Source organism: Gordonia sp. Swx-4, assembly GCF_030316175.1.
GTDB lineage: Bacteria > Actinomycetota > Actinomycetes > Mycobacteriales > Mycobacteriaceae > Gordonia > Gordonia alkanivorans.
Genome location: NZ_CP128197.1, coordinates 1,147,167 through 1,204,837, shown reverse-complemented (window position 1 = coordinate 1,204,837; position 57,671 = coordinate 1,147,167). Strand labels below are relative to the sequence as shown.

At 64.3% G+C, this 57,671-nt stretch carries 51 protein-coding genes, 4 tRNA genes and 2 pseudogenes (2 of these 57 cut by a window edge); 18 read left to right on the top strand and 39 right to left on the bottom strand.

Going from position 1 to position 57,671, the window contains the following annotated elements:
• Window positions 1-473: the 5' portion of an alpha-ketoglutarate-dependent dioxygenase AlkB gene (locus PWF70_RS05530; protein ID WP_006360613.1), read on the bottom strand. It extends 157 nt beyond the left edge of the window; 473 of the gene's 630 nt are visible here — the first part of the coding sequence; the start codon lies at window positions 471-473; the stop codon falls past the left edge of the window.
• Between the two features lie 330 nt (window positions 474-803).
• Here PWF70_RS05530 and PWF70_RS05525 point away from each other — a divergent pair, with 330 nt between their 5' ends.
• On the top strand, window positions 804-1,316 hold the full coding sequence (locus PWF70_RS05525; RefSeq protein ID WP_280089365.1) for a hypothetical protein: 513 nt from the start codon (window positions 804-806) through the stop codon (window positions 1,314-1,316).
• Between the two features lie 77 nt (window positions 1,317-1,393).
• On the opposite strand, the gene PWF70_RS05520 is transcribed toward PWF70_RS05525, so the two are convergent.
• Together PWF70_RS05520 and PWF70_RS05515 are read right to left on the bottom strand one after the other, a co-directional pair.
• On the bottom strand, window positions 1,394-2,281 hold the full coding sequence (locus PWF70_RS05520) for an oxidoreductase (protein ID WP_035753171.1): 888 nt from the start codon (window positions 2,279-2,281) through the stop codon (window positions 1,394-1,396).
• Between the two features lie 123 nt (window positions 2,282-2,404).
• Window positions 2,405-4,120, bottom strand: a complete 1,716-nt coding sequence (locus tag PWF70_RS05515) for an adenylate/guanylate cyclase domain-containing protein (RefSeq protein ID WP_035753173.1) — start codon at window positions 4,118-4,120, stop codon at window positions 2,405-2,407.
• A gap of 233 nt (window positions 4,121-4,353) precedes the next feature.
• On the opposite strand from PWF70_RS05515, the gene PWF70_RS05510 reads away from it, so the two are divergent.
• Window positions 4,354-6,195 carry a hypothetical protein gene (locus PWF70_RS05510; RefSeq protein ID WP_035753175.1) on the top strand — a complete coding sequence of 614 codons (1,842 nt, stop codon included), beginning with the start codon at window positions 4,354-4,356 and terminating at the stop codon, window positions 6,193-6,195.
• A gap of 103 nt (window positions 6,196-6,298) precedes the next feature.
• Here PWF70_RS05510 and PWF70_RS05505 read toward each other — a convergent pair whose 3' ends face one another.
• The 4 genes from PWF70_RS05505 to PWF70_RS05490 all read right to left on the bottom strand — a co-directional run bounded on the left by PWF70_RS05505 (window position 6,299) and on the right by PWF70_RS05490 (window position 9,095).
• The gene (locus PWF70_RS05505; protein WP_006360608.1) at window positions 6,299-6,850 is read right to left on the bottom strand and encodes a YceI family protein; all 552 of its coding nucleotides are present in this window, start codon (window positions 6,848-6,850) and stop codon (window positions 6,299-6,301) included.
• A gap of 203 nt (window positions 6,851-7,053) precedes the next feature.
• Window positions 7,054-7,302 (bottom strand): hypothetical protein, encoded by a 249-nt coding sequence (locus PWF70_RS05500; RefSeq protein WP_231380878.1) that lies wholly within the window; start codon window positions 7,300-7,302, stop codon window positions 7,054-7,056.
• Between the two features lie 147 nt (window positions 7,303-7,449).
• Window positions 7,450-8,052: an NUDIX hydrolase gene (locus tag PWF70_RS05495; protein ID WP_035753180.1), complete on the bottom strand. Its 603-nt coding sequence runs from the start codon at window positions 8,050-8,052 to the stop codon at window positions 7,450-7,452.
• Window positions 8,049-9,095, bottom strand: a complete 1,047-nt coding sequence (locus PWF70_RS05490; protein ID WP_286352973.1) for a hypothetical protein — start codon at window positions 9,093-9,095, stop codon at window positions 8,049-8,051. Before PWF70_RS05490 ends, PWF70_RS05495 begins: the two co-directional genes overlap by 4 nt.
• A 546-nt stretch (window positions 9,096-9,641) precedes the next feature.
• Here PWF70_RS05490 and PWF70_RS05485 point away from each other — a divergent pair.
• Together PWF70_RS05485 and PWF70_RS05480 are read left to right on the top strand one after the other, a co-directional pair.
• A complete protein-coding gene (locus tag PWF70_RS05485) occupies window positions 9,642-10,715 on the top strand; it encodes a tyrosine-type recombinase/integrase (RefSeq protein ID WP_075862773.1) in 1,074 nt (357 codons plus the stop codon).
• Window positions 10,716-10,841: 126 nt separating this feature from the next.
• Window positions 10,842-11,834 (top strand): IS481 family transposase, encoded by a 993-nt coding sequence (locus PWF70_RS05480; RefSeq protein ID WP_286352890.1) that lies wholly within the window; start codon window positions 10,842-10,844, stop codon window positions 11,832-11,834.
• A gap of 89 nt (window positions 11,835-11,923) precedes the next feature.
• On the opposite strand, the gene PWF70_RS05475 is transcribed toward PWF70_RS05480, so the two are convergent.
• The 5 genes from PWF70_RS05475 to PWF70_RS05455 form a co-directional block, all read right to left on the bottom strand.
• Entirely contained in the window at window positions 11,924-12,187 is a 264-nt protein-coding gene (locus tag PWF70_RS05475; RefSeq protein ID WP_006357355.1) for a hypothetical protein, read from the bottom strand.
• A gap of 121 nt (window positions 12,188-12,308) precedes the next feature.
• Entirely contained in the window at window positions 12,309-12,938 is a 630-nt protein-coding gene (locus PWF70_RS05470; protein WP_006357356.1) for a nucleotidyltransferase domain-containing protein, read from the bottom strand.
• Between the two features lie 299 nt (window positions 12,939-13,237).
• Window positions 13,238-13,314, bottom strand: a tRNA-Phe gene (locus PWF70_RS05465).
• Between the two features lie 47 nt (window positions 13,315-13,361).
• Window positions 13,362-13,438 (bottom strand) — tRNA-Asp (locus tag PWF70_RS05460).
• Window positions 13,439-13,486: 48 nt separating this feature from the next.
• Window positions 13,487-13,559, bottom strand: a tRNA-Glu gene (locus tag PWF70_RS05455).
• A gap of 272 nt (window positions 13,560-13,831) precedes the next feature.
• Between PWF70_RS05455 and PWF70_RS05450 the strand changes: the two genes are divergently transcribed.
• The 3 genes and pseudogenes from PWF70_RS05450 to PWF70_RS05440 all read left to right on the top strand — a co-directional run.
• A tRNA-Lys gene (locus PWF70_RS05450) sits at window positions 13,832-13,907 on the top strand.
• A 133-nt stretch (window positions 13,908-14,040) separates the two neighbouring features.
• Window positions 14,041-14,337, top strand: coding sequence for a hypothetical protein (locus PWF70_RS05445; protein ID WP_269551739.1), 297 nt, complete (start codon window positions 14,041-14,043; stop codon window positions 14,335-14,337).
• 280 nt (window positions 14,338-14,617) lie between these two features.
• Window positions 14,618-14,988 (top strand): annotated as a pseudogene (locus PWF70_RS05440) (transposase); the annotation flags it as partial.
• Window positions 14,989-15,387: 399 nt separating this feature from the next.
• Here PWF70_RS05440 and PWF70_RS05435 read toward each other — a convergent pair.
• The 9 genes from PWF70_RS05435 to PWF70_RS05395 all read right to left on the bottom strand — a co-directional run bounded on the left by PWF70_RS05435 (window position 15,388) and on the right by PWF70_RS05395 (window position 27,681).
• Window positions 15,388-16,782, bottom strand: a complete 1,395-nt coding sequence (locus PWF70_RS05435) for a tyrosine-protein kinase domain-containing protein (RefSeq protein ID WP_286352889.1) — start codon at window positions 16,780-16,782, stop codon at window positions 15,388-15,390.
• Window positions 16,783-16,812: 30 nt separating this feature from the next.
• Window positions 16,813-17,814: an NAD-dependent epimerase/dehydratase family protein gene (locus PWF70_RS05430; RefSeq protein ID WP_286352888.1), complete on the bottom strand. Its 1,002-nt coding sequence runs from the start codon at window positions 17,812-17,814 to the stop codon at window positions 16,813-16,815.
• Between the two features lie 543 nt (window positions 17,815-18,357).
• On the bottom strand, window positions 18,358-19,755 hold the full coding sequence (locus tag PWF70_RS05425) for a lipopolysaccharide biosynthesis protein (protein WP_286352887.1): 1,398 nt from the start codon (window positions 19,753-19,755) through the stop codon (window positions 18,358-18,360).
• Between the two features lie 46 nt (window positions 19,756-19,801).
• Window positions 19,802-20,974, bottom strand: coding sequence for a glycosyltransferase (locus PWF70_RS05420; protein ID WP_353507330.1), 1,173 nt, complete (start codon window positions 20,972-20,974; stop codon window positions 19,802-19,804).
• 4 nt (window positions 20,975-20,978) lie between these two features.
• Entirely contained in the window at window positions 20,979-21,719 is a 741-nt protein-coding gene (locus PWF70_RS05415) for a DUF6418 domain-containing protein (RefSeq protein WP_269551735.1), read from the bottom strand.
• A 653-nt stretch (window positions 21,720-22,372) separates the two neighbouring features.
• The gene (locus tag PWF70_RS05410; RefSeq protein WP_286352886.1) at window positions 22,373-23,584 is read right to left on the bottom strand and encodes a glycosyltransferase family 4 protein; all 1,212 of its coding nucleotides are present in this window, start codon (window positions 23,582-23,584) and stop codon (window positions 22,373-22,375) included.
• The gene (locus PWF70_RS05405; protein WP_269551733.1) at window positions 23,581-24,546 is read right to left on the bottom strand and encodes a glycosyltransferase; all 966 of its coding nucleotides are present in this window, start codon (window positions 24,544-24,546) and stop codon (window positions 23,581-23,583) included. The genes PWF70_RS05410 and PWF70_RS05405 overlap by 4 nt, the downstream gene beginning before the upstream one ends.
• A 316-nt stretch (window positions 24,547-24,862) precedes the next feature.
• Window positions 24,863-26,164, bottom strand: coding sequence for a UDP-glucose dehydrogenase family protein (locus PWF70_RS05400; RefSeq protein ID WP_286352885.1), 1,302 nt, complete (start codon window positions 26,162-26,164; stop codon window positions 24,863-24,865).
• Window positions 26,164-27,681 (bottom strand): sugar transferase, encoded by a 1,518-nt coding sequence (locus PWF70_RS05395; protein WP_269551731.1) that lies wholly within the window; start codon window positions 27,679-27,681, stop codon window positions 26,164-26,166. Before PWF70_RS05395 ends, PWF70_RS05400 begins: the two co-directional genes overlap by 1 nt.
• Window positions 27,682-28,173: 492 nt before the next feature.
• On the opposite strand from PWF70_RS05395, the gene PWF70_RS05390 reads away from it, so the two are divergent.
• Together PWF70_RS05390 and PWF70_RS05385 are read left to right on the top strand one after the other, a co-directional pair.
• The gene (locus PWF70_RS05390) at window positions 28,174-29,340 is read left to right on the top strand and encodes a glycoside hydrolase family 26 protein (protein WP_332108884.1); all 1,167 of its coding nucleotides are present in this window, start codon (window positions 28,174-28,176) and stop codon (window positions 29,338-29,340) included.
• Window positions 29,341-29,404: 64 nt separating this feature from the next.
• On the top strand, window positions 29,405-29,695 hold the full coding sequence (locus tag PWF70_RS05385; protein WP_042375371.1) for a hypothetical protein: 291 nt from the start codon (window positions 29,405-29,407) through the stop codon (window positions 29,693-29,695).
• A 125-nt stretch (window positions 29,696-29,820) separates the two neighbouring features.
• Here the strand turns inward: PWF70_RS05385 and PWF70_RS05380 are convergent, their stop codons facing one another.
• The 3 genes from PWF70_RS05380 to PWF70_RS05370 are packed head-to-tail and all read right to left on the bottom strand — an operon-like array spanning window position 29,821 to window position 33,900.
• On the bottom strand, window positions 29,821-31,935 hold the full coding sequence (locus tag PWF70_RS05380) for an acyltransferase family protein (protein WP_286352884.1): 2,115 nt from the start codon (window positions 31,933-31,935) through the stop codon (window positions 29,821-29,823).
• A 16-nt stretch (window positions 31,936-31,951) separates the two neighbouring features.
• Window positions 31,952-32,134 (bottom strand): cellulose synthase (UDP-forming), glycosyl transferase family 2, encoded by a 183-nt coding sequence (locus PWF70_RS05375; RefSeq protein WP_279941174.1) that lies wholly within the window; start codon window positions 32,132-32,134, stop codon window positions 31,952-31,954.
• Window positions 32,131-33,900, bottom strand: coding sequence for a glycosyltransferase family 2 protein (locus PWF70_RS05370; RefSeq protein ID WP_279941175.1), 1,770 nt, complete (start codon window positions 33,898-33,900; stop codon window positions 32,131-32,133). Before PWF70_RS05370 ends, PWF70_RS05375 begins: the two co-directional genes overlap by 4 nt.
• A gap of 66 nt (window positions 33,901-33,966) precedes the next feature.
• On the opposite strand from PWF70_RS05370, the gene PWF70_RS05365 reads away from it, so the two are divergent.
• Both PWF70_RS05365 and PWF70_RS05360 read left to right on the top strand, forming a co-directional pair.
• Window positions 33,967-35,193, top strand: a complete 1,227-nt coding sequence (locus PWF70_RS05365; protein WP_279941176.1) for an alpha/beta hydrolase family protein — start codon at window positions 33,967-33,969, stop codon at window positions 35,191-35,193.
• A gap of 94 nt (window positions 35,194-35,287) precedes the next feature.
• Entirely contained in the window at window positions 35,288-36,115 is an 828-nt protein-coding gene (locus PWF70_RS05360; protein ID WP_279941177.1) for an SGNH/GDSL hydrolase family protein, read from the top strand.
• Between the two features lie 50 nt (window positions 36,116-36,165).
• Here the strand turns inward: PWF70_RS05360 and PWF70_RS05355 are convergent, their stop codons facing one another.
• On the bottom strand, window positions 36,166-36,867 hold the full coding sequence (locus tag PWF70_RS05355) for a hypothetical protein (RefSeq protein WP_286352883.1): 702 nt from the start codon (window positions 36,865-36,867) through the stop codon (window positions 36,166-36,168).
• Window positions 36,868-37,226: 359 nt separating this feature from the next.
• Between PWF70_RS05355 and PWF70_RS05350 the strand changes: the two genes are divergently transcribed.
• On the top strand, window positions 37,227-38,483 hold the full coding sequence (locus PWF70_RS05350) for an HNH endonuclease (protein ID WP_279941179.1): 1,257 nt from the start codon (window positions 37,227-37,229) through the stop codon (window positions 38,481-38,483).
• Between the two features lie 184 nt (window positions 38,484-38,667).
• Here PWF70_RS05350 and PWF70_RS05345 read toward each other — a convergent pair whose 3' ends face one another.
• Entirely contained in the window at window positions 38,668-39,567 is a 900-nt protein-coding gene (locus tag PWF70_RS05345) for an alpha/beta fold hydrolase (protein WP_286352882.1), read from the bottom strand.
• Between the two features lie 30 nt (window positions 39,568-39,597).
• Here PWF70_RS05345 and PWF70_RS05340 point away from each other — a divergent pair, with 30 nt between their 5' ends.
• Window positions 39,598-40,515 (top strand): alpha/beta fold hydrolase, encoded by a 918-nt coding sequence (locus PWF70_RS05340; protein ID WP_075862932.1) that lies wholly within the window; start codon window positions 39,598-39,600, stop codon window positions 40,513-40,515.
• Window positions 40,516-40,581: 66 nt separating this feature from the next.
• On the opposite strand, the gene PWF70_RS05335 is transcribed toward PWF70_RS05340, so the two are convergent.
• The 4 genes from PWF70_RS05335 to PWF70_RS05320 all read right to left on the bottom strand — a co-directional run bounded on the left by PWF70_RS05335 (window position 40,582) and on the right by PWF70_RS05320 (window position 43,345).
• On the bottom strand, window positions 40,582-41,469 hold the full coding sequence (locus PWF70_RS05335) for a CopD family protein (RefSeq protein WP_075862933.1): 888 nt from the start codon (window positions 41,467-41,469) through the stop codon (window positions 40,582-40,584).
• 3 nt (window positions 41,470-41,472) lie between these two features.
• Window positions 41,473-42,024, bottom strand: a complete 552-nt coding sequence (locus tag PWF70_RS05330; RefSeq protein ID WP_286352881.1) for a copper resistance CopC family protein — start codon at window positions 42,022-42,024, stop codon at window positions 41,473-41,475.
• A complete protein-coding gene (locus PWF70_RS05325) occupies window positions 42,017-42,733 on the bottom strand; it encodes a YcnI family copper-binding membrane protein (RefSeq protein WP_075862935.1) in 717 nt (238 codons plus the stop codon). Before PWF70_RS05325 ends, PWF70_RS05330 begins: the two co-directional genes overlap by 8 nt.
• 90 nt (window positions 42,734-42,823) lie before the next feature.
• A complete protein-coding gene (locus PWF70_RS05320) occupies window positions 42,824-43,345 on the bottom strand; it encodes a YtxH domain-containing protein (RefSeq protein WP_286352880.1) in 522 nt (173 codons plus the stop codon).
• Between the two features lie 87 nt (window positions 43,346-43,432).
• On the opposite strand from PWF70_RS05320, the gene PWF70_RS05315 reads away from it, so the two are divergent.
• Together PWF70_RS05315 and PWF70_RS05310 are read left to right on the top strand one after the other, a co-directional pair.
• Entirely contained in the window at window positions 43,433-44,293 is an 861-nt protein-coding gene (locus PWF70_RS05315; RefSeq protein ID WP_286352879.1) for a GNAT family N-acetyltransferase, read from the top strand.
• The gene (locus PWF70_RS05310; protein WP_286352878.1) at window positions 44,290-45,480 is read left to right on the top strand and encodes an alkaline phosphatase family protein; all 1,191 of its coding nucleotides are present in this window, start codon (window positions 44,290-44,292) and stop codon (window positions 45,478-45,480) included. The genes PWF70_RS05315 and PWF70_RS05310 overlap by 4 nt, the downstream gene beginning before the upstream one ends.
• 4 nt (window positions 45,481-45,484) lie before the next feature.
• On the opposite strand, the gene PWF70_RS05305 is transcribed toward PWF70_RS05310, so the two are convergent.
• Window positions 45,485-46,609 carry a DNA polymerase IV gene (locus PWF70_RS05305; RefSeq protein WP_035753230.1) on the bottom strand — a complete coding sequence of 375 codons (1,125 nt, stop codon included), beginning with the start codon at window positions 46,607-46,609 and terminating at the stop codon, window positions 45,485-45,487.
• A 40-nt stretch (window positions 46,610-46,649) separates the two neighbouring features.
• Window positions 46,650-47,387 carry a hypothetical protein gene (locus PWF70_RS05300; RefSeq protein WP_035753231.1) on the bottom strand — a complete coding sequence of 246 codons (738 nt, stop codon included), beginning with the start codon at window positions 47,385-47,387 and terminating at the stop codon, window positions 46,650-46,652.
• 338 nt (window positions 47,388-47,725) lie between these two features.
• On the opposite strand from PWF70_RS05300, the pseudogene PWF70_RS05295 reads away from it, so the two are divergent.
• Window positions 47,726-48,412 (top strand): annotated as a pseudogene (locus tag PWF70_RS05295) (DUF4389 domain-containing protein); the annotation flags it as partial.
• Window positions 48,390-48,950 carry an Rv1733c family protein gene (locus PWF70_RS05290; protein WP_035753237.1) on the top strand — a complete coding sequence of 187 codons (561 nt, stop codon included), beginning with the start codon at window positions 48,390-48,392 and terminating at the stop codon, window positions 48,948-48,950. The pseudogene PWF70_RS05295 and the gene PWF70_RS05290, both read left to right, overlap by 23 nt.
• Before the next feature lie 20 nt (window positions 48,951-48,970).
• Here PWF70_RS05290 and PWF70_RS05285 read toward each other — a convergent pair whose 3' ends face one another.
• Together PWF70_RS05285 and ppsA are read right to left on the bottom strand one after the other, a co-directional pair.
• Entirely contained in the window at window positions 48,971-49,354 is a 384-nt protein-coding gene (locus tag PWF70_RS05285) for a hypothetical protein (protein WP_006358265.1), read from the bottom strand.
• 62 nt (window positions 49,355-49,416) lie between these two features.
• Window positions 49,417-51,744 (bottom strand): phosphoenolpyruvate synthase, encoded by a 2,328-nt coding sequence (gene ppsA, locus PWF70_RS05280; protein WP_035753239.1) that lies wholly within the window; start codon window positions 51,742-51,744, stop codon window positions 49,417-49,419.
• A 150-nt stretch (window positions 51,745-51,894) separates the two neighbouring features.
• Between ppsA and PWF70_RS05275 the strand changes: the two genes are divergently transcribed.
• Complete coding sequence (locus tag PWF70_RS05275; RefSeq protein ID WP_230461902.1) at window positions 51,895-52,440, top strand: hypothetical protein; 546 nt, start codon at window positions 51,895-51,897, stop codon at window positions 52,438-52,440.
• An 11-nt stretch (window positions 52,441-52,451) separates the two neighbouring features.
• Here PWF70_RS05275 and PWF70_RS05270 read toward each other — a convergent pair whose 3' ends face one another.
• From PWF70_RS05270 to PWF70_RS05250, 5 genes are all read right to left on the bottom strand, one after another.
• Window positions 52,452-52,991, bottom strand: coding sequence for a flavodoxin domain-containing protein (locus tag PWF70_RS05270; RefSeq protein ID WP_035753400.1), 540 nt, complete (start codon window positions 52,989-52,991; stop codon window positions 52,452-52,454).
• Window positions 52,988-53,881 carry a universal stress protein gene (locus PWF70_RS05265; protein WP_035753241.1) on the bottom strand — a complete coding sequence of 298 codons (894 nt, stop codon included), beginning with the start codon at window positions 53,879-53,881 and terminating at the stop codon, window positions 52,988-52,990. The genes PWF70_RS05270 and PWF70_RS05265 overlap by 4 nt, the downstream gene beginning before the upstream one ends.
• Window positions 53,878-54,321 carry a hypothetical protein gene (locus PWF70_RS05260; protein ID WP_286352877.1) on the bottom strand — a complete coding sequence of 148 codons (444 nt, stop codon included), beginning with the start codon at window positions 54,319-54,321 and terminating at the stop codon, window positions 53,878-53,880. The genes PWF70_RS05265 and PWF70_RS05260 overlap by 4 nt, the downstream gene beginning before the upstream one ends.
• 125 nt (window positions 54,322-54,446) lie before the next feature.
• Entirely contained in the window at window positions 54,447-56,237 is a 1,791-nt protein-coding gene (locus tag PWF70_RS05255) for an Hsp70 family protein (RefSeq protein ID WP_286352876.1), read from the bottom strand.
• A 55-nt stretch (window positions 56,238-56,292) separates the two neighbouring features.
• Window positions 56,293-57,671: the 3' portion of a dynamin family protein gene (locus PWF70_RS05250; protein ID WP_286352875.1), read on the bottom strand. Its footprint extends 457 nt past the window's final position; only the last 1,379 of its 1,836 coding nucleotides appear in the window; its start codon lies beyond the right edge, outside the window; its stop codon occupies window positions 56,293-56,295.

The following is a 57,671-nucleotide window of genomic DNA, read 5'->3' as shown; positions in this document are numbered from 1 at the left end:
GGCCGCAGCATCAGCGGTCGCGGGGCGCCGAGGGAGATGATCGCGACCATCGTGTCGTGCGTCGACGCCCGCCCGATGCGGTCCCCGTGCCATGCCACTGAATCGTTGCCGTCGCGGTAGAGGCTGATCCCGGCGGTCGCGAATCCTTCGGGCAACTCCTCGCGGTAATGCCGCGACAGCGATGACCGCATCTTGGTGATCAGCGCATCCGGAAACGGGTCGTCCTTCTGGTAGATCGACACGAGCCGCGGGACGTCGACGACGCGGTCGTACATCTGACGCCGCTCGGCCCGCCACGGGACGTCGCGTCGAAGCCGATCGAAGAGTTCGTCCGGCCCGCTGATCCAGCCTGGGCACAGGTCCACCCACGCGCCGTCGGTGAGCGGACGCCGCGTCGTCGAGGTCGACAGGTCCGACAGCGCCGGCTCCGCGGCCATCTCGGCGAACAACGATCCCTGGATGCCGATGGACATACACCCCACCGTACACCCGGATCGAACGCCTGTTCGACGGACGGCATGTCCGTGCCGTTCGCGCCCACCCTTCGAACGTGAGCGGAAACGGATCGAGAGAGCGGGTAAGGACCTACGGGACCCCCGTCCGCGCACGAGGCGTCCCTCACATTTTCGAGTAATGCCCGCTCCATCGTCGACGCAGCTCAAGAAGCCCCTGGCCCGGCGCGGAAGGGACGAAGCGCACATTCGGCTCACCACGAAAGGGCCGCAATGTGAGGTGGCCCACAGCACGGTCGCCGGGTCGATGCTTTAATCAATTCGTTATAAATCGTTACAAGGGGGAACTCGATGAAGCGCACCGGTATCGCCGGTCTGTTTGCTGCCGCCGCCATGCTGATCCCGATCGCTCCGGCGACCGCCGATCCGGTCGGCGATCTGTTCGGTAGCGCCAGCGGCAGCCTCGACTCCGGAAGTTCCGCGTTCGGGTCGTCGGGCGACAAGGTCACCCACTACGGCAAGCTCGGCCGCGCGGACGCGCGCAACGGCGTGAAGTCCATCAACGTCTGGGTCTACAACCCGAAGGGCGCCACGCAGACGACGCCGGGCACCTTCGTCAAGAACTCCCGCCTCGGCGTGCGCTGGAACTCGATCATCGACGCCGGCCCCATCGTCGACGGCAACGAGTGCCGCATGGAGGTCCGCCTCGCCGGACCGAAGGTGCCCAAGGAAGCCGCGCTGTACAAGACGCAGGACTGCACCGCGGTGAAGTCCTACTTCTTCAAGGGCGGCGGCAACTTCACCATCCGCGTCACCGACCTGGTCTCCGGCGCGTCGAACAGCATCGCGTTCTCGGTCCAGTAGTCACGCGAACCGCAGACACGAAGTGCGGGATGGATGCCGGTTTCCGGCACTCATCCCGCACTTTCGTCGTCAGGCGGTCAGCTCCCTGACACGTCGAACTTCTCCCCGGTCAGCTTCTCCGACTCCGCCCAGAGCGCCGCACGGAAGTCGGCGTCGTCGGCCGCCTTCTTGTACTTGTTCCGTCCGGGCGCGCCGTGCAGCCCGAAGAATTTCGTCGGTCCGTAGTAGGTGCCGGACGGCAGACCCGACATCGTCGCGGCGTACAGCTGCGGCAGCGCCCCGTCGGCAGCCGACTGCGCGATGGGCAGCTTGTTCGACAGCTTCGCCAGGACATCCATGAAGTTCTCGCTCCGACCCTGCAATTCCGTTGCGGCATAACCGGGATGGGCGATGAACGACTCCTTCGACGACCCGGCCTCCGCCAACCGCTTGGCGAGTTCGAGGCCGAACATGAGGTTGGCCATCTTGGAGTCCCCGTAGGCCTGCCAGCGGCGATAGCGGCGCTTCTCCCAGTTGAGGTCGTCGAGCTGGATGTTCCCGATCTGGTGCACGCCCGACGACACGGTGACGACGCGGTCGGTGATCTTCGGCAGCAGCAACGCGGTGAGCGCGAAGTGGCCGAGATGGTTGGTGCCGATCTGCATCTCGAAGCCGTCGGCGGTGCGTCGCAGCGGTACGGCCATCAGTCCGGCGTTGTTGATGAGGACGTCGGCGCCGGTGAAACTCGACGCGAACGAGCGAACCGACGCGAGATCCGCGAGGTCGAGTTGGGCAACGGTCGCGTTGGGTCCCAGTTTCGACGCCACGGCGTCGGCCTTGGCGGTGTTGCGGCACGCCAGGATGACGTTGGCGCCGACACCGACGAGCGCTTTCGCCGTCTCGGCACCGAGGCCGCTGTTCGCGCCGGTCACCACGAAGGTGCGACCCGTCTGATCCGGAATGTTCGCTGACGTCCAACCGTTCATCGCAGCCCCCAGGGATGGTGTGTCGGTCCGGCGTCCTCGCCGCGACCCTGCGGCCCACGCTATTGACGACCCCGGACGGCGTCAACGATTCGTCTCGGGCAGCCGACTTCGGTGGCGCGGTCCTCAGCCGCCGAAGAACGTCGTGAGCCGCAGCGGACTGGCGCCGACGATGCGTCGAGCCGGGCGTAGCAGTTCGGCGATCAGGTTGCGCGACGACCCGAGCCGTTCGACGAGGTCGGACGGGGCGTAGAACTCGGTGGGCGCCGACCGGCCGCGCATGATGCGGCTGCCGAGGAGTTCCCATTCGTCGGCCTCGGCGCCGGCGGAGTCGATCGCGGCGCCGCTGGCGAGGGCGGGGACGCGACCGGTCTTGGCCATGTCGGACAGTCGGGCGCATTCGTTGACCGGGTCGCCGATGACGGTGTACTCGTAGCGCCGTTCGGCGCCGATGTTGCCGGCGAAGACCTCACCGAAGGAGACGCCGATCCCCCACCGGATGTCGAGGCTCTTGGCGAGCCGGTCGGCGAGGTCGCGGGCGGCGGCGAGCGCGTGTCCGGCCGGGTCGTCGAGTTCGACGGGCGCCCCGAAGACGGCCAGCGCGGCGTCGCCCTCGAACTTGTTGACGAAGCCGGAATGCTGGTCGACGACGTCGAAGACGATGCTGAAGAACGCGTTGAGGAGTTCGGCGACGTCGTCGGGACTCCGGTCCTGGGACAGTCGCGTGGAGCCGACGATGTCGACGAACAGCACACCCACCTCGGTGTTGGTGCCGTGCATGCCGACGCCGTCGGAGAGGGCGAGGTCGGCGACGGTGTCGCCGACGTGCCGGGCGAAGATCTCACGCATGCGGTCACGTTCGGCGAGTCCTTGCACCATCACGTTGAAACCGTGTTGCAGCACACCGAGTTCCGACGAGTCATAGACGGGGACGCGGGCGTTGAAGTCGCCGTGGTCGACGCGGTGGACGGCACGACGCATCTCGGTCAGCGGATCGGTGATGGCCTGCCCGACCAGGACGATCACGCGTGCGCCGGCGGCGAGTCCGACGACGGTGAGAATGACGGTGGTCCAATCGACCGCGCCGTAGACGTCGGGCAGCATCCCGGTGAAACGACCGGCGTTCACGGTCAGCAGGCCGATCATCGGCACCGCCGAACTCACCGCCCACACCGCGAGCAGGCGGATGCGGACGCCGTTCATCACGTGGTTGGCCGGGAAGTCCTCGAGGACCACGATCGCCAGCGGGCGGGCGGCGCGTTCGACGAACAGATAGGTCAGACACGCGCTCGACAGACCGGCCAGCGTGAACGCCACCGCGACACCGGCGACGGTCGCGACGCTCAAGTCGTCGGCGACGAAGACGTAGAACAACGCCGCGCTGCACCAGGCGCCCACGGTGACGAGGAGCTCGAAGGCGGGCAGGCGTTGCACGGCCCGTCGGCGGGCATGGTCGGCGGGTCGGCAGCTGACGAACCAGTCCAGCTGGGGACGGAAGACGAGCAGGCCGAGCAGCAGATTCACCAGGATGCCGGTGACGATCGCGCCGACGACGGCCGGGAAGTTGGGGGCGCCGAGGGTCTCGGCGAAGGTGAGCTGGCCACCGTTGAACGCGAGCTGCACGAGCAGGAAGGTCTCGACACCGACCAGCGCGTCGCTGGCGACGACAGCGGTCATCGCCGTGACGGTCGCGTGGCGGGCGATCCGGTTCCGCATGTCCGGGCCGACCCGAGCCCACGCCCTCGGGCTCGGCACCGTGGGCAGGCCCCACAGCATCCCGGCGGTGCGGCGTCTCAATCGCATCCACGGCACGACACGGCGGGTGCGACGCCTGCGTCCCATGGGCCTCTCCTGCCTGAAGGCGATACCCGAAGACTACCGAACCGGTTGTTACCGAGGACACGTCGAAAGTCCCTGTACCGGCGGCACCGCTCTCTGCATCAGGAGCGGCGTCGGAAGAACACGACCGGCGCGTGGTCCGATCGAGCGAATTCCGCCCCACAACTCCGTTTCCACACCGCCTCTGAGCTGGGCCGATGTTTCAATAGCTCGTCCGGATCGGAAGGAGCGCCCACATGCGTCGGTTCGCCGTCGTCCTCATCGCTGTCGCCTTGTCGGTGTCGGCGTGTTCGCTGTTCTCATCGCCCGACGACGACACCTCACCACGACTCGAGTCCGGGCCGGTGACGGAACAGACCGTCGATGTCGCGCCCGACACCACGACCGAGGTCGCGGTCTCCGACAACTGGGCCATCTCGATCCCCCCGGGCGCAGCAACGCCGGGTTCGTCGTTCACCGTCCGGCCGGCCGAACAGTCGACTGCTGCCGGCAAGTCGGTGACCCCCGTCGCGGGCGCCGATCTGACGCTGTCGTCGGGGCAGCCGGTGGCCCCGCTGACCTTCCGGTACGAGTTGGACGAACCGCTGCCGGAGGGCACCGACCTGTATCTCGTCGGGAAGGAGGCCGATGCGCCGGGTTCGGCAGCTCCCGCCACCCCGATCGCTGCTGCGATCGATGGCGACCGCCGGGTCGCCACCGCCCAGGTGCCGCATCTGAGCACCTGGGAGTGGTTGGCGGTGGAGGCCAATCATTTCGTGACGTCGACGCTGGGATTGCGGGGCGGCGCACCACGATGCCCGACGCAGCCACGACCCGGATGGTTGGACGAAGCGGTGTTCCTCGACAGCAAGGAAGCGCCGATGCGCGTCTGCACAGGCGCTGATCCTGCGGACAAGAACATCGCGGTGGTGAAGATCCGTAACAACCGCGGGATCGCCATGATCGTCACCGCTCCGGTGACTCCGCGGTGGGCGCACCTCGATGTGTTCTCCGGTCAGCCGACGAATGTGGCTGCGGAGATCGAGAGCGCCACCATCTCGATGCTGGGAGTTCCGACGAGCGTTCGGTCCAGGACGTGGGTTCTGCCACCCGGCGGCGGCGTCGACATCGGTTTCACCGCGAGTTCACTACCTGTGATATCGAAGATCACCGCAACCGCGACCGTGTCCACGGTCCTCTACGGCGTCCTCTGGACTCAGCTCGAAGATCTGGTCGACGACCCGTTGACCCTGAGCGCGATGGAACTCGGCTTCATGGCCGCCTGTTTCGGCCAAGCGGTGGACTCGGGCCTCGCCGGAATGTCGGACTCGCAGGTCAGGGCCGCGGCGACCAGCATGACAGCGGTCGGCATGTGCTTGGCGCAGAAGGCGCCCGATGTGGTCGGGGAGATCGCCGGACATCTGTCGGAGCAGGCGTTCGAACAAATGCAGAACCGCAAGATCGCCGAGAAGGTGGGCCGAACCTACGCTCGCTACCTGCCGCTGCTCAACACGGTGACCACCGGACTCGTCGTCGCCGATGCGGTAGCGAGCGTCAACCTCGGTGCCGGGGCATGGGAGATCAGCCTGTTCAAGAAGATCGATCCGGAGTATTCGCTGAACGCCGCGTGCGGCCGCATCGACGATCGTCGCACAGTCGATCACCCTTCGCTGGGCACGGTCACCATCGGGTTGCGGCGCGGGGAGAACAGTCTTGCCGGAGAGGGGTGCATCGTCGCGGTGGACTCCAAGGGCAAACGGCTTCTCGTGCAGACCGTTTCGGTGTACGGCAACGCACTCGACTTCGCCGACCCCGCCACGGATACGACCGAGAACGTTTTCATCACGTACAACCCGGGCCGGTACGACGGCGTGATCACGCTTGTCCCCACTGCCACCGGGTATGCAGACATCGGTTGGGAGAAGGGCGGGTTGGCGTACCAGAGCACAACGCACGCCTACTACTTCGCCGAGGTCGTGGGTCCTGGTAGCGACGGCCGCTATGCGATAAAGACCTTCGACAACAACTGCGAACCGGACTGCGCCGGCGGCACTGTCACCACCAAGATCCTTCGCTGGAACGGCCAGCGCTACGTCTAGGAGCGCACACCAGACCGGCACCCACGCGGGGGATGCGCGGGTGCCGGTCGGTGAACCGTCCGGACTCTGGGGTGTCGAGTCCGGTCGGAGGGTATGCGGGAGATCAGGCCTGCAGAGCCTCGATCTCGAGCGTGATGGTGATCTTGTCGCCGACGACGACGCCGCCACCCTCGAGCGGCATCTCGATGTCGATGCCGAAGTCCTTGCGGTTGATGACGGTCTTCGCGTCGAATCCGGCGACCGCGCCCTGGCCCATGCCCGGGCTGGTGCCGTTGTACTCGAGCTCGAGGCTGACCGGCTTGGTGACGCCCTTGAGGGTGAAGTCGCCGTCGAGGACGTAGTCGTCACCGTTCTGGCGGACGCCGGTGGAGACGAAGGTGGCCTTGGGGAACTGCTCGGCGTCGAAGAAGTCGGCCGACTTGATGTGGCCGTCGCGCTGCTCGTTCTTGGTGTTGATGGAGGTCACGTCGATCTCGGCCTGCACGGCGGGCGTGCCGTCCTCGGTGACTGTGATGGTGCCGGAGAAGTTGTCGAAGGTGCCGCGCACCTTGCTGACCATGAGGTGCTTGACGGAGAAGCCGACGGCCGAGTGAACGGTGTCGATGGTCCAGGTGCCGGCGGGGATCGGTGCCTTGACGGTGGTGGCTGCGGTCATGATTGCGTCCTTCCAGACGAGGTCGAGGTGGTCTCGGATTCTCGTGGGTCTTCGCGACCCATCGATACTGTAAACGGACCGCGGTCCGGATTCATTCCCCGGAAAGGACTTTCCCGTGTGATCCGCACCACAGACCCCGATGGGCCCCGGGTGGAGGACCCCACCCCACCGACCTGTGGAGTTCACCGGGACCGGCCTTTCGGTCAGCCTCGTCCGATGATGAGCGCGGCCACCATGAAGGCGATCACGACGAGCGAGATCGCGCAGCCCAGCAACACCTGCTTGCGCGTGGACATCGGCGCGTAAGGATCGTTGTACTCGTAGCGGTACACGATCGCAGCCGGTTCGATCGCCGGCTGCCGCGGCGTAGACGCCGGCGCCGCAGCCCGATGAGGTGGGCGACCTCCGGCCGACGAATCCGCCGCCGACTCCGACGACTTGGCATTGTTCACACCGGTAATCATGCCCAACCGGCGAGTGGCCTGCCAGACAAATCCGTGTCATCTGTTCAATGGAAATCCATGTCGCAGAGCATATCTGAGAACATCGAGGTTTAGATGGGACGATCGTACAGGTCGGTCAAACGACCCGAATCGTGCCTATTTCCAGGCGAAGACGGGCTGCTCGAACTCGTCGACCCGGGTGTGGCGATCCCGCAGTACGACCTCGGCGAACTGGTAGATCACCGCCGCTGTCGGCGCATGGACCAGCGAGTCGACGATGGGCAGCTGGATCACCGGACGTTCCGACTGCGGGATCGTCAGGAACCGCGGCGCGACCGCCAACTCCTCGAAGGTCACGAAGAACAGCTGCGACACCTCGGCCGGATTCGGGGTCGGTTCCTGAAAGTCCTCCGCCCAGCAGACGATCGGGGTGATCACGAAGCCCGACCGGGTCGGATAGTCGTCGAGCGTCCCCAGCACCGAACGGGGAGACAGTTGCACACCGAGCTCTTCGTCGAGCTCCCGCAGCCCCGCGGTGATGTGGTCCTCGCCCGGATCGAGCCGACCACCGGGAAGGGCGAATTGCGCCGCGTGGCGTCGCATGGTGGGTGGTCGTTTGCACAACCAGATTCCCTGTCGTCCGTCCTTCTCCGCCACCGCCAGCACGACGGCCGCGGCCGCCGCTCCGGGAACGTCGACCGTCCGGTGCTCGAACCGTTGGACGCGTTCGGCCGCCACTGCCCGCTCAAGGTGAGTCACACCCTCAGTTGATCATGTCTGCCGTTCGACGCCGTGACGGCCTGGCCGAGGTGGTAGCTGACCACGCTCAGCGCGAACAGCCCGATCGCGAGGTTCAGCAGAGCCCCGAAACCTTCCATCGCGAAGTCGACGAGAGCGTTGCTGAGAAGGAACACCAGCGACGCGATGCGCAGTGTCCGCAGCGGCCACAGCCCGGCGGTCCCCCGCCGGCGGGCGAGCATGGCGGGCAACGCCAGTGCCAGCGTCGCGATCGCGCTCAGGAACAGGATCCAGGTGGCGATGCGGTTGTCGGCGAGCTCGATGTAGATGTCGAGGTCGTCGAAACGGTCCTTGGTGAACACGAAGCTGAGTGCTCCGACGACGACACCGGCGGCCGAGGCCACCACGAGGAACCATCCCACGATCGGCACCCAGCGCGGGCTGCGCAGGAAGTCGGGGATGAGGCGCACGGCCCGGTCCCGCAGGATCATCAGCCGGTCGGGGGTGTCCTTGCTCGATTCCAGCAGTGCCCGCACATTCGCGATGGTGTCGGCGTCGAAGCCGTTGTGGGCGGCGGCCGCGAGGCACTCCTCGGCCTGTCGTCGACGACGCTCCGGCAGCCCGTGTGCGACACCCTCGGCGGCGATCGACGCCGCGTTGGCGAGCGCCTCGGCACCCGTGGGCGGGTTGAGGTCCCGGACGATGCGACTGGCCAGCAGCACCAGGACCACGAGGATGTACATGATCTCGGGCGCCGGGCCGTAGAAGTAGTCGTTGTCGCGGGTGACGAACTTGCCGACCTCGTCGAGGAACAGCCCGAACCCGATGCCGCCCACCACCACGGCGCTCACCCGCGCGGTGGCGCCGAGGAACAGCCAGCCGGTGACGAGCGCGACCATCATGAGCGCACCGCCCCACAGGGCGTGGGCGATGTGGAGGGTGCCGCCCCCGACCTGGGGGTAGCCGGTCAGCTGCAGGTACAGCCGGGTGATGAGGATCGTGGCGATCGCGATGATGAGGAACCACTCGACGGCCGCGGTCCCGTAGGTGCTCCGGACGATCACCGAGGTGGCGCGATTTCTCATGGGGAGAGTATTACGGGTCGACGACCCTCTACCGCGGCAATCACCGCGAGCGGCACGAAACAGCCGACACCGCACCGCGATGAGCCGACCCTCTCGGGGGCTCGTCGTGGTGCGGGTCGTCGATCTCTCAGGCCTCGAACAGGTCCGGGTCGGGGTCGCGCCCGCCGGCCGGGCTGCCGATGCCCCGGACACCGACACCGGTGTCCCCAGAGGCAGTCACGACCGAGTCAGGAAGCGCCTCGTCGTCCGATACCACGTGCCCGACCCGACGATTCGGCCGACCGGATCGACTCGGGCGTCACCGGCGACGGCCGCGAATCCGCTGTGGGCGTGCCGATCTCGTCCGCCGACCGCGCACGGCGGCGCGGGTGGTCGGCAACCACAGCACGCACCGCAGTTCTCCGGGGGACTCCCCCGGCGGGAACCGCGCGCCCTCCGCATGCGTCTCAGTGTGGACAGACCGCCCACCCACGACGGGTAAGGAGGGATCCCCATCCCCGCAGACCTGACCCCCAGCCGGCCCCGATGAGCGTCACCAAGTACCGGACGGCCGCGGGCGCACCGCGCTGGCGGGTGACCTGGCGGCTGCCCGACGGGCGCAGCCGCAGCAAGGTGTTCGGCACGCTGCGCGAGGCCCGGGCCTTCGAGGCCGAGGCGATCACCGCGCGCACCCGGGGCGTGGTGTTCGACCCGCGGCGCGGCGACGCGGTCACCGTCGCGTCGGTCTATGCGTCGTGGCTGGCCACCCGCCAGGATGTGACGCCCAAATCCCGGCGCGGCTTCGAGGACAACTGGCGGCTGCACGTGCAACCGGAGTTCGGGGCGTGGCCGGTGACCAAGGTCGACCGCGAGTCCATCCAGACGTGGGTGAACGCGATGGACTGCTCGCCGCGGACCAAACGCTGGCGGCACTCGCTGCTGCGGATGATCCTGGCCCACGCCGTCGCCGACGGTCTGCTGCTGAAGAACCCGGCCGAGCGCACGGTGTTCCCGCCGCTGGATCTGGCCGAGCACCTCTACCTCACCCACGCCGAGGTCGACGAGCTGGCCAGACGCTGCGGCCCGCAGGGCGACATCGTGCGCATCCTCGCCTACACGGGGCTGCGCTGGGGTGAGCTGACCGGACTGAACGTCGCCGACGTGGACCTGGCGCGCCGGCGGATCTCGGTCCGCCGCTCGATGACCCAGGTCGGCGGCACGCTGATGACCGGAAAACCCAAGAGCCGGGCCGGGATTCGCACGGTGCCGCTCCCCCGGTCGCTGGTCGCGGTGCTGGCGGCCCGCGTCGAGGGCCGGGCCCGCACCGCGCCCGCGGTCACCTCACCCAAAGGGGCGCGGCTGAGCCGGGAGAACTGGGTGCGCGCGGTGCGGTGGCGGGAGCAGGTCACCGCGCTGGGCTATCCGACGCTGCGGGTGCACGATCTGCGTCACACCTATGCGAGTCTGGCCCGCGCCGCCGGCGCGGATCTGCGGCTGCTGCAGGTGGCGATGGGGCATGCGTCGATCACGGTGACCGCCCACACCTACGCGGACCTGTTCGACGGGGAGCTCGACGCAGTGGCCGCGGCACTCGATGCGCGCCCCACCGGGATCGACTAGATGTACTGCCCAGGCAGGTTGGTTGAGGGATTGCGACGACACGCGGTAGTGGGTCGTTGAACAGCGAAGGTCTCCCGTCGTGAAGTGGAGCTGCTACGACACACACTTCACAACCGGGAGACCTTCGTGGTTCACGCTAACGCACCTTTGACCCCCAAGGGCCGACTACTGCTGGCCCTTCGCATCGTCGATGACGGCTGGCCCATCGTCAGGGCAGCCGAACACTTCAACGTTTCGTGGCCGACCGCCAAACGCTGGGCCACTCGCTATGTCGAGATGGGCCCAGAGGGCATGTACGACCGCTCGAGTCGTCCTCATCGCAGTCCGAACCGCACCCCCGAGCCGATCAAACGCAAGATCGTGGCCCTGCGGTGGCGTCAGCGCCTCTCACCCCAGGCGATCGGCTCCCGACTGTCGATGCCGGCCTCGACCGTGCACGCGGTGCTGGTCCGATGCCGGCTCAACCGGCTCTCCCACATCGACATCCGCACTGGGGAAGTGATCCGCCGCTACGAGCACCCTCATCCGGGCTCGATGATCCACGTCGACGTCAAGAAACTCGGCAACATCCCCGTCGGTGGCGGCTGGCGGTTCGTCGGACGCGCCAAAGGACGCAAGAATCGGCAGGCCACGCCGGGAACCCGCCGGAGCAAGCACCACAACGAACTACTCGGACATGCCTTCGTGCACACCGTCATCGACGATCACTCTCGCGTCGCCTATGCCGAGATCCATGACGACGAAACCGCTGTCACCGCAGCCGGAGTCCTTCAGCGAGCCGTGGGCTGGTTCGCGGCCCGCGGCGTCACTGTCGAACGAGTCTTGTCCGACAACGGTGGCTGCTACCGCTCAGCGTTGTGGAAGCGCACCTGCACCGAGCTCGGAGTCACGGCGAAGTACACACGCCCCTACCGGCCGCAAACCAACGGCAAGATCGAACGGTTCCACCGGACCATGGCCGCCGAATGGGCTTTCGCCCGGCACTACCGGTCCGAACAAGCCCGACGCGCAGCGTTGCCAGGATGGTTGCACACCTACAATCACCACCGGCAACACTCCGCCATCGGCCGGAACGTTCCCTTCAGCCGCTTGACCAACGTCCCTGGGCAGTACAACTAGACCCGGCAGAGTCGGGATCGAACCGACGACCTTCCGCTGTTCCGAGGACGCGGATCGTCCTCGCCGAACACGAAGCTGCAAACGGCGAACTATCCGCGGGCTGCCACGACCTTCTTGGCTGCCTCGAGCAGGGGCTCCGCCGCGCGGCCCATCTTCGTCAACTCCGCGGCGGTGAGGTCCTGATGTGTGTAGGCCGCTTTGTTCTTCCGGCTCAGGAGGGTGTTCAGGTGCCGTTCGGATCCGCTGTCTGCCCGCTTGAGCAGGGCGACGGCCTCGCTGTGGTTACCGGTGTTGGAGTGCACGCCGAGCCGCGCGCAGCAGATGACGTCCGAGGCTGCGATACCCGCATCCACGTAGAGTCCCCGGCAGCGTTGGGCATCTCCCGTCCGAGATGGTCGGCGGCATCGAGAAACTCGGTCGCCTTGGACATGCGCCCGGCGGCGACCGCGGCGTCACATTTGCGCTGCCCCGCCATCACGAGCTCCTCGCCGGGCGCAGTTGCGCGGTGAACCAGGCCCGTGTCCCCGCAACGGTGAGGCCCTGGGTCGACACGTCGCCGAGCAGCGGCTCGCCGGCGGCGACCGCGGCGCGCAACTCGTCCTCGGTGTACTCGACGATCCGGCCGTCGTTGCCGGTCCACGCGGTGATCAGTCGAGCGAGTCCGGTGACCCGCTGGTCCCACGCGTCGTCCTCGGAATCGGTTGCGCGCACCAGGAACACGTCGATGTCGCTGTCGGGCCTCATCCGCCCCGTCGCCGCCGACCCGAACACCGCGGCGTACCGCAGCGCCGTCTCCCACTCGGTGAAGTGCTCTTCGAGGCGCTGCAGGAAGGTGGAGTTCAGCCGGGAGAGCGCCATGATCGGCGGGGCCGCGAGATGCTCGGTGTTGAGGCGGTAGGTGTGCGTCCGACCTACTTCATCGTGCAGCACCACGCCCTGTGCACTGAGCCGGTTGAGGACCTTGCGGATGCCTTCCCCTGATGCGCTGCCGAGGATGCGCTGGACCTGGCTGATCGTGAATGTGAGGTCGGCGGCCGCCAGCACCGCGAGCACGTCGCCGTCGAGGGTCGGCGTCACCGTCGCGAACGGCTTGTTGAGCTGCATGGCGCACCCCTCTCCAACGAAAGTTAGAGTAACACAACTATAGTTGGAGAACGGCTGGAGGACGACGCGCTCGCCCCTGCGCGGACTGCGCATCAGCAGCGCCCGCAGGTAAGACGGCGACCGACGCCACCGCGGGCGGGGCAGACTGATCACCGTGAACCCACGACGACGGACAGGCCCCGTCGACCGCCCTCGACGCCCCACTGCTCGAGATAGAGTCGGGCCCCTGACACCGGGCCACTGACACCAGACCCCCTCCGACCACCAAAAAAACCTCCCGGATAACCGGGAGGTTTTCATGGTGGCCAGAGTCGGGATCGAACCGACGACCTTCCGCTTTTCAGGCGGACGCTCGTACCAACTGAGCTACCTGGCCCTAAGAGAACCGGCGCATCCGGTAGAACCGAATGCGCCGGTCATCTCTGGCGACCCTGACGGGACTCGAACCCGCGACCTCCGCCGTGACAGGGCGGCGCGCTAACCAACTGCGCCACAGGGCCTTGTTTAATTGTTCTGTCCGATTCTCGTTGCCGAGTGCCGTCCAGGCGTACCCCCTACGGGATTCGAACCCGCGCTACCGCCTTGAAAGGGCGGCGTCCTAGGCCGCTAGACGAAGGGGGCCGGTCTCGCTTCTCCGCTGGGAGCTCGCATAGCTTATGACAGGTTTTGCGCGCAACACAAATCGGCTGGTCAGAGCCATAAAGTGGCCACTTTTGGGGCATTCGCGCAGGACACGTGCAGGCCCCCGTTCCGAACACTGCGCACAGCTGCACGACCCACGTGCCGGCAGCCGGTTCAGAACGACCCGTACACCTGCGCGACACACCTGTAGGCCCCCGTTCGGACAGCTGAGCGAAGCTGTAAACTCGGCGACGCCCCGGCTACCGGGGTACGCCCCTATAGCTCAGTTGGTAGAGCTACGGACTTTTAATCCGCAGGTCCCAGGTTCGAGCCCTGGTGGGGGCACCAAGCATCTTTGCTGATCACGGCATATTTCGACGCACCCATGAGATCGACCGTGCGATTATCGTGCGACAGGTGGATCGGGACTGTCCGCTCAGCACGGACACAGGCTGTGTGATTCGGACTACGCCCGTCGTTCATGGACAACGTCCGCCCTCTCCCCCTCCCGGTCACGGCCGAGCACTTCGGCCCGTCACCGGCCGACCTCGGCGAGATCCTGCGCGTCAGCTACCCCAACGACCGCTTCGTGCTCGACGCGACACGGACGCCCATCCTGGTCGATGACGGCTCGCTGTATGTCGACGTCTCGGAGTCACTCGATGGCCGTCGTGAGATGTTCTGCGAGATCGCCGCGGAGCCGACCGAGGTGGAAGCGATGCGTGCGGTCGCGCAGTCGATCCTCGCCGCGGCCGATCGGCTTGATCCCGCGCTGTGACGTACTACCCGAGAGAGAGCAGCGTCCCAGCGAGACCGATGCAGCTCCCGAGTAGGAGAGTCACGGGGCCCACCCAGGTCAACCTGAGCGGCCGTTCTTCCTTGTCAGCGCGGTGCTCACACCCGAGTTCGGCCATGTCATCGCGACGGTGAACTTCCATGTTTTGCGCCAGGATCTGCACGCCAAGTTCCGCGGCACGTTGGTCTTTACGCTCTTGAATACGAACTGTCCTGGGTCTGGTCAAGCGCATGATCTCATCAGGAGAACTCCGGTGTCCGGTATGGCTGCACCGAGGAAGTTCGATCCAAAGACCCGTGAGCGGGCGGTGAGGATGTATCACGACCGCCTCGACGAGCATGGCGGGTCGAGGCGGTCGACACCAGGTAGGCGCGCTGCTCGGCATCAACGAGGCGACGTTGCGGAACTGGATCGAAAAGGACCAGCCGATCGTGACGGCTCGAGGAACCACAACAGTGGGCGAGCAGGATGCCGAACTGGCTGCGCCCCGCATGGAGTCGCCGAATTACGCAGGGCGCACGAGATTTTGAAGACCACGTCGGCGTTTTTCGCAGCGGCGGAGGTCGACCTCCGACTGCGGTGATCGTCGATTACATCGAACACACAAGGGCCGGTTCGTCGGTCGTCCCGATCTACCGCGGCCAAGGCGAAGATCTGCACGACTAGACGAGCCTGAGCCGTCGCCGCACCGGGACGAGGAGATCGGCGAGGGCTGCCGATTTCACTTTCGCCTCGGCGCGGACCTTCTCTCGCGTGGCCTTCGGTTCGTCGGACACCCTCTCGGGGACCCTGCGCAGCTGCCGGCGCGGCGTCGCGTGCTCCTCAAACAGTCGTAGTTCGCTGAGAGTTGCCTTCCCTTCTAGCTAGCCGACATCCTGCAACGCCTACTCGCCAGCAAGGATCAGGGCTCACCGGAGAGCAATCGGGGCCTCAACGGAGCCGACCATGAAACGTGTGGGTCGCCAAGAAGCGCCAAACAATCGATAGTCCCTCGTTCACGAGGCTATTCCGACGCCGATGCCACTAGTCTCATTACACTTCAACGGAAGCCCCGTAGTATCCGTAACGCGTTCCGCTCCCAGTACTCACCTCAACCGCGTTCATCACCGTCCCAAGCACACGGGCCCGAGCCTTTTCGAGTGAGAGCACGGTCTCCTCAAGATCATCACGGTGTGTATGACCGGCACGAACCACGAGAAGAACCCCGTCAACGTACTGCGCTAGTACCGATGAATCTGCAACTGGGAGAACAGGAGGCGAATCAATCAGCACGAAGTCGTATCCGGCTGGAACATTTGACATAAGAGAAGCCGCCTTCATACTGCCAAGCAACTCGGCAGGGTTCGGGGGCACAACTCCAGACGCAAGAACGTCTAGCCCGTCCAGCACTGTGCTCTGAATACACGACGCCAGATCAATGTCACCCCGTAGATAGGTAGTGAGACCTATCCCGCCGGAAACACCAAGGCTATCAGCGATACTCGGCTTCCTAAGGTCCGCATCCACGACCAACACGCGTATACCAGCCTCAGCCAGACTTGCTCCCAGGTTCAGGGCGGTCGTAGTCTTACCTTCTCCCGGCATACCACTCGTTACCAATACCCTTGTCGCAGGGCTATCGACATCCACGTACGAAAGATTCGCACGCAATCGCCGATATGCTTCGGCCGCGGCCGAACTCCCCTGGTGGAACTCAACGACACCCCGGTTCGATAGCTGAGATTCCATTGGAACGCTACTCAGTAGCGCCGCACCCGATACCAACTCCAACTCCGCCACATCTCTGATGCGAGTATCGAAACGCCGCCTCGCGAGGACGAAGAGCACGCCGAATAACGCACCACCGAACAAGCCAAGCGCAACGTTCCTCGACGTCGCCGGCCTCACCGGGCTGGTATTCACTGTTCCTGGCGCGACAACCGTTAGCTTCGCTAGTGGCACCCCGCCTGACGCCGGAGTCTCCAGATCCGTCACTCTACGAGACATAGCCTCCGAAACGGCATCCACCAGTCGTCTGGCCACTTCCGGGTCCGTGTCCCGCGCAGTAATCGTCAGCAGCACTGTCGCCGGCTTGGAGGTTGCATTCAGAGCTGACTTCGCTTCAGAAACCGTCATCACCAGCCCCGAGCTTGACAATGCGTCCCGGATCACAGAATCAGACTTGACAAGGTCGATGTACGACGCCACACGCTGCTGCGACGCCATAGACCCCTGGTACGCGGCAGACGCCGAGTCCTCGCTAAAGGTTGAAGTCACATACAACGTGCTACTCGCGGCGTAAACAGGCACCTGGAGCAGACTTACCCCGAGGGCGAGGCAACCCGCCAAGAGAGCCGAGACCGCTACAACCCACCATCTCGTGCCAACAGCAATTGCTGCTGACACGAAACCACTCTTCGCGTCAGCATTTCCATTCAACGATGGCATCCAACCGCCACTTCCTTCCAGGAGTCGCCCCTATATCGCATTCGGGTAATAAGAATGAAACCAGTCAACAAAACTCGCCAGCCCCGACTGTATATCTGTCACAGGGAAAAACCCAAGCTCGCGCGAGGACTCCCCGATATCCGCGTACGTTTGCGGTACGTCCCCTGTCTGCATCGGAAGAAAATCACGCTTACCAGCAGTCTGCACCAGCCCCTTCTTGATTAACTCCCCCTCGAGACAATCAATAAATTCCATCAGATTAACCGGCTTGGAATTACCAAGATTGAAAACCCTATGCTTCACCGTAGATTCAGAACTAAAGACGTAGCCCATTGAAGCAGTGACACCATTAACTATGTCATCAACATACGTGAAATCCCGCTCCATTTTGCCGCCATTGAAAACCGGGATCGACTGACCGCGAACGAGCATATTTGCAAACTTAAAATAGGCCATATCGGGTCGTCCATATGGACCATAAACCGTAAAGAAGCGCAGTCCCACTGACTCAATCCCGAAGGCACTACTGTACGCGTAGGCCATCAACTCGTTCGATCGCTTCGAGGCTGCATAGAGCGAAACCGGCTGATCAGCAGTAGCCGACACGCGATAAGGAACGTCAGCGCTCGCGCCATACACCGAAGACGAGGATGCATACACTAACTTCTTGAAGCGCGACTCCGAACGCCTCTGCAATTCTCGGCAAAGCTCGAGAACATTCAAGAATCCCTCGATATTCGACTTGACGTACGCATGAGGATTCTCTAGCGAATACCGAACGCCTGCCTGCGCAGCAAGATGCACGATCACGTCCGGGTCAAACTCAAACACCAGATCGCGCAGGCTAGTCATGTCGGCGACGTCGACTCTCGCAAATTCGAAATCTGGGCTGGTATTCAGGGGTTTAAGACGGGCCTCTTTCAGTCGCACGTCGTAGTAATCGTTCAGATTATCGATCCCTAAGACCGTAACCGAGTCATCCAGCAGACGCCTGCTCACTGCGGCCCCAATGAATCCTGCGGCACCGGTCACGATGACACGCGCAAAATCTCTTCTATCCATTCTCCGCACTTTCCCTTACGCGACGAGCAGGCGCGCCAGCGAGAGTATCCCCCGGCGCACTCTGCCAATCGACAACTACCGAGTTCGCCGCCACGACAGTACCCGCTCGCAGGACGGATTCACCGATCACAACGCATCCCGTATACAGAACACACCCGGCTTCCAGCGAGGGGTACACAGACGATCTCGCCGACTTCCGACCAAGAGTGACATGCTGATAAATGACACAGCCGTCCCCGACAACGGCGCCTTCACCTATTACGATCCCGACTGGGTGCGGAAAATTCACATTACTTCCGATTTGCGCCAGCGGCGAAACAAAACAACCAAAACGAACGGCTATCAACCAAGAAACCAAAATGCCGCCAACCCTTGAGCGTCTGCGAACGAACTGCAAGAGGCGCACCTGCCTAGCAAAGCTACGATCTCGACCTACGAGAGACCAAGCAAGTCCACTAGCATCCATCAAGACTCCAATCCAACAACAACTATCGCATCGTTAATCTTCATCACTCACCCAGAAATCGCTCTCAAACGTTTAAGCGCAGAAAAGCCCTGCCACATTCCACCAACTAGTCCGAGAGCGACAGTGAAAATTACGACGACGCTCGAAATCGAATCTCGAATCAGAAAAAGAATCGCGACAAGAGCAAACCAGCCGAATGTCAACGGTAATCGCCGAGGCAACTCGAAGCGGATCAGGCGATGTGCGATAACTGCACGTAGCAGCAAGAGCACCAGCGTTCCGATGCATAACGCGGCCGCGACACCCGTTGCCCCCCAAACCTCAACAAGTCCGAGCGACGCTCCAACACAGACCGCGGCCGCGACCATTGTGGTATAAGCGATCGCCCCCATACGGAGAGTAGCTTGGAAAGCATTGCCGTAGGTTGTCGCCATAGACGACAGCACAGCGAATAGAACCATCGCAGGAACCAGATTAAACGCATCCGCGTATTGAGTATTCTCCAGCAGCGGAAGCATCGCCCAGACAAAGACGATTACCAGCGACGCTAGCGACAACAAAACATCCCAGTACCCCGAGATCATCGTGCCGAAGAATGTCGAGAGTGAGTCCGATCCGATCCGGCTTACCGTCTCCTCAATGGATGCCATTGTCAGGACCGAACCGACAGCAGCTATCAGCATCCCAATCTTCAACGCCAGAACGTACTGCCCGTTCTCTTCGGGCCCTAACCGAGACGTTATCAGCAACCTCCCGAAGCCGCTGATCGCCAACATCGCGATAAGGTTCAAGACAAGCGGTGCCGAGAATCTGTACAGGTACCCACAGCTTTGCAGGGATGGCAGTCGGAAGAAAGACACCTTGGCCAGGAACCGACAATTAACTTCGATTATGGTAAAAATGACTATCTGCGAAATCAAGTAGGCGACGTAGAGCCCGACGAACCCCAGATCGAACAGCACGCAACAGATCAGAAGCAATACCACATTAACAATCGCCGATACGACACCAGAAATCGCGAACAATCGGCGCTGACTGAGAGATCTCGCACTATATTGCCACAGCATGGCCAGACCTTGTGCGACCAGTAGGGTAGACACAACCAATATTGTTTCGGCTACTTCTGCGTTGCTCAGCATGTAAAAGACCGCTGCACTTACACAGATAGAACAGCCAGTGACAATCGCAAACCACTGCAAGTCTGCTATAACCCGATTCGCCCGGCCCCTATCTGCGCCCATCGCGAAACGAATGACGGACTCCCAAGAAGCAACGAACACCAGCGGCGCAAGAATTGATGCGGCAGTCTGGACAAAGTCGAATTCGCCAAGATCACTTGGAGTAATCCATATTGCGTAGATTGGGATTAGACTCGCCAAGACGATCTTCGAGCCGGCCGTCCCCAACAGGTACAGGCCGGTAGTCTTGATAAGTTGACTCGTCAAAGAGACCACTTACCTGAGTTCGCGACTGAGAGACCGTTTAAGCGCCTCACGCTGCAGCCTCAACGCCACCACGTGGTGACCGGAATTCACCAATTACGGCAACGATCCGCTGGCGATAAGTCTCGGGGCCATTCTCGGTAATCACACGCTGGTATCCCGCTTCAACAATTTTTCCGTACTCGTCATCATTCAACGCGGATGCTGCCTCAAGAACCTTGACGAGACATTGCGGATCGCGCGGATCGAACCGAAGCGAAGGCTCGGTTATCATCTCCCGAATCCCGCCGCGGTCGGAACCAATTACAAGGGTTTTCACTGCCTGGGACTCGAGAACAGTATTCGGATAGTTTTCCATCCAGATTGACGGAACAATCACACAGTAGACCGTAGGCAGGAGGCCCAGAATCTCTGAATTTGCCATAGCATCGTTGTATTCAACCCCAGGCATCTCCCTTATCATAGCTGTGAACTCATCCCGATAATCATCCGCGATCGACCCAATTATGCGCAGAGACGCATTGCCATGACGCTGACCGAACTGTTTCCACGCAATCAGCAGATTTGGCACGCCCTTGTCACGCGACACCTGCCCATAATAGAGAAACGCATTTCTGTTGCGTTCACTAATTGATTCTAAATTCCCCAATTTAGCGTAAAACGGGTTCGCGACTGCTATCGTATTTAGACCGTTTTGCGTGCACAGCTCGGCGAGAGATCTACTGGGAGCGATGAACTGGCTAACAACACGACGACGTTGATAGTTGTAGCATCGTAGCGACAATAACTCAAAGAAGTCGACTAGATTCCCGCAGCACGTGTGCTGACAATGGCCCGCGGCATAGCCGTCGCACGGATTCCCGCTGGGATCTACCCCACCCCTTATGCATACTGTCAAGTAGTCTCTGACCGTCTGCACAACTGGATAACCTTGCATCGCAGCGAACGCAGCTGCGCCGAGTTTCCATACGTTATTCGCCCTAATTACGTCGGGATCAAAAGCACGTATCTCACGTTCAAATTTTCGGGCAAGGTATCGCAGTGGGAGTACCCTGCACAGTGTCTTTCTTACATTGCTCTGACGGTACGGAATATTCACGTGGTGTTCGGTACGCAACTCTGGTTCAGACTCGTCCAGAGTAAGTACAAGTACCTCGTGCCCCGCTTCCCGTAAGAGATCGGCTTCACGAAATGTCTGCAGTTCAGCTCCGCCGCAAACCACTAAGTCATTGATTATCAGGATGCGCACTGAAACTCCCACTCCGATCGTCCACTGTTTCGAAGGCTAAAGGATCATCTACTGATGGAACCGTACTCCGCGTTTCGCCATGAACAGGCACGGTTTGAGTCAGATGGCGCCATGCATACAGCGCAACCAGCAAGGCTCCGCTAGCTATTGCCGCCCAGCTGCCCAGATAGAGCGCTCCACCCATTGTGAAGGCGAGATATATCGCGTATAGGAGGCCGTACGATCCGAATATGCCGACGACTGACCCACGCCACAATTCCGCGACAAACAATCTTACTACCGCGGCAAAAAGAATACCCGACACCACGCATGCCAACAGCGAGAACACCCCGAACCCGAATATATACACAAGAATGGCCGGGTAACCAGCGTTGAGCGTGAAGAGCGGCCCGCCCTTGTAGTTGGGAACTAGATTCTCCATAAGGGTATAAATACCTGAACGAGTATCGGGAAGGCGGTGTGAAAAAACTAAAAATTCATTCCTCATCTGATTCGGCTGGGGAGAATCTCCAAAGAGCAGTGCAGTCTTCCAGAATACTTCGCCCTGTAGGGCAAAAGCTCGGTACATAAACCGGTCGAACCCGCTATCGGCGACTCCGGTGTAGTCTGTCGAGTCCGCGAAAGTGGACGCTTTATAGCCGGCCGCTGCTAGACCGCTAGCAACTAGTGCAATCACCGTTCGACTGGCAGCCTTTCGGCTAACCTTCTTCGAACCCACCAATAAGATAGGAGTCAAGAACGAAACACAGATTACCAAGTATCCGCTAAACTGAGTCCCTGTGAGAAATGCGGACGTACCGCTCATGACCAACGCGACGATCCCACTAATTTGGCCCGCCCGGCCAGAATTGCTCGAACAGAAGCCGCAGTAGCTAACGGTCGCAAGCATCGCTGGAAGAGCAATATTGATCTGCGACGCAAAAGGTACTACGGCGGTATCGTAGAAATTCGCCCTGTTGATATCGGAGTTCGATAACAAGTTGGGCGATGCAAGCGCGTTTACTAGTAGAAGAAATATAGCTGTCAAACATACGCGTCTCGCATAAATTTCCGCCATACGTGGCGCACTTGACACATCAACCGCTACGTTTGATGGCCAGCTAGGGGCGGGCACAGTGAGCATGCCAATAACAAATGCGGAGTACAAGTTACATATCGCAGTAAATGCGCCGATATCATGAGAAAAGGACCACGTCGACACTAGGAGCAACGGGGATTTCATCTCGATGTAGCCCACCGAGATTGTGTTCCAAACCATCTGAAACAACAGTAGAATTGACGCCACAAAAATCACGCGACGCCTGACGTATAGAACTACCAGCAGTCCCGCTAATATTCCGGCCGACGCAACATCGCCTAACGAGAGGCCGGTCATCTTCTTGAGCCCACGTTGGACCAAGTATTTCGATCGATGAACCGGTGTCGCGTCTTATCACTCTTCCGTCGCGTATTCCTATCGAGGTGGGCCTCAGAGAACACGTCTTCGAGCTTACGGCCGGTTTCGGTCCACGTGAACTGCTCGGCCCGACGTAGACCGAGGTCGCGAAGTCGAGCAGCCAGCTCTTTATCTTGCCAAACTGCAACGATACTCTGCGCAATCGCGGCATTGTCGGAAGGGTCCACAGTAAGTGCCGCTTCTCCTGCTACCTCGGCAACCGCGGTCGTGTTCGCTGTCACAACCGGGGCACCTGCTTGAAAGGCCTCAACAACAGGGAGACCGAAACCCTCCGACAAACTTGGGAATACAAATATCGCGCAGTTCTGTAGTAGTCTGGCTTTGGTTTCGTTCGATATGTAGGGCAGGACTGTTATCTTGAGATGTGGGCGACTAAGCAACCACTGATTCTCTTCAGTTGAAGCAAAGTCCTTGTGCCCGAACAGTACAAGCGGAGGAAGAGTTGGATCGGCCTGAACTGCTGTCTCGTAAGACTCAAGAATTCCTCGAAGATTTTTCCTCGGCTCAGACGAAGCGTAACCGAGAATAAATTCCGATGGAAACTCGTCCCCAAGTTCTGTGGCATCCGACTCAGGCGCCAGAGAAGTTTCGGCCAACCTCGCGCCGAGCGGCACGACGGAAACTTCGTTGGGATGAACTCCCAACGTGTTTTTAATCTGATCCCGCGAGTACGCACTCACGGTATGGATCTTGTCGGCACGTCTGTACGCACCGGGAACCACGAGACGTCGATACAGCTTTCCCACTTTTTTCTTGATGGTGGGCGGTTCCAGCCAAGATCCCTCGAGGTAAATAGTGTCATGCACCGTAACAATACTCGGCCTGGTAAAGGCAAGACTCGCCGTATTGTAGGGGAACCAGAAGAGATCCACCGCATATCGCTTGGCGAGCACCGGAAGGACAAATTGCTCCCAAACTGGGTACGGAATGCTGGGCAGCCGGACTATTTGCACCCGATTCGTCTGAAGTGCTTCCAGGTCGTCGCATAGTTGGGATTCAGGAATAAAGAGAAGATAGTTGTGCTCTATGTTGTCACTCTCAGACAACTGCCGCAGGACTTCGTAGACCATTACGCCCATGCCCGTACGTCCGCTCCCTGCCAAGATCCCATCGACTCCGATTATCATCGCGAGACCTTCTTCCACACTCCGCGCTGGGGCGAAGCTCCTGGCGCAATCTTGCGAACGATCAGTCGGACGGCAGCTGCCGGGGGTATGAACTGCATTCCGACAATCGCGACTAGGCTACCAACCATAGATGATTCGGTGTCAATCTTGATGAGGCCCCGGTAGATACCCCCTGCGCTGAGGACTAAGGGTAACGCTATCGCCGCGAAAGGGCGACTCGAGGCAGAGCCAGCGAACACGCCAGCCCAGAACCCGATACACCCGAGAGTGAGGCGCGGCATTTTGTGCACTAAGTATCTACGTCCCGCGGGTAGCCTCGACAAGGCTGGCATTCTCCGGCCGACATCCACGTAGTGTCCCTCCGCGATACGTACCCTTCGTTCCCATTGATCTCGACCTGCTGCAGCATCTTCCGTCACGGTTATCTGGTCACACACGCCAACTCGTAGGTTGCGTAGTGTGAAGTCGATTGCGATCTCCATATCGTCGAGGATCGCGCTGGTGGAGATTTCTCTGTAGTCGCTACGCCGGAAGGCTAGGAACTCGCCGACGACGGCGATTGAATCGTGGTCCCCATGCGTCTTTTTCAGGAGTCGTTCGAATCGCCAGAAAAGTCGTTCGTTACCGTTAGTCTCGCTCTTGTTCGCAGATATCAAGCAATACCGCTTGAGCGAATCAATAGCAATCGGTATCCAATCGTCGGGTTGGATCCTACAATTGGCATCGGTAAATACGACTAAATCTGCATTTGACTGTTTTAGTCCGACGTTGCAGGCTGATGCTTTCCCGTTTCTGGGCACCCTTAGCACCGTGTCGGCCCCCGCGCGCTGGGCAGCCTCCGAAGTCGAATCATCACTAGCCACTACCACGATCTTTGCCGTTCCACCGAAACACAGAATCGACTGCTTTAGATCTTGAATCTTTGGCCCGATAGCGCCGGCCTCTAGGTACGCCGGGACCACGATATCCACACTAGGGAGATCGGCAAGCGGTGGAGGTGTTCTGAATTGTCGTGATTTCAATCCGACTCGCGACGTGACGACAGGCAGGAGCGCACAGGCAGCGAACACACTGAAGCCCGCAAGCGAGAACCCTGCCTTGGTATCGAATCTTTTCATTCTGCGTTGCGCCCGTCCAGCACGATGTTTCGACGTTTATCTAGGCATTCTTCGCCGTGTTGATTTGTGAAACCGCCGCGTGTTATGAGGTTACCACTTCCGAACACTAACAATTACTCCAGGCTCCATCGCACGGAAAACAGTTCTTTATGATCGCATTTTATGCATAATAATTCCAACCATTGTCGCGCCATTGCTCGACTGGGAGACACAAGCGTCCGTCAATAACGTTCTTTTCGCGAACTTTGTTTCCGAGCTCTTCTGGGTTAAGCTGCGTGAACTCTTTCCATTCCGTCAGAACCATAATCACGTCAGCATTCTCGCTTGCATCGAGTGCTGTAATTGCGTAGTCCAGCGTGGGAAAAAGCTTCCGCGAATTGTCCATTGCTTTGGGGTCATAGACCGTAACTGAAGCTCCCTGCAACTGTATCTGGCCAGCCACATTCAGTGCGGGCGAATCACGCACGTCGTCAGATTCTGGTTTGAAGGCCGCCCCAAGGATCGCGATCCGCTTACCGAGCAGCGAACCACCACATACTTTCCTCGCTAGCTCAACCATGCGGGTACGGCGGCGCATGTTGACATTGTCAACCTCACGCAAGAAGCTTAACGCCTCCGCAGCGCCGAGTTCGCCAGCGCGGGCCATGAAAGCACGAATATCTTTTGGAAGACATCCACCTCCGAAGCCCAGCCCTGCATTTAGGAATTTCCGCCCGATTCTTGCGTCGCACCCAATCGCGTCCGCGATCGACCTGACATCCGCCCCAGCGGCATCACAGACCTCGGCTATCGCATTGATAAACGATATCTTCGTAGCTAGAAACGCATTCGCAGAGGTTTTAACCAGTTCCGCGGTCGGGGGATCGGTGACGATGAAGGGAGTCTCAGTCTCGAGGATCGGTTCATAGATCTCGCGGCACACCGCTTCAGCGCGGCCTCCGGCGAAGGCGCCAAGCACGACCCGATCAGGGTGCAGTGTGTCATTGACTGCGAAGCCTTCTCGCAAGAACTCAGGATTCCAAGCGACCTCAACTTCGATATCCTTTGCGAGCTCATCGCACCGTTCGGCGAGTCTGTTTGCCGTCCCCACAGGGACTGTTGATTTTCCAAGGATTAGGCTGTCCCTGGTCAGCTGAGGAACTAGTTCCTCAATAGCCGCGTCGACATACTGTAGATCGGCACTGTATTCACCCTTTTTCTGAGGTGTGCCGACCGCGATAAAGAATATGTCCGCAAACTCTGCAGCATCACTGTACGAGCCCGAGATTCGAAGCCTTCCGGACTCAATGTGGCGCTTCAGAAGCTCGGGAAGCTCTGGCTCGTAGAATGGCACCTGCCCAGCAGCCAGTTGCGCTCTCTTATGCGGATCGACCTCGATGCCGAGGACTTCGTGGCCAAGCTCTGCCATGCACGCTGCATGGGTTGCACCCAGGTATCCGAGTCCAAGAACAACCATCTGCATCAGTACGCACCATCCTTAGTCACTACTGCCTTTGCCGTCCGCCACAGGATTAGGGCGTCTTGCATGATCGACCAGTTCTCCACGTAGGAGAGATCGAGGCGAACCGATTCCTCCCAGGAAAGATCCGATCGACCGGAAATCTGCCACAGTCCAGTCATGCCAGGCCTTACCAGCATGCGGCGGGCAACGCGGCCGTCATACCGTTCAACTTCCTCCGGTAGCGGGGGCCTAGGTCCGACAAGGCTCATGGTTCCGCCGAGTACGTTGAATAGCTGTGGCAGCTCATCGAGGCTGTACCGACGGGTAATTCGCCCGACTCTTGTTATCCGCGGATCGTCTCGCATCTTGAACAGAACACCCGAGCCCTCGTTCAGTGCACGCAAATTGTCCTTGAGAGCGTCCGCGTCCTGAACCATTGAGCGGAATTTCCACATGGAGAAGGGCTCATTGTTCAGGCCAACTCGTGCAGCTCGGTAAAAAACCGGCCCCTTGGAATCCAGTTTAATTGCGATAGCCACTAGAACCAGCACTGGCGTGAGTACCGCTAGTATCAAAGCGGCACCGATCTTGTCCACAAGGGCTTTCCTGAAACGGTTAGCACCCTCATATCTAGGCTTATCGATATGGAGCAGAGGCAGGCCGGCGACCGGACGCACCATCACTCGCGGCCCTGCAACGTCTGTGACGCCAGGGGAAACCATCATATCGACATCCAGGCCTTCGAGATCCCATGACAACGTCTGCATTGCGTCGTGCCCGAGGGCGTCTGCCGAGGTCACAGCTACAGTCGTCGCCCCACAATCGAGCACGGATTCACAAACGTCGTCAAACGTTCCGCATACCGGCACCTGGACGTCCTCGACTTGGACGAACGTCCGCTTAGTGGCGCTGCATGGAAGACAGATACCTACGACCTTGTATCCCAAGCCCGGCTGTCGGTGGAAGCGCTGCATCATGGGAATGGCGGAAGCTTCGCTTCCCACTACCAGAACTCGTTCCAGGCTCTTGGCGTGCTGCCGTTGACGGCCAAGTTGCTGCCGCCACGCCCAGCGCGAGACGAGCAAGCCAACCGTACCCACAGGAAGCGCGATGGCAATGAAACCGCGCGCGATGTTCAATCGGAAGAGCAGGTCGACCATCGCCAAGACACCGAACAGCGCCAAGCACGCACTCACCACCCGGCTGTACTCCTGCGACCCGGACCCTACGACCCTTCGGTCCAAGGCCTGAAAGGCCCGCAGCGCAATTAGCCAACTGATGACGAGTACCACCGAGACGACCGTGGCCGGCACCTGCGCAGTACCGTTCGGAGTCAGAGCGCTGCCCGCACCGAAGCGCACAAACTGCGCCAAGCACACTGCGGCAGTGACGATCCCTGCGTCGGACCAGGCAAGGCGAACCACGTACCCGTGGATCCATGAACGGGAGCGTTCCCGAGGCCTGCCTGCGAACCGCAGTCGCAGGGGTGTGCGCTCCGAACTCCGTCCCAATGCGTCGTAGGCCGGACGATGAGCCACAGCCAACCTCCCAAAACAAAACTGATGAACTCGAAGGCGGCGATCGGCCCCTACGCCCAACCACCAGAGCGTCGACGACGCCCTCCCGCAATTGGCTTCGCGGATGTTAGGGAGCGTATTTCAGTGGGGTCATATGTACAACTTGAACGCTTTTGTCGTCCGGCTGGACGACACTTCACCTTGCTATTTTGCAGGAACATCCTGCTAGCAAAGAGGGGATCGCCTCCAAGGTGACACGGACTGTGATCTGCTCCACAGCAGATGCGCTTCCCCCACCCGCTAGGGTCCAAAGTCCCTCGCGAATTCAACTGTGCGGCACGCGTTTCAGCAGGCCAAACACGAGGACGCCGTGTGTGACTGATCTCATAGTTCACTGACAGCGACAGTTTACGAGCGTTGCTGGTTTGCGCCTGTCTTCGATGACGAGCCCCCGGATGGGGGTTCAAACATCTATGTACTTAGTTTTCTCTAGACAGTTACCTCGAGTATCAAATGCCAGAATTCGGACACACTCAAGCTCATTTGTCTCATATTCTCGGTCTGGGTGACGGAAATGGTTTCTGTACCGTGAACGGCCCGTTGGCTACGCGTTGCGCCAGCCCCCGGTTCCCCCTGCAACTTGGCAGCAGCCAGAATGATCGGGTGATCGATAACGCGATGTCGAGCGAGCTAGGCGCCAGACTCCCGCGTCGCGCGTTTCTGATGGCCACTCTCGCGACGGCGACGGTGGCGGTTACTTCATGCAGTGCAGATAGCCATCCACACCAGCCGGATACTCGCCGTCGATCCTGGGGCGCGTTCATATCGACTGTGACTGCTACAGATCAGCCAGCGTTCAGCTCGATCGACCGGCTTGCATCGCTCGCCGGCTACAAGCCGGATTTCGTACACTTATTCGCAGCGATCCCAGATTCACTGCCAGTCGCAACCCTCGATCTCATACGCGGCAGTGGGGCAACCCCGATCGTGACTCTCGAACCTTGGAACCCTAGTAAGGGACGTGACCAGTCGTCGTATACGCTTGCGACCATCGCTGCTGGTCAACACGATTCGGACTTGTCCCGTTGGGGAACACAGTTGGGAGCGTGGCCCCATCCAGTTCTGCTCAGGTTTGCGCAAGAGATGAACGGAACCTGGTACCCATGGTCGATCGGAACCAGTCAGAACACGCCCTACGACTACCGCGCCGCCTGGTCGCGAATGCATTCGATCATCAGAGACAAGGCACCGCACGTTCAGTTCGTGTGGGCGCCAAATGCAATCACTGAGGGCACTCGAGACTTCACCGATTGCTACCCCGGAGACGGTGTCGTGGATTACCTCGGCCTGGACGGTTACAACTGGGGTCAGTCACCAGGCCACCAATGGCAGTCCGCCCATAAGCTCTTCTCCGAAAGTCTCGAGGCACTGGGCAAGTTGAGCTCGAACCGTCCCACGCTTATCACTGAAGTTGGTTGCGCTGACGGCACTACCCCGAATCTCAAAGCGGAGTGGATCACAGACTTCTTCCGAGTCATCGAATCTGCTCCGAATGTCCTCGGCTTTATCTGGTTCCAGATGGACAAGGAACGTGACTGGCGGTTCAATTCGTCGCCTGCCAGCACCGAAAGCTTTCGCAGCGGACTGGCGCGTTGGATGAGTAGCGGCCCGCCGGGCTGACGGTCGCCTGGCACTGTCGGCACCACCAGGTTGCGTGAGTATCAACGGCAGGGATACTGGTGCGATGCCCGCCCAGCCCGTCGACCCATCTGTGTTCCATGCGTTGGTCCTGCTGAACCTGCTGTTCGTCACGGGCTCCTGGTGTCTGGCTCGTCCTACCTACCGGGCAGCGGTCGTCATGGCGGCCGTGTCGTTCGCGTGGTTCATGTGGAACGGGCCGATCGAGGGACGGGTGCTGATCTCGATCAACATCGACCACGGGTTCACCGAGTCGGACATACTCTCGATCCTCGGAGTGGGCATCGCCGCAATCACTTTCACACGCACCCGAGAGCGGCGGCGGTACGAGGAGTAGGTGGGTTGTTTGAGGAGTTCGGCTTGGCAGCCCTTCGAGGCTCCTCGCTAACGCTCGTCGCACCTCAGGGAGCAATGGATGGCTCGTCGTCCACCTCAGGGAGCGATGGTGCGCTCCTCCCCGGCTTACCGCGCGTTGTAGTCGAACCTCTGCTTGTCCAGCTGCGCGCGGAGCGCCGGCTCGAGGACCCGCGCAGCCGTAGCCGTCAGGTGCGAGTCGTCGCGATAGAAGAGGATCTTGTTGTGCGCGGCGAAACAAGAATTACCTTCGCACAGCAGGTCGTTGACGCTGACCGTTGTCACGTCCTGGTATTCGTCACGTGACGCGGCGTCGGTGATCGGTTCGATGCGCGGGTAGTCGTCGAAGTTGAACTCGCACTTGGTCCAGTCGTCCATCGAGCCAGAGATACAGTCGGCCACTTGGAAACCCGGGTAGGGCGTGTCGGCGATGTAGACGAGCTTGGCGCCGGTGTTCCGCAGCTGGATCATCGTGTGCGTCCACGCGGCCTCGGAGACCACCCGGTCCGGCACATACGTCGACAGCGACGAGACGAAGATGATCCGCGGGCCCACCTCGGCGATGCGCTTCAGCGTCTCCGCGCGCCACTCCTGGCAGTCCGGCTTCACGTACGGGTCCGGGATGCGTGGCTGCGGCCGCAGGTGCTGGGCCGGGCAGGCGGCCTTGGTGAACTGGTGAATCCGCCAGCCGTGGTCGGCGCCGAGGTTGCGGATCGCCTGCGCCCACTGGTCGGCGTGGCTGTCGCCGAAGAGCACCACCGGGATGCCGTCGGCCGGACCGAAGACGCAGTCGGTGCGGGGCGCGGTGTCCCCCACCGGAATCAGGCACTCGAACGGTTCGGGCCGGTCGTCGAACGCCTGGAACGGGTTGGGCGTCACCGCGCCGGACTGCTCACCACTGTCGGTGCCGAACACCGACTGATACGTGAGCGACGCGTTCGCGACGGTGTCGCGGCTGGCCACCTGCACGGTGATCACGCCGGCGGTCATCGTGACCGCCAGGGCCGCGACGACGCCGGTCAGGCCCAGCGAGATCGACGCCGAGTCATTGCGTTTGAGCTCGCGGTTGTGCAGCAGCGGTTCCTCGAACAGCAGCGTCGAGATGGTTGCGAGCACCAGCGACCCCGCCGACACCGCCAGCAGTACCGGCCAGCTCGACGACCCGACGACCGCCTCGTACAGCACGATCGCCGGCCAATGCCACAGGTACCAGGCATACGACACCCGGCCGAGGAACTTCAGCGGCGGCGTCGCCAGCAGCCGTCCGACGAACACCGACCCCGTCCCCACCGCACAACCGGAGGCGATGACCAGTGCGGCACCCGCGGTCGGGAGCAACGCCGCGGTACCCGGATACGGGGTGTGGGCGTTCACGATGAACGCCGCGACCACGATCCCGACCAGACCGGCCCAACCGAGCACGAGGACAAGCGGTTTACTCGCGCGGAGTCCACCGAGTCGTGCGAGGGCCGGCATCCCGATCGCTACCAAGCCGCCGACGCCGAACTGCCAGGCGCGGGTGTAGGTGGCCATGTAGGCGCTCGCGGGATCGGTGGGCGTCAGCACGATCGCCCACACCAGCGACGCGACGCTGATCAGCAGCACCGCGATACCGACCGACCAGCGGACCGAGAGGCGTTCCCGCAGCCGCGTCCGGGTCGCCAACGCACCGGCGCCGATCACCAGGAACGGCCAGACGAAGTACAGCTGCGCCTCGATGGCGAGCGACCAGAAGTGCGTCGCCAAACTGCCGTCGATCGCGCCGGCCAGATAGTCGGCGTTCTGCTCGATGAAATGCCAGTTCGCCAATTGCGCTGCCGCAGCCAACAGATCCAGGGCTTGCTTGAACACCTTCAGCAGCGGCATGAAGATCGCGGCGCCGATGATCGACACCACGATCACGAGGGCGGCCGGCGGGATGATGCGGCGGGCGCGTCGGGCGAAGAAGCCGCGCAACGAGATCCGCTCGTGGCGCTCGTACTCGCGGACCAGCAGCCCGGTGATCAGGAATCCGGAGATCACGAAGAAGACGTCGACACCGACGAATCCGCCGGTCAGGTACGGGACGTGCGAGTGGAACAGGACCACCAGCAGCACCGCGATACCGCGTAGGCCGGCGATGTCGTCGAAGAAGGTCTTCGGCGCCACGCGCGTCCCCGGAGAGTCCTGTGGCGATGAAACGGTGAGCGCGCGCATCGGTTTCGTCGGGGCCTCGTACGGCATCAGCTGCGCCGGCCGATCACTTCGTGTCCCACGGGAGCATGAGGTCGAACCAACCGAGCGCCACGGCCGCGATGAACACGATCACCAGCGTGTACCCGATGACCTCCCACACCGAGATGCGGTTCCAGTTGGTCGGGGTCGGGCGTTTGGGAGTGACTGCGGGGCGGGCGTCGTCGGGTGTGGAACCGAACGGCGTCATGAGGTGATCTCCTTCGGGTCGATCTTTCTCAACTGCACCGTCTCGGCGTCGTCGGTCTCGGCGTCGGCGTCGTTCGCGTCGAGGTCCTCCGGTTCGATCCCCGCGCCACGACGACGCTGCGGCAGCAGGATCTTCACGAACTCGACGAACAGCGGCAACGCCAGATACGTGTAGGCCAGCACCAGCCCGACCATCATCCAGAACTGTGCGAGCCCGTACACCATCACGTCCCGCACGATGAACACCCAGAACGCCAGCAACGACGCCCCGAGTACCGTCGCGCCGAGCCAGGAGATTGAGCGGGCCAGCGAGTTCGACTGGCCGATCACACCGGTCGGCACCCAGCCGATCTCGCGGCCGATGATCTTGTGCCAGATCGCCACCGCGTGCGCGTAGCTGTAGGCCATCTGGATGCGCAGCACCTCAAAGCGCCAGCGGGTGCGCGACACCAGCGGGAACAGCACCACGTACACCCACAGACCCAGCAGGAACGGGACCAGCTGCGCGGGCCGGACGTCCTCGGGATAGAAGGCGGCCATGATGACGCCCGGCAGGAAGAGCAGGAAGACGTTCAGCGCGGTGGTGATGTAGTACAAGACGCCCGCCCACCGAGCGATGCGCTGACGAACGGTCTGACGCTGCGGGTGATCCACCGACCGGCTGTTCTGCACCGGCGTCAACGTCCCTTGGCACCAGCGGTACTGCTGGTTCAGGAAGCCCGCGAGATCCGACGGGCACAAGCCGCGCGACAACACCACCGGCACATAACGGATCGAATAGCCGGCCTGCTGCAGGTGACGTCCCGTGTGCAGGTCCTCGCTGTGCTCGATCGCGGCGAAGCCACCGACCCGCTCGATCGCGCTGCGCCGGTAGACCGCCGACGTGCCGACGCAGTTGGCCGCACCGATCCGATCGCGCGACGGCAGCACCCATCGATAGAAGAATTCCTGCGTCGCGCCGGCGGTGCGCTGGATCCAATTCATCGACTCGGTGGTGGCGAAACATTGTGGACTCTGGACGATCGCGACTTGCGGGTCGTCCAAATAAGGGATCAAATGGCCGAGGAAATCAGCTCGAGGACAGAAATCGGCGTCGAAGATGACGATCAATTCCCCGTGACTGATCCGTGAGGCGTGCCGCAGATTGCCCGCCTTACGGAGATGCCCACGATCAGGGCGGACGACGTAGTCGAAACCGAAAGATGCTGCCAGATCGTGAACCTCCTCGCGCGCCGCGTCGTCGAGGACGTAGACGAACAGCTTTCCCGGCCACTTCATCGCGACCACGTGCTCGTAGGTGTTGCGCAGGATTTCCAGGCTTTCACCACAGGTCGGCAGAAAGACGTCGACGCTCGGGTGGCGGCCGTCGTGCGGATTCCAAGAAGTGACACGTTCCTGATGCGACGACCACGTCACCCGTCGTTTGTTCATGCCGGTCAACAATGAGAATGTGTTACCGATCACATTCAGAACGAGGATGAGAAGTACCGGCGTGAGCCAGACGTGGGTGGTGGCGAATGCGACAAGCGAGAAAGCGACCAGAACGAACGCGGCGATCAGGACCAGCTGGATCCAGCGCATCTGCGGTCCGAGATACTCGTAGACCTCGTCGTCGTCCGGCGCAGCGACTGATAGCGGATTATGCTGCGGGGCAGGTGGTTCCGCGTGGCGTCGAGCGATCGGCACGTGGACCGGACCGGCGTCGGCGAGCGCAGGGCCGCCAGTGGACGACGCACCTGTTCCCTGGGTCCCGACCGTCAGCTCCACTCACCCAGGATCATTCAACCAATACGTCGACGCAAACTGCGGGAATCGCCGGGTTACCGTTTGCGGGTGAAATCCAGGTGGGACCGGGTGCGGTCCGTCGGCGCGTGTGTCGCCGTCGTGTCCGTTTTCGGGGTGGGGATCTCCGCATGCACGTCGGAATCGGGCGCCGGTTCGACGGCCGAGGCGTCGAGTTCGGCGACATCGTCGACCAGTGTCGTGCTGAGCGCCGAGGCGGTTGAGCAGCGCGGTGGAATCGTCCGAATCGACGACGCTCCGGATTCATGGTCATTGCCGGACGGCACCGTCGCCAAGCGATTGGTCTACCGGTCCACCTCCGGGGTCGACGGGTCGTCGACCACGGTGAGCGGCGCGGCCTTCGTCCCCGGGTCCATCCCGCCGGCCGGGGGCTGGCCGCTGATCGCCTACGCGCACGGAACAACCGGCATCACACCCGATTGCGCGCCGTCGGACCAGGCGGACATGTTCGGCGACCTGACCGCGGTCCGAGACTTCCTCGACGCGGGATATGCCGTGGTCACAACCGATTACCAGGGGCTCGGCACGCGCACCGGGCGCCAGGCCCCGCACCCGTACCTCGAACCACTCACCGCCGCCTACAACGTCATCGACGCGGCCCGCGCGGCGCAGTCCTCCGCCCTCGGCATCAGCCCGCGTTGGCTCGCCGCCGGGCGGTCGCAGGGTGGCGCGGCAGTCTGGTCGGCCGCAGAAGAGTTCGGCGGCTACGGCGGTGGGAGCGGCGAACTCCTGGGCGTGGTGGCCGTCGCACCGCTGCTCGATCCCCAGTACTTCGCGACGCGCGCACAGGAGAACACCCTCACGCGCGCTCAGCAGCATCTGTATCCGCTGGTGGTACACGGAGTCTCGCAGGCCGACCCGGCGGTGAACCCCGCCGATCACCTCTCCGCCCTGGACAGCTCGGCTGTGCCGGTGTGCGGAGAAGGCCGGACGGCGGTGTCGTTGCTGTCGGTGCCGGCGCACACGTCGTTGGGTGCCGTGACACCGCAAGCGGCCCAGACATTGCACGCACGCCTCGAGGCCTACGCACTCCCCCGAACCGGGACGACGGTGCCGATCCTCGCGGTCTACGGGGCGGAAGATGACGTCATCCCCACCGATGTGATGGAAGACACAATCACACGCGCATGCGGCATCGGGGATCAGGTACTGAGTGTCAGGCATGAACAGCAAGGGCATATCGTCGACCCTGGCCCCGATATGGCGGCCTGGGTCCGCGACCGAGTTGCCGGATTGCCCGCGCCGAGTAATTGTTGAAACAAACGAACCCGACGCCTCGCGCATGGCCGCTAAATGGCCGCTATGGTGACAAAGTCGCCAGACGAGAATCGTGGGTTGGGAGACTGGTTAAATGTTCAATGCCGTGAAGCGCATTGCAGGTTCTGCACCGATCTGGGCATGGATCGTCATGGTCGTGTGTGCCGTGGTCCTTGTCGTCGGCCTCATCGTGTCGAGCAATCGGACCGCCCCGAAATCGGACTCGGTGGCGGCGATGACGCCCACCAGCTCCACCCCGCTCGAACAGCCCGCCACCCTCGCGTTCATCGAGGACGCCAAGGCGCACGCTGCTGAGCCCAGGACAATTGTGCTGCTCGGCGATTCGACCGGTGCTGCCCGTGACGGCTGGGCCCCCGAGGTCGGCAGCGCCATCAGCCAGAACCTCCAGCGGCCGATGGCGACCAAATTCTGGAACACCACGACCAACGATTACGGCGCGATGGTCGGACTCGGCGACGGCCCGAATGGACCGATCGGATTCTGGAATGCCAGCGCTTCCGGAAAAGACGCGAATTACGCGTTCGAGAATCTCGACAAGATGATTCCTACGGATGTCACACCGGATTTAATCATGCTTAATTTCGGACATACGCAGGATCCCGAGACCCCCCTGGCCGAACAGCTGCAGCCGCTCATCGCACAGCTCCGCAAGGAATACCCCAACGCCGACCTCGTCGCGATCAAGCAGAGCCCGGCCCAGGGCAAGAACACCGGCGAGGTGACCGCCGGCTTCGCATCGGCCATGGACGCCGAGGGCATCCAGGTCATCGACGTCTACTCCGCCTTCCCCGCCGACGACGCCGCGCTGGCACCGCTGCTGAAGGACACCGTCAACCCGAGCGCTGCAGGACAGCAGATCTGGGCGACCACGGTTCTCAAGGCTTTTGAGGTGCAGGCGTAGGTTCAGCCCGCAACCAGCCCGCGGGGATGTAACCACACGTTGAGCAGCTACTACGACGCACCCTCAGGTGAACGCTGGCGTCGCACCCGGCGAGCTCGCGTGGCGAGAGGCCTCCTGGCGATCAAAGCCACCAGCCGAACTTCGTAGCGACGGTTCCGGTACCACCGCCGCACTCGACGGGCCTGATCCATCCGCTTACTCGTAGAACGTTCGGCCGCGATGTCAGACGCGGTGCGTAGTCCGTAATCGGCACGCAGTTGTCGAATCCTCGGAGTGTGGGGCGACTGCTCGTTCAACGGCCGTCCGGCAAGCCGGTACACGGGGTGACGGAAAGTTCCAGCGATGAACCAGGCGATACATGAGAACACCAGCATCCCCGCCGCGAAGACCACGGCAAGAATCTTCGAGTGAAGCGGTGTTCCGTTGGGCAAGAACATGATCAGGTAGCCGACAGCGAATACGGCAGTGACCAGGCTCAGCGCTCGGAACAAGAGTGCCATACCGTGTTGTGGGCGGGGCAAGGTGAGTAAGTCGAACTGGCGAAGGGCTTCTGCCCAGGAATATCGCTGCTTGAGTGACGCATGAGTGGGATCGACATCCTCGTCTGGCAGTAGCGCCACCAACCGCTCCACCTGTTCGAAGTAGCTGCGCCGGTGCTTGTAATGGACATACAGAGCGGCCAGCGCTGACACCAGTGGAACCAGCGCGCCGAGTAGCGCGAAGTAGAAATTTGGGCCGCCAAGCGTGTTCAAGCCGATCCCCCGCTGTTGGTACACGTTTACCGAGCCCTCTCGGATTCGAGCTGACGCTAGCAGCGAGTACCGACCGATCGGCCGATGAGATTCTCCGAATGCAGCACTACCGCACGGCGGCGTTCTGCCGCGTATAGGTTTCCGCCCCACGAAGGCCGACTTCGCGACCGGAGGACTGCGCCTTGTCGTGAGTGAATGTGAATCCTTTGCCCGATCCGAGTGGTCGGCGAACCCGGTCCGCAGTCTTTGTCAGACCCCCGAGGTAGAACTGAAGACACCAGAAACCTGATGACAGAGCAGTAGTCAACGACGGTCCCACCCAACCGCAATTTCGCCCCACGAGAGGCACTGCTGCCGTCATGCCCGACACCGACACGCTTTCACTCGACGCGATCCTCGACCAACTCGTCGACATCACCCCACCCGACGACGACCCCACCGGTGCTGAAACGTGCTTCCGGCTCAGCCGATGGATATTGCTACGCAACCTCGCCGATCACCAGACCGGCACTCACACAGCCAAACTCGATTCTCTGGGCGTCGCGGACAAGGCCGGCTCCACCTCCAAGAAACTGCTGATCGAGATGGGACTCCCACCCGCGGCAGCCACCCGCACGGCCCGCATCGCCGACCACCTCGGCACGCTGGGCAAGGTCGAGGCCTACGCCGCCGACGGCAGACTGTCAGGCGAAGCTGTCGACGCAATCGTGCGAGGGATTGCCACGATCGAGAAACGTTCACCAACAGCACTTTCCGATGACGATCGCGCCGGCCATGAGAGCGAACTCCTCACCCAAGCCCTGTCCGGTGCCACACCCACCGAAATCCAGAAGCACGCCCAGACAATCGGCAACACCATCGCCGACGACCAGGGTGACGGCATCCCTGCGAGCGACGACCGATCCCTGGACACGCTGTCGCACCACCTCACCGATGACAGCCGCGTCGAGATCCACGCCAACGTCACCCAGGGTGTGGGCGAGAAATTCATCGCCATGATCGACGAACGTGCCGTGCCGCGTGCCGAACCCGACGGCGCCCCCGACCGACGTTCACCCGGCCAGATCCGTGCCGACGCCCTCGAGGTACTGCTGGATCAGGCCGCCGTCGGTGCGGCGATGGACACCATCGGAACACCTCGAACCCAGACGCTGCTGACCATCCCCGCCGACGGTCGCAGTCCCGCGTTCCTGCCCTGGACCGGATCGACCACCCAGGTGACCGCGAAACAATTGTCCTGCGACGGCACCCTCACCGAGATCGTGATCGACGGCGATACCGTGCCACTACAGATGGGCCGCGAACGACGACTGTTCCCACCGCACCTGCGCAAAGCGATCATCATCCGTGACGAGAACTGCATCAAATGCGGTGCACCACCATCACATACGCAGGTGCACCATATCGAGCACTGGTCCGACGACGGTGAGACCGAACTCGACAACGGTTGCCTGCTCTGCCAACGCTGCCACACCCAGGTCCACCACAACGGGTGGGACATAATGATGGGCTTCGACCGCCACCCGTGGCTGATCCCGCCGGCCGAGATCGATCCCCGACGCCGCGCGCTCCCCGCCTACAACCGACGCACCATGCGACTCGACGACGCCGCCTGACACCAAGACTTAAGCGCAGCACCTTCCGCACCCGACGACCAGCCGGGACCGCATCCGTTCCTTGACAACTCCACAGTGAAATCGGGCCGCCAGCGTGGCGCTCACAGGATCCGTTCCCGCTCACCCGTCTTGCGTGAGCGGGAACGGAACCCGTGAGCGAAACCCAGTGCTTAGCCTATCGAGGTCACCCCGCCGGCGGAACCCCCACCGCTGCATGTGAACTCACCGCTGCGAGCGCCTCAGTGAACGGCGGGATGAAGAACTTCGCGCCGAGGACGCAGCAGGCGTGACCGCCGTCGACCTCGAAGCGTTGCGACCCGGGGATGCCGTCGAGCAACAATTGCTGGCGTTCCGGTTCGACGACCCGGTCTCGGGTGGACACCACGACGGCCGTCGGGACGTCTATCTCATTCAGCCAACTGCGAGAGTCGAACTGGCCCAAGCCGTTTCCGAACTCACCGAGGTGTGACAGCGGCGTCGAGAAGAACTGCCGAAGCGCCCAGATGGAGGTGTGCGACGTCGTCTTGTTGAGGCTTTTCTCGGAGACGCGCGGGAGCATTCGGTACAGCGGCGTCAGGATGCGGCCGGTCCGTTCCGACGACCTCCGGTGCTTGGGGTCGTTGGTGCTGAAGAACGGGCCCGTCGAGCAGAGCACCAGCCCCGACACCCGCTCGGGGTGCCGACGCCATGTCAGCTGGGCGATGCCGCCGCCCATCGAGAATCCGGCGGCGACGAACCGGTCGATGCCGAGGACGTCGGCGACGGCGACCACGTCGTCGGCGCAGTCCCGGAGGTCGAAGGTCTCGGACTCGATGCCGCGGCCATGCCAGCGGGCGTCGAGGGTGATCACCCGATAGCTGTCGTTGATCGCCGGGATCGTCGGGTACCAGCACAGCAGGCCGGTGGTCAGCACCGAGTGCAGCAGGAAGACCGCCGGTGCGTCGCGGGGTCCCGAATCGGTGACGAAGGCGCGTCCACGACCGGGCAGGTCGAGCACCTGACCTTCGGGAATGTCCGTGGCCGGGTGGGGCGAGAAGACGTGGCGAACCGCTCGGGCGGCGCCGTTGAGAAACTCGGGGATCACGCATACAACGCTACGTGAGATGCTGGTCACATGATCGACATCGCCCGTCCGAAAATCGAGGGGTCGATCGCCGTGGCCGACGGTGATCGTCGCATCGGGTTCGCCGAATACGGATCAGCTACCGGACGGGCCATCATCTGGCTCCACGGGACGCCCGGCGCTCGCCGCCAGATCCCCGTCGAAGCCCGTGGATATGCCGCTGAACGGGGGGTTCGCCTGATCGGGCTGGACCGGCCGGGCGTCGGGTCGTCGACGCCGCACCGGTACGAGAACATCGCCGCCTTCGCCCCAGACCTCGAGACCGTGCTCGAAGCACTCGGCATCGACGAGTTCGCCATCATCGGCCTCTCCGGCGGCGGACCGTACACACTCGGAGTGGCGCACGCGATGCCCGATCGGGTGGTCGCCGCGGGCATCCTCGGCGGCGTCGCCCCGACCGTCGGACCCGACCGCATCCCCGGCGGGGCGATGAAGCTCGGCTCGTTCCTGGCGCCGGCGGTCGACGTCGCGGGTTCGCAAATCGGACAGGTCCTCAGCATCGCACTGCGCTTCGCGCGGCCGATCGCCGAACCGGCCATCACCGTCTACGGCCGCTTCTCCCCCGAAGCCGACCGAGAACTACTGGCGCGCCCCGAGTTCCGGGCCATGTTCCTCAACGACCTGCTCCACGGCGGGCGCCGCGCGATGGAGGCACCGTTCGCCGATGTCGTCGTCTTCGCCAAGGACTGGGGATTCCGCGTCTCCGACGTCGGAGTGCCCGTGCGCTGGTGGCATGGCGACCACGATCACATCATCCCGTACGCACACGGCCAGCACGTGGTGTCGTTGCTCCCCGACGCCAAGCTGTTCGAGCTGGCCGGCGAGAGCCACCTCAGCACGCTGCACATGGCCACCGACATCATCGACGAGCTGCTCGCTATCTGGGATCAGTCGCGGGCGTTGAAGTAGGCGGTCGACCTCACCTGGCCTTCGCGGCTCGTCGCTTGCGCTCCTCGCACCTCAGGCATCAAGAGGTCAGGGTGCGGTCGCCGACAACCCGGCGGCCAGACCCAGCACGACGGCCATCAGCATCAGTTCGACGACGGCGTTCCGGATGGACGCGGTCTCGGTCTGGCGATGGCGCTCGACGGCAGGTACCCAGCGTCGTCGATGCCAGGCGGCGACCCCCACCAGCGCCGCCAGCATCACGACCTTCGCCAGCAGAATCCGCCCGTAACCGGTGGTGACCAGTGCCGACAGTCCGTTGATCTCGGTCAGTGCGGCGACCACGCCGGTCACCGCGATCACCCCGACCGCCCACGGCGCCCGCTGCGAGAACACCGGCAAACTGCGCGCCCACCCGGACCGGCCGCGCACGGAGAGGACCATCGCGGCGAGCAGTCCGCACCACCAGGCGGCGGCCAGCGCATGCGCGCCGACGAGGAACGGGCCGAGGGCGTTGTTGCCGGCGTGACCGGCGATCGCGGTGGCCAGCACACCGATCGCTGCGAGCGCTCCGACCACCAGAACCGGGACCTCGACGGCGGTCAACAGGTCGAGTACCGCCCACAGGACGATGAGCAGGCCCGTGACCAGCGCGACCATCTCGGAGGCACCTGAGGTCAGGACCTCACCGAAGTCGGCGGCACTCACGTCGAGCACGTCCTTGCCGGACCTGTCAGCGGTACGCACCCAGGCGCTGATCAGCGTCGCCACCACCCAGACACCGGCGAGCGCACCGATCCAGGTCGACGACGGTTCGGCGTCGACCGTCGGCAGCAGTCCGAGGCCGAGCACCACGACCGAGACGCCGAGCGCGAGGGTCGCGGGCAGTGCGACCGTGTCGGGTCCGTCGGGGCGGGCGAGCAACCAGCTCACCAGCAGTCCGGCGAACAGGACCGGGACACCGACCACGACCCTCACGCGTCAGCTCCGTGTCTTGGGGCGGCGGGTCAGCCAGAACACGATGCCGAGACCCACGACGAGGACCACGACGGCGCCGACGATGAAGTACCACACCGGGATTCCGTCGTCGGACTGGTCGGCGGAGGCGTCGGCGAGCGGGCCCGGCTCACCGTTACCGGCGACCGTCAGCTCGAAGCTGCGCTGCCCGCTGATGACGTGTCCGTCGGCGGAGGTCACCCGGTAGTTGATCGTGTAATTTCCGGTCGGTCCGAGTTCCCGCACGCCGACGCTCACCTTGCTGCCGTCGACGTTCGGGTCGCCGGACTGCCAGAAGTGATCGTCGGGTCCGACGACGTTGAGCACCGCATACGCGGACTGGATGCCCTCGTTGAAGGTCAGCGTGACGGTCTGCGGACCGGCGGGCAGGCTCGCACCGTCGTCGGGATCCGATGAGACGAGCCGCGAATGCGCCGATGCGGCGGGCGCCGACCAGGTACCGACCAGGCCCAGGCACGCCAGCGCGGCCAACGTCAGCAGGATGGACCGGCGCAGCGGCAGTGCGCGCTTACGCATCGCGACGACCGTTGCGTCGGACCACCATCAGCGCCGCGACACCGAAGACGGTGCCCAGCGCACCGACGACCAGTCCGATGCCGCCGAGCCAGCGGGCTGCGGAGTCCTCGGAATCCGTCGACGGCGACGCCTGCGACATCGAGGTGCTGGTCTCGGGAGCCGCTGCGTGGTGTGCGCCGTGTCCGTCGCCGCCTGCGGCGAGGGTGATGGTCGGCGCAGGTTTCTCGGGTTCGGTGCCGTCCGCCGGGGTCGGCTGGTTCCAGTCGGCCTTCTCCCCGTCGGCGTAGGTCTGCAGCGTCGGCAGCGTGACGGTCTCCTGCTCGGGGAACGGGCCGCCGGAGAACCGGAACTGCGCGAACTGCCCGACCGGGACTCCGGGTGAGCCGGGATCTGCGGTCCAGGTGATCTCGGTGACCAGGTCGTCCTTCTTGGTGACGACCGACTTCCAGCCGCTCATCACCTCCGGGCGTGCCGACTTCAGGCCGGGCAGGGTCACGCGCAGCGACGTCGTCGGAGCCGACTCGGACTCGTTGGGGACGACCAGCGTGACGACGCCGTATCCGCCCTGGGTGACGGTCGGCGCGTTGGCGGTCACGTGCGCCGATGCCACGCCCGCCCCGGTGAGAGAGGAGACGCCGACGACCGCGGCAGCGGCGACGGGCAGGACGAGGCGACGGGCGATCGTGGCCCGCTTCGAGAGGTTCTTCATCTGGGTTCTTTCTCAAGTGTTCGGATCGTCTGTGCGTGGCGCGCGCACGACAGCACCGAACCGTCGTGGGTTCGGTGTGGTGGCGCGGCGTCAGAATCCGAGCGGAGGTCCGCGAACACCGGTGCCGCCGACGGCGGGACCAGCGACAACAGCGGGTCGAGTCCAGAAGACCGGGGGCGTACCGGGCACGCGCAGTACGGCGGGCGGTGTCAGCGATGCGATGACCGACCCGATGACGGCCAGCAGCTGCGCACCGACGACGATCAGCACCGCGCTGAGCGGGATCGCGACGAGGTGCGTCAGCAACATCGGCAGCGCGGGGGCGTCGTGGGTGACGTGCGCGGCGTCGGCGGCGAGCGACCAGTGGCTCGCGACCTGCGCGGCAGTCAGGACGCCGACGGCCGATGCAGCAGCCGGGACCAGGCGTCGGCCCCGGGTCGCCAGCTGCAGGAGCATCGCCGCGGCCACGCCGATCGCGACGGTGAGAACCACACCGCCCGAGCTGAGCGCATGTCCGCCGGCGGCACCGTGCGCGGCGATCGCGACAGTGGGCACCACACCGGCCGCGGCGACGCGCGTGAACGCGTCGGGCGTGCGGACGGTGGGTGACATGGCCCCCATCCTAAGGAGTGGGTCCGGGTCGGACGGAGTCGCCCAACCCGGCCAACTCCCGCCGGACGCGGTGAAACAATCGAGGACATGTCGCATTCACCGGCTCCTGTCGAGGTACGCCCAGCTGGATTCGGTTCTGTCGAGGTTCGCGAGCTGTCCTCCCCCGACGAACTCGAAGAACTGATGCGGGTCTTCGACGACGTCTGGCGACCCGACCCGACGAGACGCCCGGTGGGCATCGACATGCTGCGGGCGTTGTCGCATTCGGGCAACTACGTCTCCGGCGCCTTCATCGGTGATCACCTGGCCGGTGGAAGCGTGGCGTTCCTGTCGGCACCGGCCGGTGAGGCCCTGCACAGCCACATCACCGGGGTCTCCCGACGCGGCCGCGGCCACCATGTGGGTTACCTGCTGAAGATGCATCAGCGGAAGTGGGCGCTGGCACGTGGACTCACGACGATCACGTGGACCTTCGATCCGCTGGTCGCGCGCAATGCGTATTTCAACATCACCAAGCTGGGAGCCGAGCCCATCCACTACTACGAAGACTTCTACGGCGAGCTCGGTGATGAGTTGGGCGGCGGCGCGGACTCGGATCGGGTGTTGATGTCGTGGGCGCTGCACGACGAACTGCCCAGCAGCGTGGACGGCGTCGGAAGTGTCGAGGCGCTGATCGCCGGCGGTGCGGTGCCGGTGATCGACGATTCCGATCGGTCGCGTCCGGTCGCCCATCACGAGCGGTTGGACCCCGACGCGACAGTGGTGGTGGCGTTGCCGCGGGACGTCGAAGCGATGCGGGTGAGTCATCCGCTCGACGCCGCGCGGTGGCGGATCGTGCTGCGGGATGCGATGTCGCCGTTGCTTCTCGAGGGTGATGCCCGACGGTCGGTGCGGTTCCTGCGGTCGGGTCACTACGTGTTCGGTCCGGCGGGCTCGGGGGTGCGGTGAGCGGCGAACTGACTCCCGACGAACTGACACCCGCCGACTGGGGGCGGTACCCGCACACTCTCGCCGACGTTCTGCCGGCAGCGTCGGTCGCCCTGAGCGTTTCTGACAGCGCGGCTCTCGTTGTGCCTCCAGGCGATTCGGTGGTGGTGCTGCTGATCGACGGACTGGGCGCGACGCTGCTCGAGGAGTACGCAGAGTTCGCGCCGACCCTGCGGGAGCTGACCGCGACCACTCTGCGTGCGGGATTCCCGGCGACGACGGCGACCAGCATCCTGAGTCTGACGGTCGGCGCACCCTGCGGCGTGCACGGGATCATCGGCTACAGCTTCCGGCCCGACGACGACTGCCGGACACGGGGTTCCCGACGGGTGCTGAACTCGCTGCGCTGGAGTCTCGATGACGCGCAGGGACCGTCGGCGCTGGTCACCTATCCTCCTGCGCTGGTGCGTACACATCCCGGGAGCCTGGAAACGCTTGCCGACAAAGGTGTTCGGGTGACGTACGTGATGCCCGGCGAGTTCCGCGGGACCGGCCTGACCCTGGCGGCGTTCCGCGCGCCCGGCCAGTACGTACCGGCAGTGACGCCCGACGGGGTGCGCGACGGCGTCCTGGCGGCGGTGCGGGGACACAGTCGCCATCGTCGGTTCGTCTACGCCTACTACAGCGAGTTGGACATGGCGGGACACATCCACGGCCCGGGGTCGTCGGCGTGGCTGGAGAAGCTCCGGCTCGTCGACCAGCTGGTGGCCGAGCTCGCCGCGGAGTTGCCGTCCGGCACAACACTGCTCGTCACCGGCGATCACGGCATGATCACTGCCGACCGCGCCATCGACATCGACACCGCGCCAGGGCTTCTCGAGGGTGTCGACGCCGTGGCCGGCGAGGCGCGAGCGCGGCATGTGTACGCGACGCCCGGTGCTGCCGACGACGTGCTGAAGGCATGGTCGGGGCATCTGGGCGATGCCGCACACGTCGTCTCGCGCGAGCAGACCCTCGACGAGGGCTGGTTCGGCCGCGAGGTGACCGATGCGGTGGCGAATCGGATCGGGGATGTGGTCGCGGTGGCTCGGGAATCGGTCACGTTGACGCGGTCGAAGAACGAGACGATGGAGTCGATGATGATCGGCCACCACGGCGCCTGGACGGCCGCCGAACAGCTTGTGCCACTGCTGGTTGCGCAGGGATAGTCAGTCAGTTCTCCTCGTCGGTCACCAGGTCGAGGCGCACGCCGAGGAGACGGACCGGGCGATCGATGTCGAACTTGGTGAGCAGGTCGGCGACCACCGCTTCGAGCTGATCGAAGTCGAGACTCGGCGCAGGGAGTTTCCGGGACTTGGTGCGCGTGTAGAAGGTCGTGGTCCGGACGGTCACCGCGACGCGGAACGGTAGGCGTTCCTCGGCGACCACCTGGTCGAGCAGCTCACGCAGCAGTTCGGCAGCCGCGGTGCGCATCTCGGACGGTTCCGCGATGTCGGTGGCGAAGGTCCGCGACTTGGAGTGCGACCGGGCGAGCCACGGTTCGGAGGTGATCGTCGAATCACCACCGCCGCGGCACAGGACGTACAACCAATTTCCCTGGTGCGGGCCGAAGGTGGCGATCAGGTCGTCTCGGGGTGTCGCGATGAGGTCGTTGACGGTCGCGACACCGTTGGCGGCGAGTTTGGCCGACGTCTTCGGTCCCACGCTCCACAGGTCGCGAGTCGGCCTCGCCCCCATCAGGTCCAGCCAGTTGCGGTCGTCGAGCAGGAACACGCGCGGCGCACCCACGCCGTCGTCGGGTGTGGCGCCGGGCGGCCGCTTGGCGAAACCGGTGGCCATCTTGGCGCGCTGCTTGTTGTCGCTGATGCCGACGCAGCTCATCAGGCCGCACCGGTCGAGGATCTCGTGCCGGACCCGTTCGGCGAAGTCGACGATGCCGGCGTCGTCGAACTCCTCGACCTCGGCGCCCCGCACGCCGACGCCGAGGTACGCCTCGTCCCAGCCCCACACCTCGACGGGGTGGCCGGTTCCGCGCAGCACGTCCATGACGTCGGCCGATGCGGCGTCGTACGCCCCCATGTCCAGCGGGAGGTACACCGCATCGGGCAACTTCTTGTAGGCAGCACGCAGCGGCATCCCGGCCCGCACGCCGACGTCCCGCGCTTCATACGACGCGCAGGTCACGACCTTGCGGGCCTCGGTCGGGTCGCCGTTGCCGCCGACGATGACCGGGACACCGACGAACTCCGGACTGCGCAGTCGTTCGACCGAGACCTGGAACTGGTCGAGGTCGACGTGCAACAGCCACCGGTAGCGTTGCGAAACCGACGTGGTCACCCCGTCAGGGTAACCACGGACCGGCGATCAGACGGCGCCGTCAGACAGCGATACGGACGTCGATCTCGCCGAGTCCCACGCCTCGGCACGACGAGCGCAGCGAATGCGGGTTGTAGCGCAGCACCGACAAGCCGCGCTGCGTCTCGGTCGACCAGCCGGCGAACGACGCACTGGCCTCGGCGATGAACCCGGTCAGTTCCGCGATCGACGGCTCGTCGAGCGCGGCCACCGCGTGGACGAGCACCTTCTCGAGCAGCGCACGGTCGCGGTGCAGCGGTGGCGGCACCAGATTGAGTGCGGGGGAAGCGGTTCCGCAGTTCATCGGATCGGTCAGGGCATGCACCGCGACGACCAGGAAGGCCAGCGAGACGATCGCCCGCGAGGCGGGATCCCCGAGGCGACCCGGATATGACTGGATGATGTGGCACACCTGCACCGGCCGCGGCGGGGTGACGCCGACGGCCTCGGCCCGGCTGGGCTCGAGGAGCCCCAGCGCAGCCATCGCCTCTTGATGTGCGGACGAAATGGTTTCCGCGGCAAGCGCATCCGCATGCATCCGCCGCAGTTGGGCGATGATCGCCTGATGGCGTCGCGCCGCCTCGTCGATCTCCCGGACCAGATGTTCGGTCAGCCCGAAAGTCGACGAATAGTGGGTCAGCGCCTGATATCCGGGCAACACGATGTGTTGCTCGATGGCGATGGCTTCGGCGATGGCCGACGGTTCGAGAAATTTCCTGGTGCTGCGCTTAGACGCGCGCGCCGAGAGAGTACTGGTCAACTGAGCCCTCCACACACGTAGACCACAAATGCTCCGGCGTGGAATCTGCCCACCCCGGTGTTGACCCCCTACGCCCCGAGCACCCCCTTCGATGCCGTTAACGAAGCGCACGATCACCATAGCTGGAATTACGGAAAAGTGTGAGTCGAACGACTGATGATGCGAAGAATCGGTCATTCCGGAACACCGACGAATGCGTATTGGGCCCTATTACCCAGTCGCGGTCGACACATCGACCCTCTACACACCACCGAAGACCCTTCCTTTCCCGGGCCCGGCGGGTTTCACTCGATCAGAGGGCTTCGACGGGAGGACTCGAGACGATGCACGCAGTGACGCTGACCGGACATCTCGACGAACCGCTGTCGCGATGGCTCTGGCTGCTCAAATGGTTGCTGGCGATCCCGCACTTCCTGGTCCTGGTCGTGCTGGACATCGCGTTCTTCTTCGGCACGGTCGTGGCCGGCTTCGCGATCCTGTTCACCGGCCGCTATCCGCGCGGACTGTTCGACTTCAACGTGGGTGTCATCCGCTGGAACTGGCGCGTCGCCTTTTACACGCACTCCGCGTTGGCCACCGATCGGTATCCGCCGTTCGCGCTGCGCCGAACCGACTATCCCGCCGACTTCGACGTCGTCGATACCGAGCGATTGTCGCGCGGCCTCGTGCTGGTGAAGTGGTGGTTGCTGGCGATCCCCCACTACCTGGTCCTCGCGGTACTCGCCGGCGGATGGCTGGGCGGGCCGCTGGCCGTCGGCTACGCGGCACAAGGCGACGACGGCCGTGTGACCATCGCGCCCGTGCTGGCCTTCGTGGTGTTCTTCGCCGCAGTCGCGCTGCTCTTCACCGGCACCTACCCGCGCGGGCTGTTCGACTTCGCGATGGGCATCAATCGCTGGCAGTACCGGGTGTGGGTGTATGCGGCGCTGATGTGTGACGAGTACCCACCCTTCCGGCTCGATCAGGGCGGGGACGAACCGACCACCTCGACAGGAGTCCGCGATGTTGCGGTTCCTCGCCCGTGAACTGCACAGCTGGCGGCTGATGCACGCTTCGTCGAACCGGCTGGTCCGGCCGCTGGATCGGCTGGAAACCACTGTGCTGCTGGCTCTCTGCGTGTCGGCGCTGGCAGGTCTACTCGCCGCCCTGACCGTCGGCGGCAACACCTACGCGGCACACAAAGCCGCCGCCGAGGTCCAGGGACCGCGGCATTCGGTGAGCGCCACCGTCATCACGACTCCGAAGCAGGACGACAGCCCGACGATCGTCGCCTGGCGGCGGCCCGACGGCGCACGCCTCACCGCCGCCGTGGACTCCGAACGGCAGGACCGCGTCGGCCGGGTCCGCCTCATTTGGCTCGACGACGAGCAGCGCGTCGCGGACCCGCCGGTCACCCACACCGACGCCGTCGTCGAGGGCGTCATGGCGGGGCTCGGCGTCGTGATGCTGACCGCCATGGGCTGGTGGGGGCTGGTCTTGCTGGTCCGGGCGGCCGCCGACCGGCACCGGATGCGTCGATGGGAGGCCGAGTGGCTCGAGTTGGACATCGACAGCCACCGGTGAGATTCCGCGGAACCTCCTGCTCAGCCGTCTTCGGCGTCCTCGAGGTCCCGCGTCGACAACCATGCCTGCGAATCGTCGATGCCGACCTGTGGCGGCAGCGGAGGTACGCGGGTCCCGAACACCTCGTGCGTGAGTTTGCTCAGGGCCCGGCATTCCTCCGCCCAGGACATCCGGCCGGCCGGGGTGGTCTCGTAGGTTCGACGCCCCGGGTACCCCGCCGATGCCTCTCGGACACCGACGAGCCCGCGTCCGACGAGTTCGTTCAGAACCGACCGGAGCTCGCGCGACTGGAGGCGGTAGCCGCGGCGATGGAGTTCGTCGAGCATCCGATGGTCTGACGCGTCTTCGTTCAGGCCGATACCCAGGATGTGGACACGAATGGCGGCGCGCTCAACAGCTCTCATCTGCCATCCTCCCTTCGTTCTCCGAGACCGCCGCGATGGTGGGGCAGACAAACATCCGACACCTACCGTCCGGGTGCGTCGAGGACGGCTTCGACGAGCAGTCGCTGTTCGGCGCGGGCGACGTGCAGCCGGGTCGTGGCGATGGCGTCGGGATTGACCGACACGGAGGTGATCCCCATCCGCACGAGGCGCTCGGCGAAATCCGGGTTGGTCGACGGCGCCTGCCCGCACAGCGACGAGGTGATCCCGCAGCGGCGGGCGGTGGAGATGATCGTCGCGATGGCGTCGAGGACGGCCGGGTCGCTGCCGTCGAACAGTTCGGCGCAGGATTCGGAGTCGCGGTCGACGCCGAGGATCAGCTGGGTGAGGTCGTTGCTGCCGATCGACACCCCGTCGATGCCGGCCTCGACGTATTCGGGGAGCCAGTACATCACCGACGGCACCTCGGCCATCACCCAGCGATGCAGGCCGCGTTGGCGGCCGAGCGGACTCTCGTCGATGAGTTCGAGGCAGCGTTCGAGTTCCCAGCGGGTCCGGACGAAGGGCAGCATCACGTGCAGATTGGGGTGCGTCTCCCGGGCCCGCGCGAGCGCCGCGAGTTCGAGCCGGAACACCTCGGGCTCCGAGACGTACCGATAGCAGCCGCGGAAGCCGATCATCGGGTTGCGTTCCTCGGGTTCGAACTCCTGCCCGCCCTCGAGTCCGCGGAACTCGTTGGTGCGCAGGTCGGTTGTCCGGTACACCACCGGCCGGGTGCCGAACGGACCGGCGATGCGTCCCAGGGCGTCCGCCATGGCCGAGATGGCCGCCTCGGTCTCGCCGGCGGCGATGACCGCACGCGGATGACGCCCCGACAGCGCCTCGGTCAGCATGAATTCGGCGCGGAGCAGACCCACGCCGTCGACGCCGGTCGCGCCGACCTCGGCGGCGTGCTCGGGCGACCCGAGGTTCACGTAGATCTTGGTCGCCGTCACCACCGCCGGCTGCCCCTGCGCCCCCGATGACGCCGAGACCTCGGTGACCGTGGCCCGCTGCGGGGCGACGCGACCGGACCTGACCTCACCGGACCCACCGTCGACCGTCACCACCGATCCGGCCGTGAGAACCTTGGTGCCCGTTCGGGTTCCGACGATGCACGGGACGCCGACCTCGCGGGCGACGATCGCGGCGTGACAGGTGATCCCGCCGCGGTCGGTGACCACGGCCGAGGCGCGGCGGATGGTCGGCAGCCAGTCGGGGTCGGTCATCGGTGCGACGAGCACCTCGCCGTCGATGAGCTGGTGCCCGTCACGCGGGGAATGCAGGATGCGGACCTCGCCGCTGGCGATGCCCGGGGCGGCGGCGAGACCGCGGAGCAGAACCGGCTTCGACGACTCGTCCGAGGTGTCCACACCGGTGGTGATCGGCCGGGACTGGACGATCCAGATCCGGTGCTGCGGATCGATGGCCCACTCCATGTCCTGCGGGCGCGCGTAGTGACGTTCGGCTCGCAGCGCCATCCGCGCGATCGTCTGGACGGTCGTCGGGTCGATGACCGGCGTGGTCCTCCCGGGCGCCACCGGCTCGCGGCGGTCGTGACCGTCGCTGCCCCGCACGATCCGGAATTCCTGGTTGCCCATGCTGGTCTCGAGAACCGAACAGTCCGCCCTCGCGACCAGGAAGGTGTCGGGGGTGACCGCACCGGACACCACCGCCTCGCCGAGTCCTTCGACGGCTTCGACGACGAGATGGTCGAGGTCGCCGGTGACGGGGTCGGCGGTGAAGACGATCCCGGCGACCTCCGAGGACACCATCTTCTGCACCACCACCGCCATGAGCGGATCCGAGGACAGACCCTTCTCAGCTCGATAGGAGACGACCCGCGGCGAGAACAGCGACGCCCAGCACCGCACGATCGCACCCAGAAGCTCGTCGGCGGAGCCGACATTGGTGAAGGACGCGTTCATACCCGCGAACGACGCATCCTTGCCGTCCTCCCCGACCGCCGACGACCGCACCGCCACGTTGGCGCCAGACCCGTTCCCGCCAGACCCGTTCCCGCCGGACCCGTTCGGGCCGGCATCCGAGTCGAGGCTCCGGTATGCGGCGAGCACCTCGTCGACGATCCTCGGGGTGATGCCGACCTTGGTGACCATCTCGGCCATCCGGCGGCTCAGGTCGGCGAGCCGGGCATCGTCACCGACCGCCGACAGGGCCTCGCGATGGGTGGCCACCAGGTCCTCGTGCACCCCGCCGTCCCGCATCGACTCCGCGAACGCGTCGGCGGTCAGCGCGAAACCGTCGGGGACCGGCAGTCCGGCCGTGACGAGTTCTCCCAGGTTGGCCGCTTTGCCGCCGACCACCATCATCTGCTCGAGTCCCAGCTCCGCGAAGGTCAGTACATGCCTCATACGCTCACCATTCTCTTCTTGCGGCGCGAGCCCTAGTGACCAACGGCGACGACCGAGATGACCAAGGTCTCTTCGTCGTGGTGCGTGCGCGGCGTCGAATGGCTGTGTCGGGTCCCCGCGGAGGTGCCGACCGGAAGAACGGTGCATGAGATGTCCACCCCACAACCGCTCCCGTGGCCGCAGGCGCTGAGCGCCTTCGGACGATGCCTGGTGGACGTCGTGCGATCGCTACGGCAGCGGCGACTGCATCAGCCGTCGGCGAACCTCGGTCGCGTCATCGCCTTCGCCGATGGCACGCAGGCCACCGTCTACCGGGAGACCGTTCACGACAACGGCCCGGTCACCGAACCGGTCAGCCTCATCGTCGCCTTCCAGTTGCGCGGGGTGGGAGGCAACCGGGTCGCACATCGACTGTTCCGGCTCGAAAGCGCTTGCAACACGGTCTTGTTCGCCGGATTCGACGGATTCGTGTCGAAACTGTGGATGACGGCCGACCACAAGCACATGTACCGGGGCGTCTACGAGTGGGACGGCTACGACAGCGCGGTCGACTACGTGCGTGCCCTGTGGTGGCCGCTGATGGTCGTGAGCCGCCGGGACTCCATCCGCTTCCACGTCGTCGGCGAGAGCACGCGCGCATCACTGCTCGACGGCGCTCATGGTGATTCAGATGGGTCGTGGTGGCAACCGGTGTGATCCGCCGCGGCTCACCGGTTGTCGTCGACGATCTGCCGACACCAGTGATCGACGTCGCCCCAATCCCGGGCGTCTCCGTAATGGCCGCCCATGAGACGGAACACGATCCGGCCGACGCCCGGCCAGTCGCCCTTGGCGATGGCCCCGGCGAACTTCCGATGATCCCGCAGGGTCCCGCTCGCCTCGATTGCCGCGACCGCTCGCGGCAGCGGAGTGCGTGGCCGGAGGAAGCGCGCCACCCGCGGTGACAGGAAGGTGGAGGTCTCGCCGACCGAGGAGACCGAGAACGCCCACACGGGGCCGTCGCGTTCGTTCGCCACCATCTCGGCGAAGCGCTCCGCCGCGGAGAGCCACTGGCCGTTGTGGATCGCGCTGCCGATGACGAGATGGTCGGCACCGATGGCGGTGTGGTCCGGCGGACCGGCGGCGGTGAGATCGCACAGATGAACCGTGGCGCCGGCGGCACGCAGACCGTCGGCGACCCGGTCGGCGATCTCCTCCGTCGATCCGTTCGCGCTCGCGTAGGCGACCACGGTGCGCTTAGCCCTCACCACGACCTCCGCGTCAGGGGGGCGGTGTGGGTGACCATCACCGGGCACTGCGCGACCTGCAGGACAGCCCGGCTGGTCGATCCCAGCAGCAGACCGCGGATTCCGCCGCGGCCGCGTGTGCCCACGACGACCAGCTGAGCGGTCTCGGCGGCATCGACGAGAGCATCGGCGGGAGAACCGATCTCGACCCGGCGCTCGATCTTGACGTCCGGGTAGTCCTCCGGGTACCCGGCGAGCTGTTCGCCCAGCAGCTCCTCCGCCTCGTCCCGGAGCTGCCGGATGATCTGGTGCTGGTCGCCGTAGAACGCGGTGCCGGAGAAGCCGCCGAACGTGTGCACCGCGAGCAGCGACGTCTGCAGCAGGTCGGCCTGCCGGAAGGCGTGACCGATCGCGGCGGTGGAGGTCGGCGAACCGTCGACGCCGACCACCACGGGCCCGGCGGTCGGTGTTGGGCCGCCGACGACGATGACCGGGCATTCGGCGTGGATCGCCGCGTCGTTGCTCACGGAACCGAGCAGCAATCCGCGGACGCCGCCGACGCCGCGCCTGCCCACGACCAGGCTGTGCGCCTGAGCGGACGCGTGCCGGAGCGCGAGCACCGGCGAGCCGCCGACGACCGTGCCGTCGACCGGCACATCGGGGGCCGTCTCCTTCGCCACCGCCGTCCCGGCCTCGACCGCGCACCGGGCATCGGACTGCATCGCCTCGACGACGACATCCGACGTCATCATCGCGGTCGGCGCGTACGCCCCCGGGAAGATGCCGACCGCGGACAGCACGCGCAGCGGACGGTTTTCGCGGGATGCGGCCGCCGCAGCCCAGCGGACGGCCATCAGTGCACAGTCGGAGCCGTCGACGCCGACGACGATCGGTGCGGTCGAATCGGTCATGGTGATCTCCTTCGTAGAGCGGTCTGCACGATGACGACGACCATCGCGATCGCGGTACCGGCGATACCCACGGCGAGCACGACGCGCGCGACCGTCGACCAGGGAATCCCGGAGTCGCCGAAGTCGAATGGGAAGACCTGCCAGAGACGGACCAGCGCAATGAGCCCGAACGTGTCGATGACGAGTTCACCGATCATCTCGACGATCGGCGGGTCGGCGATGAGGTACATGGCGTTGGCGACGATCCCGGCGACCAGCGCGGCGACGACCCAGCCGATGATGCGGCCGAAGTCGTCGGTGAGGAACGGAACCGACTCCCAACCCGGCCAACCGAGAAGGGCCACCAGCAGTACGGCGTTCACGGCGATACTCACCGAGTAGCCGACTTGCCTGCGCCGGGCGTCGACCCGATGGTCCGACAACGACTTCGAGGTGGTCACGGCTGCTCCGAGGGGTCGACGACGCCGGCACCTCTCATGGTGGTCGCGGACCCCGGCGTCGAACCTGAGTCGAAGGTCATCTCGGCCGGTCCGAAGGTCCCACTGCCGTGGCGGTTCGGTTGCCCTCAGCCGGTGACGAAGATCCAGATCAGGAACACCACCCAGGCGATCGTGCCGAGGATGTTGACGCCGAGGGCGGTCATCAGCAGGGCGTCACGACCGCCCTCCGCCCGGTTGATGCCGATCACGGTGAGCGCCATGCCGACGATCGTGCCGAGGCAGATCGGGAACCCGAGGATGCCGAGGATCAGGCCGGCGAGGGCGTAGGTGTTGATGCCCGGGGACGCCGGAACGGGGTGTGCACCAGCATGTCCCGCAGCCGGGGTGCCGGGTTGTCGCGGCGGGTACGGGGACTGGGGTTGGCGCTGCTGGGGCGGCGGATACATCGGTTGGGGTTGCGCGTACGCCGGCTGGGCGGCGGTGATCCCGGCCGGGGCACGGTGGAGCTGCGACCACTGTTCGGGCCGGAGATCGGCCGCACCGACGGCACCGAAGACGACGCCCGGTTGTGCGACGACCCCGGGACGCAGGTCGAGTCCGTGCAGGGTGCCCGCCACCGGGGCGTCGACCGTGAGCCGGCCCGACGGCGAGTCGAGCGTCGCCAGCGGCTCGCCCGCGCGCACGACCTGACCGTTGCGGGCGAGGACACCGGTGATCACGGTGCCGGGCGGGACGGTCGGGAACGCGATGCGGCGTGCGGAGGCGTCGACCGCGGTCGCCGACATCGGCGGATCGGTAGGCCGCGCCGCGTACTGCTGGGCAGCGGCAGCCCCGTGGACGTCGACGTTGGTCGATCGCAGCAGGCCGCCCTGGGCAACGACGACCTTGGGGTCGCCGATCCGGGCGACGCGACCCACCGACGACAGGGCCGACTGCAGCATCGGGATGGAGCTGGTCCCGCCGGTGACGTAGACGATGACGGGCCCCTTCGGTCCGGTGCCGGCGGCGTCGGCGCGGGCGATGGCGTCGCGGGTCAGTTCGACGGCGCGTTCGACGAACGGCGCGATCATCGACTCGAACTCGCGGCGGGTCAGCAGCAGCGTGTGCCGGGTGCCGGGCAGTTCGATGACGGCCTGCGCGGTGTCGGAGAGGGCTTCCTTGGCGGACCGGACGTGGTCGGCGAGGGCGATGGCGGCGGCCGGTGCGCGAAGGCGGGCCGGAAGTCCGGGGTCGATCTCGGCGGCTTCCTCGAGCACCCATCTCGTCATGCGGGCGTCGAGGTCGCGGCCGCCGAGGTTGTTGTCGCCGCCGGATCCGGTGACGGTGAAGCCGTCGGCTCCGGCGCGGATGAGGACGGCGACGTCGCAGGTGCCGGCACCGAAGTCGAAGACGCACATCCGCTCGTCGCCCGTGACGTCATGTCCACGGTAGACGTAATACCAAGCGGCGGCCAGGGATTCGGAAGCGATGCGCAGCCGGTCGGCGGAGATACCGGCGCGCTCGGCGGCGCGTCTGAGCACCCCCTTGCGGCGTTCGCTCCACTTGTCGGGGTGGGTCAGGATGATCGAGTCGAAGTCGGGAAGTCCGCTGTGGCGCAGCGCGGTCTGGTGCGCATGCCGCAGGACCGCGCCGATGAGGTCCTCGATCGGCCAGAACCGGTCGCCGAGTTCGATCTCGCCCTCGTCGATCCGCGACTTCGGGGAGTCCTCGTAGGCATCGGCGGCCTGCACGCGACGACGCACGGCGTCGTGCCCGACGACGATCCCGCCGTCGTCGGCGAACACCGCGGACGGCATCGCCGGACCGCCCGAACCCAGGGGCACGATGACCGGTTCGGCCGGCCCCACGCGGTAGGCGGCCGCGGTGTTGCTGGTTCCGAAGTCGATGCAGAGTCGCCGGCGGCTCTCCTGTGTCACCTGACCACCTCCCACCATCCGCCCTGAGGCACATGGTTACACAACTGACCGGCGTTCATCCGGTGGGCGCCCGGAGGACCCGGGCGATCGCTTTGCGGACGTTGTCGACCGCCACGATCTGGGTGCGCAGATCGGCGGCGGTCTTCTCCCGGTCGGCGGCCGACTTCTTGGCCTCGACCGCGGCGTCGTTGATGATCTTCGTCGACTCGGCGAGGAGTCGTTCCAGCAGTTCGTCGTAGGCGATCTGCAGGTCGGCGCTCGCCTCGGACTTGATCGACTGCAGTTGCGACCGCACGTCGGCCTTCATGTCGTTGACCGCCTTGGTCAGCCACTTGCGGTGGTTCTCCTTGCCGACCTTCGACGCCCGGAAGCCGACCACCACCCCGGCCCACACGGGCACGGCCACCACGTTGACCACCGGGATGATGGCCAGCGGTCCGCCGGAGGCGACGATCGACAGGAGCACCGGGTCGACCATGTTCTTCCACGGCGAGATCTTCTCCTGCTCACGCAGCTTGAGGTCGGACACATTGCCGGAGATCCGGTCGACGAGTTCGCCCGAGATGGTGGCGTCGGCGAAGAGGTTGTCCGCGATCCGCTCGATCCCGGCGACGAAGAACGCACTGACCTCGCGGGCGGCGGCCTCGAGGTCGACGGTCATCTGCCCGATCAATTCCTGTCCGGCGCGGTGCGGTTCGTAGAAGCGGAGCTTGTCGATGCGCGTCGACCATTGGCCGAGGAGTTTGTCGAAGCGGTCGCGGATCAGGTCGTCGGTCTGCAACGACGCGGCGGTGATGTCCTGGTTGAGCCGCGCGCGCCACTCGCGTCGTCGATCCTTGAGGCGCTGCAACCGATCCCGTTCGGCCTCGATGTCGGCGCGCTCGGCGGGGGTCGCAGTGGCCGCCTTCATCTCCAGAACCAGGCGTTTGCGGACATCGTCGAGGCCGGAGAAGGTCAGCTGCAGCGCATTGCGTTCCGGCGAGGCCGCACCTTCGGCGACCAGCGGCGTGAGGGCGTCGACGAGTTCGGGGATGCCCGACGCGGCGAGGGCACGTTCGCGGCGTTCGGGATCGGTGATGGCGGCGGCCTGCTCGGCGATGCGGTTGGAGATGCCGATGATCGGGATGTGCGCGAAGCGAGGCGCATTGGCACCGATGAGTTTCCGGTTCTCGGCGACGATCGTCCGCCACTGCCGCATCACCAGATCGGTCTTCGTGACCACCAGGACCACCGAGGCGACCTCCTCGCTGACGCTGCTGAGGAAGGCGAGTTCGGGGGCCGACAGCGGTGCCGTCGCGTCGCACACCATCACGAGCACCGAGGCGCCGCGGGCCGCACTGACCGCGGCTTCGACGTGTTCGGGAACCAACGATCCGACGCCGGGGGTGTCGACGATCGTGACGCCCGGGAGCAACGGCGAGTCGATCCCGACGC

Coding starts and splice junctions, on each gene's coding strand:
- PWF70_RS05515 (WP_035753173.1), bottom strand. CDS start 4,120: ATGGGACGCAGGCGTCGCACCCGCCGTGTCGTGCCGTGGATGCGATTG.
- PWF70_RS05470 (WP_006357356.1), bottom strand. CDS start 12,938: ATGCAGCTCAACAAGCCGTTCGCGACGGTGACGCCGACCCTCGACGGC.
- PWF70_RS05275 (WP_230461902.1), top strand. CDS start 51,895: ATGTCCACCCCACAACCGCTCCCGTGGCCGCAGGCGCTGAGCGCCTTC.
- PWF70_RS05320 (WP_286352880.1), bottom strand. CDS start 43,345: ATGTCACCCACCGTCCGCACGCCCGACGCGTTCACGCGCGTCGCCGCG.
- PWF70_RS05510 (WP_035753175.1), top strand. CDS start 4,354: ATGCGTCGGTTCGCCGTCGTCCTCATCGCTGTCGCCTTGTCGGTGTCG.
- PWF70_RS05375 (WP_279941174.1), bottom strand. CDS start 32,134: ATGACGCCGTTCGGTTCCACACCCGACGACGCCCGCCCCGCAGTCACT.
- PWF70_RS05360 (WP_279941177.1), top strand. CDS start 35,288: ATGTTCAATGCCGTGAAGCGCATTGCAGGTTCTGCACCGATCTGGGCA.
- PWF70_RS05435 (WP_286352889.1), bottom strand. CDS start 16,782: ATGCCATCGTTGAATGGAAATGCTGACGCGAAGAGTGGTTTCGTGTCA.
- PWF70_RS05390 (WP_332108884.1), top strand. CDS start 28,174: ATGCCAGAATTCGGACACACTCAAGCTCATTTGTCTCATATTCTCGGT.
- PWF70_RS05315 (WP_286352879.1), top strand. CDS start 43,433: ATGTCGCATTCACCGGCTCCTGTCGAGGTACGCCCAGCTGGATTCGGT.
- PWF70_RS05350 (WP_279941179.1), top strand. CDS start 37,227: ATGCCCGACACCGACACGCTTTCACTCGACGCGATCCTCGACCAACTC.
- PWF70_RS05525 (WP_280089365.1), top strand. CDS start 804: ATGAAGCGCACCGGTATCGCCGGTCTGTTTGCTGCCGCCGCCATGCTG.
- PWF70_RS05445 (WP_269551739.1), top strand. CDS start 14,041: ATGGACAACGTCCGCCCTCTCCCCCTCCCGGTCACGGCCGAGCACTTC.
- PWF70_RS05330 (WP_286352881.1), bottom strand. CDS start 42,024: ATGCGTAAGCGCGCACTGCCGCTGCGCCGGTCCATCCTGCTGACGTTG.
- PWF70_RS05410 (WP_286352886.1), bottom strand. CDS start 23,584: ATGATAATCGGAGTCGATGGGATCTTGGCAGGGAGCGGACGTACGGGC.
- PWF70_RS05520 (WP_035753171.1), bottom strand. CDS start 2,281: ATGAACGGTTGGACGTCAGCGAACATTCCGGATCAGACGGGTCGCACC.
- PWF70_RS05385 (WP_042375371.1), top strand. CDS start 29,405: ATGCCCGCCCAGCCCGTCGACCCATCTGTGTTCCATGCGTTGGTCCTG.
- PWF70_RS05290 (WP_035753237.1), top strand. CDS start 48,390: ATGTTGCGGTTCCTCGCCCGTGAACTGCACAGCTGGCGGCTGATGCAC.
- PWF70_RS05285 (WP_006358265.1), bottom strand. CDS start 49,354: ATGAGAGCTGTTGAGCGCGCCGCCATTCGTGTCCACATCCTGGGTATC.
- ppsA (WP_035753239.1), bottom strand. CDS start 51,744: ATGAGGCATGTACTGACCTTCGCGGAGCTGGGACTCGAGCAGATGATG.
- PWF70_RS05380 (WP_286352884.1), bottom strand. CDS start 31,935: ATGCCGTACGAGGCCCCGACGAAACCGATGCGCGCGCTCACCGTTTCA.
- PWF70_RS05505 (WP_006360608.1), bottom strand. CDS start 6,850: ATGACCGCAGCCACCACCGTCAAGGCACCGATCCCCGCCGGCACCTGG.
- PWF70_RS05400 (WP_286352885.1), bottom strand. CDS start 26,164: ATGCAGATGGTTGTTCTTGGACTCGGATACCTGGGTGCAACCCATGCA.
- PWF70_RS05485 (WP_075862773.1), top strand. CDS start 9,642: ATGAGCGTCACCAAGTACCGGACGGCCGCGGGCGCACCGCGCTGGCGG.
- PWF70_RS05265 (WP_035753241.1), bottom strand. CDS start 53,881: ATGACCGATTCGACCGCACCGATCGTCGTCGGCGTCGACGGCTCCGAC.
- PWF70_RS05340 (WP_075862932.1), top strand. CDS start 39,598: ATGATCGACATCGCCCGTCCGAAAATCGAGGGGTCGATCGCCGTGGCC.
- PWF70_RS05325 (WP_075862935.1), bottom strand. CDS start 42,733: ATGAAGAACCTCTCGAAGCGGGCCACGATCGCCCGTCGCCTCGTCCTG.